Source organism: Amycolatopsis sp. NPDC003676 (assembly GCF_053587275.1).
Map to the genome: position 1 here is coordinate 55,395 of NZ_JBSFNS010000016.1, position 57,671 is coordinate 113,065.

Consider the following 57,671-nt stretch of genomic DNA (forward strand, 5'->3'; position numbering starts at 1 on the left):
AGGACGAATCGGTCTTTCCGGCGGAAGGACTGAGCGGTGCTTCATATGCCGCCGTCGGGTACGGTCTTGCTCCCGAATACCAGCTGAGCGAGATCGTCGGGCAAGTGCGCCGCGGATTGTGGTGGCTGATCGCGCATGCGGCCGAACTCGGCTTCTCGCCTCGGCGGATCCACCTCGCCGGACACTGCGCCGGAGCCTGCTTGGTCGCCGCGGCGCTGCAAACCGGATGGCTGCCGGACGGCAGTCATCCGGCCGATGTGTTCTCCTCGGCCATCCTCCTCTCCGGAGTCTACGATCTCCGGCCGCTGCAGCGGACTTATGTCAACGACAACGTCGGCCTGACGCCGGCGCAGGCCGCGGAGCTGAGTCCGCTCCTGCACCTGCCGGACCGACTCCCTCAGCTGATCGTTGCGCGAGGAGAAGCCGAAACGGACGAGTTCGCCCGGCAGCACGACGACCTCGTCCGCTGTGCCGCTCCCCGTGCGTCATCGGTCGAAGAATTCGTCGTGGCGCACCGCAACCACTTCGACCTCCCGTTCGACCTCGACGACCCCGCTACCGTTCTGGGAAGCGCGGTGTTCCGTCGGCTCGGCCTTTCGCGAGAACCGCTCATCCGGCCATGACCGGCGAAAGGAGTGCCGGTCCGTCGCCCGCCGCGGATTCAGGACAAGATCGCGGCGGACGAGGACCATCGGATCTGCCGATGGTCCCTGGCAGGCCACGGGAGCTCACCGGCCCCGGCAAGGATCGCCTGGTGCACGCCGCGCAGCAGGCCGCCCGGATCGATCCCGAGTTCCTCGGCCAGCTTCCGTCTGCCCTCGTCGAACAACGCGAGCGCTTCGGCCTGCCGATCAAGCCGGTACAGCACCACCATCGACTGCGCCCGGAACCGTTCCCGCAACGGATACTGCCGAACGAGCCGGGTGAGTTCGGGAAGGATTTGCGCATACCTGCCCAGCATCAAGTCCGCGTCCATCAGATCTTCGGCGGCCGTGGCCTTCGCCTCCTCGAGCCTGCCTGCTTCCGCGGTGAACAGGTGCTCGGAGACGTTGGACAGAGCGGGCCCCCGCCAACGCATCAGGGCCGCACGCAGGCACGCCGACGCTTCGTCGTGGCTGCCGGCAGCCGCAGCCGTCCGGCCGCGTTCCACGTCCGCCTCGAACTCGGCGTAGTCGAAAGCGCCTTCCTGCCCGATGTCGAGGAGGTAGCCCGGGGTTCGGCGCACAATGGTCGCGCCCTGTCCGAGCAGTTTGCGCAAACGCGAAATATAGGTCCAGATCTGGGCGCTCGACGTCGCGGGTGGTCGTTGCCCCCACAACAGATCGCTCATCTGCCCGTCGGACGTCACTCGTCCCCCGGACAGCAGCAGCGCCGCGAGCACGGTGCGCAGTTTTACTCCGTCCACCGGGATTTCCCGGTTCCCGTCGCCGATCCCGACCGGCCCCAGAATGCGGTACTCCACGGCCATCCCCTAGCCGAGAACCGCGTCTTGGACGAGAATGGCCTCGTAGATCCGGCGCATTCCCCTGCCGGGCTCGAGTCCCATTTCCGCGACCAGCCGTCTGCGGGTGTCATGAAAAACGTCCAGCGCTTCCGTCTGTCTGCCGTTTCGGTACAAGGCCAGCATCAGCTGTTCGCTGAACCGTTCGCGCTCCGGGTACTCCGCGGCCAGTCGGTTCAGTTCGGACACCAGTCCGCTGCCCTCGCCGTTGGCGAGTTTCGCGGTGATCAGGTCCTCTCTCGCTGTGAGCCTTCGCTCATCAAGGTGCGCGGCTTCGAGCAGGCACCGCTGCCCGTCGGGCACGTCGAGAAACGCGGGACCGCGCCACAGCAGCAATGCGCGCTCGAGCAATTCCACCGATCGCGCCGGATCCCTTGTTATCTCGGCGCTTCCGCGCCTCGCCAGGTCGACGAAGACGTGCGCGTCCACCTGGTCTTTCGGCAGATCGAGCAGATAGCCGCCGCTCACCGTCCGGACGATCTCGTCCGCCCTGCGGTCGGTGATCGACTCGATCTGCTTGCGCAGCCGAGTAATGTTCGCTTGCAAAGCGTTGCGTGCGTTGCCGATCCTGGTTTCGCCCCAGAGTTCTTCGACCAGGACAGCGGCAGGCACGGGCACCCCTGGCGACAACGCCAGCAACGCCAGTACCGCACGCACTTTCGCCGAGGCCACCTGGCAAGACCGGCCCGCTTCGGCGATTTCCAGCAAGCCGAGAATCTGTACCCGCATGGCTGAAGAGCCCTCCCCCAGAATCAAGCAACCCCATCGGCGGCAACTGTCGGATCCGGCCGCGGAAACCGCACGCGCACACCCGCCGGCGAGTCCCCACTCGCCAGCTATGGCCGAAATCAGGCCACACAGCGAACTTTAGCGACCAGCCGGGCCGCTTCCCACTACCATCTTCGCGAGCCGGACATACCACGGAGGTATGGCACTTCACAGTGCTCCCGCGATCACCTCTTTGAGCACTTCGCTGGTCCCGCCGAAGATCCGCGCGACCCGGGCGTCTGCCCATGCGCGGCCGATCGGGTACCCGGCCGTGTACCCGTTGCCGCCGAACAGCTGAAGACACTCGTCGACGACTTCGCCGAGCCGCTCGGTCGTCTCCACCTTGACCGTCGCCGCTTCGGACATCGTCAGCCGTCCGGCCAGTTCGCGTTCGACGCACCGGTCGAGCAGCGCACGGCTCGCCGCCGCCTTGACCGCGCATCCGGCCAGGACGAACCGGGTGTTCTGCATGCGGATCAGCGGTTTTCCGAACACCGTGCGATCGCGGCAGTAGCGCACCGTCTCGGCGATCGCGGCTTCCATCGCCGAGACCGACGAGACCGCAAGCAGCAACCGCTCCCGGGAGATCAGCCGGGGCAGCTGTCGCAGTGCCAGCCCTTCTCCGGCGCCGAGAAGGTTCGATGCCGGGATTCGCACGTTGTCGAAGAACAGTTCGCAGGTGTCCTGACCGTGCCTGCCGATCTTGTCCAGCGGGCGACCGCGGCTCAGCCCGGACACGCCTTCCGTCTCCACGACGAAGAAGGACGGGCGAACGCCTGCGATCTTGGCCAGCACGACGACAAGCCCCGATTGGACACCGTTGGTGACAAAGCTCTTGGCACCGTTAAGGAGATAGTCATCGCCTTCCACCCTCGCTGTCGCGGCGACAGCCTGGATATCGGACCCGGCCCCCGGTTCGGATATCGCGAGGGCCCCGACCAGTTCCCCCGAAGCGAGTTGTGGCAGCCACCGCTGCTTTTGTTCCTCGGTACCGTGTTCGAGCACATAGTGCGCAACGACCCCGTGGGCGCTCAAACCCCAGGCAGTGTCCCCCGCTCTCGCCTGTTCCTCGGCCAGGACCGCTTCGTGTGCGAACGTGCCGCCACCGCCGCCGTAGCTCTCCGGAATGCTTAGGCACAGCAGCCCTGCTTTGCCCGCCAGTGTCCACAGTGTCCGGTCGACCTGCCGGGCCTCCGCCCATCGCGACTGATGCGGAACCAGTTCCTCGGCGCAGAACCTCGCCACGGCGGCCCGGAACGGAGCGAGTTCGCCACCCGACCAGCACGGGTCGGCTCGCTGGTCAGCCACAGCCACCGGCGTGCCCGTCGTCAGGCGAACGACCCAGCCCGACCGCGGTGGTGACCACCTCGGTGCATCGTTGCCGAGGAGGACGCTTCGCCCGTACGTGGGCAGCGAATTCCTCGAGTCGGTCCAGGCCCCAGAAACGAGTGAAACGATGCACGAAGAACGGCACTCCGAAGGCACCGTCCTCGACCGCGTCCGCCATGCCGCGTGCGCCGGCGACGCGAAGTTCGTCGTCGTCGCACGCGTTGGCCACCGCGGCCGAGTCCAGATCTAGCGCGGCTCCGATTTCGCCTATGGTTCGCCGATCGCAGATGTCGCGGCCTTGTTCCCACCGTGCGCGATAAACCGCGTCGACGAAGGCTCTGCCGCTGCCGTGTCGTTCCGCGTAAAGGTAGCCGAGATGCGGCACCTCCCACACCGGTTCGACGTCGAGCGGCCACGACGGTCGCACCCCGCGTGCGGCGGCGAGCCGGGCAACGTCTTGCAAGATGTACAAATGCTTGGCCCGGGACATGTCGGTGTACGGGAGCTCACCGCCGAACTCCGCGATGAGCCGGGCGCTGCGCTCGTCCGGCTCGTAGTACGGCCGCCATTCGATCAAGTCCGCGACGTCGCGATGGAAGGCGAGCAGATCGCGATAGGCCAGCCACGAGTACGGGCTGCGCAGGGAAAAGTAGAACCTCGGTGTTGTGGATGTGCCCATTTTCCGTCCTCCGTCAGATCACCAGTCCGCCGTCGACCCCGAAGACCTGCCCGGTGACATAGCTCGCCCGGTCCGAGACGAGGAACGACACCAGGTCGGCCACCTCCTCCGGCCTGCCGAAGCGGCCGAGCGGAATCCGCGCGGCGAGCCCCTCGGTCGCCTTCGCCGCGAGACCCGAGGTCATGTCGGTTTCGATGAATCCCGGGGCCACGACGTTCGCCCGGATTCCGTACGCGCCCACCTCTTTGGCCAACGCCTTGGTGAATCCGATGATCCCGGCTTTGGCCGCGGAGTAGTTGGCCTGCGTCGCGTTGCCGTGCACGCCGGCGACCGAGGACACCGTGACCACGGTTCCCGCGCGGCGTTTGACCATGCCGAAAACCGCCGGAGCGCACACGTTGTACGTGCCGTCCAGATTGGTGCGCAACACCGCGTCCCAGTCCTGCTTCCCCAGCAGTACGAGCGGATTGTCCCGGACGATCCCGGCGCCCGAAACCACCGCATGGACCGGGCCGAGTTCGTCCTCTGCCCGGCGCACGAGGCTCTTGGCCTCGCCGTGATCAGACACGTCCGCACGGACTGCCAAGACCGAAGCGCCGCGGTCCCGCGCTTCCTTCTCCACGAGCGCGGCGGCAGCGTGGTCGGCCCGGTAGCAGAACGCCACGTCGTATCCGTCCTCCGCAAGCCGGTTGACCACGCTCCGCCCGATGCCGCGCGAACCCCCGGTGACCAGCGCTGCCTTCCGTCCGCTCATGCGGAAGCCTCGGTCGGGTGCCGCAGCACTTCCGCGTCGCGCAAGGCGACCACGGCCTGGCCGACTTCCAGGACCACCGATCCGCCCACCGAACTCCGCCCGTTGACCACCGCGGCGTCGTCGACGCGACGCAGCAGCTCCACCTGGTGTTCCACCAGCTGTCCGGGGTAGACCGGAGCGGGAAGCCGGACTCCCTTGATGCTCGCGGCCAGCTCGACCTTGCCGCCGAGGACGTCCGGGTTCGGGGTGTCCCAACAAGCCAGCATGACCGCCGATTGCGCCCACGATTCGAGCAGCAAGGCGACCGGGTACGCGTAGTCCTCCTCTGCCGCCGTGTCCGGGAGGCTCTGATAGCACGGCTCCGCCGCGGTCACGGCCTTGTACGCGGTCAGCTGCCGCCCCGGCACTACCTCGGCGACCCGGTCTATCAGGAGAATCGGCCAGCGGTGCGGGATGACGCTCTTGATTTTCGGGATTCCGTTCACGATCCGCCCCCAGGTGCGTAGTGCAGGACGACTTCGGCGACCAGCTCTCCCTCGACCCGGACGGTCGCCGAACATGCCAGCAGTCCGCCGTCGCTCTCGGACAGTTCGGCCCGGATCGACAGCTCGTCGCCCGGATAGACCGGACGCAGGAACTTGATCTTGTCCAGTGCCACCGCCCGGACGCGTCCCCGGCGTGCCCGCACAGTCGCGTTGACGTATTCGACCAGGTAGAGGCCCGGCAGAATGGCGAATCCGGGATAGTGGCCGCCGAACACCGGATTCGCGGCATCCGCCCGAGCGCGTGCCGACAAGATCGCGTCCGTCTCTTCGACGTCCTCGACCGGCCAAGCGGTTGTCATGCGGCACCGCCAAGAAGAGCGCATCCAACCGTGCCGTCCCGGCCGATCGCGGTGATCAGGGCGGCGTCGTCCGTCCCGAACGGGCTCCGCTCCAACTCAGCCAGCACCGCGGCCAACTGGAACCCGGTCGCCACAGCCGAAGTGTCGCCGACGAGCGGCCCGCAACGGATCCGGCGGCGATCAGCGCTCTCGCCGAGCGCGTCGTTCACCGCCTCCTCCTCGGCAGCCGAGACCGTGCTGGCGACTCCCGACAGAGAAACCAGCCGGACCTGGTCCGCGCCGGTCCCGGTCTCCGCCAGCACCGAACGGACACAGTCGGAGAGCGCCCGGGAAGCCCGGTCCGGCGCGCCGAAGGCCCGGAATCTGGTGCCCAGCACACGAGCGAGCGCCGGTCGCCCGGCGGCTCGTGCCTCGTCCGAAGACTCCAGAAGAAAGAACGCGCCGCCTTCGCCGAGCGCGTGGGCCCGCTCGCCGCTCGCCGCTCCGGCATGCCACTCCAGCCAGGCCCGCTGGGTCGAATACTCCTCCACGGCACCGCACAGCACCCGGTCGGTGTGCCCGCCGCGGTACAGCCGCGCGGCGTAGCTCAACGCGAGGAGCCCCGTCAGCCAATCCCCGCTGATCGTCGTGTTCGGTCCCTTGATCGTGTGCCAGATCGCGCTTTGCCCGGCGGCCTTGTTCATCACCGTGTTCGGGAATTTGGCCGGATCGACGTGGTAGGGCTTCTCCCCGGAGAGCGAATCTCTCGTCGTGTCCATAATGGACTGGACGCTCGCCCAGCCGGTGCCGAGGACAAGTCCGGCCCGCTCGGGCGCCGCCGACAGTTCGGCCGAGGCCTGCTCGACCAGACCGCCGACCGAGGTCACGGCCAGCGCGGTGAGCCGGTCCATCAGCCGGGTCCCCTTGCGGCCCAGGTACTTCGCCGCGGTGAAATCGGGAACCATCCCGGCCCGGTCGTAAGGCACCGGGAAAACCGCTTTGTCGACTTCGGATATTCCGCTGCGGGCGTGGGCGATTCCGTCGGCGAATACCTCCTTGCCCACCCCGAACGGCGACACCGTGAACCAGGCCGAGAGCACCAGTTCGTCAGTGCGGCAGGCGACGGCGGTGTTCACTTCTCACCGCCCTTGCCCGCCAAGGCGTTCAACAGCCGGTCGTCGAAATCGACCTGCGACCAATCGCGCCGGTTTTCGATGACCGCGTAGCCGTGGGTGATCCGTCCGGTCGCGGTCTTGACCAGTGCGCCGTCCCGCACGACATAGGTGTCCATCCGTGCGGTGTAGGTCAGCCTTTTAAACACCGTCTCCACGGTGAAGACGGTGTACAACTCCTCTTCCATGCCAACCTCGTCGAGCACGATGATCGACGAACTGGGCACCACCGGAATCCAGTTCTGTTCCGACAGCAACGTGTGGATGGACACGCCGCGGTCAGCCAGGAACAGGTCGACCGCCTCCTCCATCAGCCGCAGATAGCCCGACATCTGCAACCGCTCGGTGAAATGGCAGTACGGGTAAGGAATCCGCCACTTCCAGCCGTAGGCGTTCTGGCCGGCAAGCAGCTCCGGGAGAGGATCTCCGGCGCACGGCACCGGGTCGGGGTCCATGCCCAGCCGCGGCACGAGCCTGGTCGCCAGTTCGGCGGGCGCGGGCTCGGCGGGGAAGCCTCGAGGATCTTCGCGCAGGGTCACCTCCACCTTGGCTGTCACCGTCTTCACCGGCTGGTCCCGGTCGGCGACCATCTCGACGGAGAACCGCAGCTCCGGCCCGTCTCCGGGAAGCTCGCGCACAGTGGCCACGGCGACGTCGTCGATGTGGTACGCGGTCCACATCCGGGTCTCGATGCGAGTGAGGTCGGTGCACACGCCGAACCGCTCGTACAGTTCGCCCGCCGGGTGGCCGCGCTGGCGCAAATGGTCGAGAACAGCTTCCTCGACCAGGTAACTGACGTGCTTGAAACCGATCCACGTGCAAATGTTGGAACCTTCGTAGCGCGGGCGGAGGACCGTTTCGGTGCGGTGGTCCGGTGCGGTCGGGGCGATCTGGGTCGAGGTCACGTCAGCTCCAGGGCAGGACTTGTCGGAAGTACGGATGCCGTCAGGAAATCCAGGACGGCGCGGGCGAACGCGCCCGGTTGCTCCAGCATCGGGAAGTGGCCGCAGTCGCCGAGCACCCCGAATCCGCCACTGGGAAGCAGTTCGGCCAGCGCCCGGCTGTCCGACTGGCGGGTGGCGATGTCGGAGTCGCCTGCCAGAACCAGTTGCGGCGCACGGATGCCGGACAGGTCAAGGAACGGCGTGCGCAGGTACGACTCGAAGAACCGGACCCAGCCGTAGGGCCCGATCTGGTCCCGGATCCGGCACGCTCGTTCGAGTCGCTCTCCCGCGCCACCGCCGCCGAGGCGCAGCGCCTCGGCGAAGATGAGGTGAAACTCGTTGAGATACCGGGAAATGTCCGTCCAGGTGAAGTCCGTTGGCTCCGCCCGGTAGAACACGCTGGCCAGCACCGCGGGCCTCGGGGCGATCCGGTCGGCCGCGAAAGCCTCGAGCAACAGGCCCGCGGCGAAGGAATGCGCGATGACCGCGTCGAAACCGGGTCCGTTCTCGACGGCGTCCACGACCGCCGCGGCCTGGTCGGCAACGTGGCCCCAGCCGCCGTCGAGTCCGTGCCACGGCAACCGGACGTCCCACAGCTCGACTGAATCGCCCAGCTGGTCAGCGAACCGGTCCCACATGCTGTTCGTGCATCCCAGGCCGTGCAGCAGCAAGACCCGCGCCGAACCTCGGGACTCACGACGGCGAAGCGGGACCGTCATGCGACGGCCTGATGCCGTCCGACGATCAGCACGGCGTTGTTGCCGCCGAAGGCAAGGCCGTTGTTCTGCACCACGTTGACCGTTGCCTGCCGCGCTTCGTTGGGAACACAATCGACGTCGCACTCCGGATCGGTCCGGACGTGGTTGATCGTCGGAGGAATGAAGCCTTCGGTAATCGCCAGCGCACTCGCCGCCGCACCGAGCGCACTGGCCGCGCCCATCGCGTGGCCGAGCATGCTCTTGATGGAGATGGTCGGCGGCGGATCATCGTCGAACGCCTCGCGGATGGCTCCCACCTCGGTCATGTCGTTGGCTTTGGTGCCGGTGCCGTGCGCGGAGATGAAGTCGATGTCCTTCGGCTTCACGCCGGCGTTGGCGTGTGCCAGCTCCATGCATCGGGCCAGGCTGTTCCGGTCCGGATGGACCGGGCTGAGCGCGTCGCAGTTCAAGCCGTACCCGAGGAGTTCGGCGTAGATCCGCGCACCGCGGGCCTCCGCCGATTCGAGGCTCTCCAGCAGGAGGATGCCCGCTCCCTCGCCGACCAGGATTCCCTTGCGGTCGAGATCGAACGGCTGGCAGGTTTCCGGAGCCATCGCCCCGAGCCGGTAGAAGCCGGCATAGGTCTTGCGGCAGAGGGCGTCGACCCCTCCGCAGAGCGCGACGTCGACGTCGCCCGCCCGGATGGCGTCGATCCCGTGCCCGATCGCGTAATTGCCCGCGGCGCACGCGGTCGGGATGGTCACGGCCTCCACGTCAGCCAGCTCCAGCTCCCGGATGACAGTGGTGGCCAGGCGTGCGGCTGGGGATCGCAACGCGAGCACGGGATCCAATGCCTCCGGCCCGTGCCGGTATTGATCGACCGCCAGTTTGTCGAGATCGCGCGACTCCCCGTCGGTGGTGCCGACGGAGACCAGCACCCGGCCGGACCGGAGGTCGCCGGGCGGAAGGCCGGCGTCCTCCACCGCCATCCGGGCGGCCGCGGCCGAGAACTGGCTCGCCCGCCCGATGCCCGCCGGATCGATGTTCTCGATCCAGCCGGACGGATCGAAGCCGGTGATCTCGCATCCGTTGGCGTGCGCATAACCGGCCGTCTCGAAAGACGTGATCGGTTTGACGCCGCTGCGTCCGTTTCTCAGTCCGGCAGCGAAGTCCTCGACTCCGATGCCGATGCTGGTGACCACGCCGAGGCCGGTGATCACGACCTTGCGCGGTGCTCGGTTCTCAGGCACCTTCAGCTCCCCATGGTTGTCGCCGGCCGGTTCGGGCCGCTACTGGGCCTTCCTCGCCTCTTCGACGACAGCCACGACGCTGTCCAGGTTCACCATTCGCGCGAGCTCGTTCTGGTCGATGTCGACCCCGAGGGTGCGCTCGAGAGAGGACAGGATTTCGATGGCTCCCATCGAGTCCGCACCGTGGTCCTCTTTGAACAGGCTGGTTCCGGTCATTTCGTCCGGATCGATTTCCAAGATCTCGCAGACGATTTCCTTGATCTTGGCGTGGCGCGTCTCGTCCGTATCCGCGGCCGAGTTCGTTGTCGTCATCGCAGGTCTCCAACCAGGGACTGGCTCAGTGGTCTCGGTTCCTGGGCCAACCTCTCAACGACGGCTATATCTTTCCTATACCCGCACGCCTCCGGGCGCGACGTCCGCTGGTACTGGGGGAGAACCGCGGACGCCGCGCCGTCGGAGCCGGCCGGCAGGGGTTACCGGCTCGGCTGGTCCAACCGGATTTGCGTCCGCGGATCGACGGGCCGCTGCGGCTCCCGCGCCGCACGCGTGGCGCGGGAAGGCCACCAGCTGGCCCGGCCGAGCAACGCGAGCAGCGACGGCAGGATGAGGATCCGGACGACCACGGCGTCCAGCAGGACTCCGGTGGCCAGCGCGAAACCGGTCTGTTTGAGTTCCAGCAGATGCAGCAGCACGAAGCTCACGAAGACCGACACCATGACAACCGCGGCGCTGGTGACCACGCTCGCCGAGCCGACAATGCCGCGCGAAACCGCCTGTCGCGTCGGCACTCCGGCGAGCACTGCTTCCCGGATCCGGCTGACGACGAAGATCTGATAGTCCATCGACAGGCCGAAAAGGATCACCACGAGGAACAACGGGACCCGGGATCCGATGAAGCCCACCGATTCGAATCCGAGCAGATTTTCCGCCCAATGGCCCTGGAACACCAGGACCAGCAGGCCGAAGGCCGCGGTCGCCGACAGCATCGTCAGCACGGTGCCGATGAACGCGATCACGATCGAACGGAACGCCACCAAGGTCATCAAGAACGACACCAGCAGAACGAAGCCGAGCACCCAAGGCAATTGCTCGTCCTGGTGCCGGACGTAGTCCTCGTTCTGCGCGACGTCCCCGGATACCGCGTACTGCGCCCCGGGCAGCCCGGCGAACGCCGCCGGCACGAACTGCCCGCGCAGCTGATGCAGAGCCGCTGTCGCTTGCGGGCTGCTGACGTTGTACGGCGTGCCGAGGTAGAGCGTGCCGGTTTTGCCGTCCGCGGACACCGCGATGTTCGGGTTGTCATTGCCCGCGAACAACGGGTTGTCCCGCACCGACGAGGCCAGGCCCGCCAGCGAGCTCTGGATTTGCTCGTGTGTCGCGGTATCGGAGTGGACGGCGATCGAGTTGGTCGCGCGCTCGCTCGGGAACGCCTGGTTCACCCGGTCGGCAACCTGCAGCGAGGGAATGCTCCGGGAGTAAGTGTCATCGCCTGGCACGCCGAGCTTCATCCCCAGTGCGGGCAGCGACAGCAGCAGCATGCCACCCACCGACAGGAGCAAGGTCAGCCCGGGACGGCGCATCGCGGGCCGCAGCAACGCAGTCCACAGGCGGTGCTGCTCGCCGGCCCGGTCGCGCTTGCGACGCCAGCGCAGCCGGCGGTCGACCCTGGTCCCGAGTTTGGCGAGCACCGCGGGCAGCACGGTCAGCGAACTGACCATCGCGACCAGGATGACGATGACCGTGCCCGCGGCCAGCGACGAGAAGATCACGTCGTCGGCGAAGAATAGGCAAGCGGTCGAGGCGATGACGGCGAATCCGGACATCACCACGGCGCGGCCGGAAGTGGCCGCGGCCAGTTCGATCGCACGTTCGGCAGTGATCCGTCCTCCGGACGCCTCGCGTTCCTCGCGTTCTCGCTTGAGGTAGAACAGCGCGTAGTCCACGCCGACGGCCATGCCCATCATCAAGATGACCTGAGCGCCGACCCCGGCATCCGGGAAAATGTGCGAGACCACGCCGTAAAGGCCGGTAGCACCGGCAATCGACGTGATCGCCAGCAGCACCGGCACGCCCGCCGCCAGCACCGAGCCGAACACCAGCAGCAGGATCACGAGCGTCACCGGCAGGGTGATCGCCTCCGACAACGCGAGGTCGGAGCCGCGCTGGTCGTTGAGCCCCTTGCCGGTGGAGCCCTTCCCGGTCTCTTCGACCCGCAGCGCGGGATTCGCTTTTTGCACCTCCGCGGTCTGCGCGAGCAGCGGTTCGACGTGGAGAGACGCGTCCCGCTGGTCGCCCTTCATGGTCACCTTCACCATGACGGCGGTCCCGTCCGGGGCGGCCTGGGGCGGCGCGACTGAAGCGACTTCCGGCAGTACGCGCATCCGATTGGTCACCTGGGCGGCAGCCGCGTCGGCGGCAGTGCGGTCCAGCGGCCCCTGGTTCGAAGTGATCAGCACGTTCTCGACCGCGACCGGGTTGAGCCCGCCGTCGTCGGCGATCTGCTCCATCTTCCCGGCCTCGCCGACGCGGAAGTCGGCGCTGGTGGCGCTGTGTGTGCCGATCATGCTGCCGGCCGCGAAGCACAACGCCACGAACACGGCCCAGCCGATGATCGCCCGCCACGGGTGCGTCGCGCTCCACCTCGCTGCCCGCACGGTGAATGTCCGTTTATGCACGGTCGCCATCCCCTTCTCATTTCCCTGGCGAAGCCCCTGGTCAGTCACGTGTAAGTTTACGATGACAGATGGCAGAGCTCATCGTCAACTGCAACTCGTGACCATCTCCTGTAGGCACTGCTCGACCTGCGAGTTCCAGGCCTGGTCTAACGTCCTGGCCTCTCCCGCTTCTCCGTCCATACGCTCGCCAGGGGAACACCAGCCGCGAGCCAGCCCTGGGGGAGGCCCGACCATGCCGATTTCCGGCCATTCCGGCCAATCACTGCCACCCGCGACAACCCTTTCCGACGTCGAAGCAAAGTCTTTCGACCGCATTGCCCGAGACCTGACCTCGTCGGTCGATTCAATAAATTCCAGAGAATGGTTGACGAACGCGGCCGACGCCTGGCACGACACACCCGCCGCACCGCGAAAGCGGCTCTCCCAGTTCCGCCGGGACTCCGGCCGAGAAGGAGTATTCCTCATCCGATCATTGCCGGTCGACGAGGAAACGCTGCCGGACACGCCGTCGGAGAGCGGCTCGGCCCCGGTCGCATCGACCGTCCCAGCCGCACTGATCACCTTATTCGCCAGCGGTCTCGGAAATCCGATGGCATTCGCCGCGGAAAAGTCCGGCGCCTTGGTCCACGACGTGGTTCCCGTCCGCGGAAACGAGCAATTCCAGGGGAACGAAGGATCGGTGGTGCTCTCGTTCCACAACGAGAACGCCTTTCATCCGTTCCGGCCGGACTACGTGCTGCTGCTGTGCCTGCGCGCCGACCACGACCGGGTGGCAGGCCTCCGGACGTCGTCCGTCCGCACCGTCCTCCCGCACCTGAGCACCCAGTGCCGGGAAACGTTGTCCCGCACTGAGTTCGCCACCGCCGCACCGCCGTCGTTCGGCGGCGCCGGCCACGACGGCGGCGAACCGCATGCCGTGCTCGCCGGCGCACCCGACGATCCGGACGTTTGCGTAGATTTCGCCGCGACGCGTCCGTTAAGCGAGGCGGCCGCCGAGGCACTCCGGCAGCTGCAGGAGGAGCTCGTCCGGCACTCCTCGACCGTCCGGCTCGTCCCGGGCGATCTGGCCGTCGTCGACAACCGGATCGCCTTGCACGGCCGGACCTCGTTCACCCCGCGCTACGACGGCCGGGACCGCTGGCTGCAGCGCGGCTTCGCGCTGCGCGACCTGCGCCGCAGCCGGGAACTCCGGCCTGCCGACGGACACATTCTCCTGGGCTGACCCGCCCTGCGGCGAGCCCGCGTCTACCCGAGCCACGATCAAGAGGGAGATCTTCGATGGGTGACAACCGGATCAAGAAAATCGTCGTCCTCGGCGGCGGCACTGCAGGGTGGATGGCCGCGTCCTATCTCGGCAAGGCACTCGGCCCCACCGTGGACATCACAGTGCTGGAAGCGCCCGCGATCCCGCGGATCGGCGTCGGCGAAGCCACCATCCCGAACCTGCACAAGGTGTTCTTCGATTTCCTCGGCCTTCCCGAAGAAGAGTGGATGCGCGAGTGCAACGCGAGCTTCAAAATGGGCATCAGATTCGTCAACTGGCGCACGCCCGGCGCTGGCGAGGCCACCGCGCGGCAGCACCACGGCAAGCCTGACCACTTCGACCACCTGTTCGGGCTGCTGCCGGAACACGAAAACCTCCCGCTGTCGCACTACTGGGTTCAGCGGCGGCTCAACGGGCAGACCGACGAACCGTTCGACTATGCCTGTTACCGCCAGCCCGAGGTGTTCGACCGGAAACTCTCGCCTCGGCACCTCGACGGAACACGCTGGGCGAGCTATGCCTGGCACTTCGACGCCAATCTGGTCGCGGACTTCTTGCGCCGGTTCGCCACGCAGAAGCAAGGCGCGGTGCACATCGAGGACAAGTTCACCCACGCCGAGGTCGACCAGCGCGGGTTCATCACGGCGATCAACACCGAAACCGGACGACGGCTGGAAGCCGATCTTTTCGTCGATTGCTCCGGCTTCCGCAGCCTGCTGATCAACCAGGTGATGCGCGAGCCGTTTCTCGACATGAGCGACCACCTGCTCAACGACCGGGCCGTGGCCACCTCCATCCCGCATGACGACGAGAAGAACGGGATCGAACCGTTCACCTCGTCGATCGCGATGTCGTCCGGGTGGACCTGGAAGATTCCCATGCTCGGCCGGTTCGGCAGCGGCTACGTCTACTCGAGCCGGTTCGCCACCCAGGACGAGGCGACCGAAGAGTACTGCCGCATGTGGGGCCTCGACCCAGAGAACACCCCGCTCAACCACGTCAAGTTCCGCGTAGGCCGCAACCGCCGGGCCTGGGTGCGCAACTGCGTCGGCATCGGGCTCTCGTCCTGTTTCCTGGAACCCCTCGAGTCGACCGGCATCTACTTCACCTACGCGGCTCTCTACCAGCTGGTGAAACACTTTCCGGACAAGAACTTCGAACCGGTTCTGGCCAAGCGGTTCAACGCCGAGATCGAATCGATGTTCGACGACACCCGGGATTTCATCCAGGGCCACTTCAGCTTCGCGCCCCGCAACGACACTCCGTTCTGGCGCGCCTGCAAGGAACTCGAACTCGCTGACGACTTCAAGGAAAAAGTCGCGATGTACAAGGCCGGTCTCCCGGTGAACACCCCGATCACCGACGAGAGCAACTACTACGGAAATTTCGAAGCTGAGTTCCGCAATTTCTGGAGCAACGCCAACTACTACTGCGTGTTCACTGGCCTCGACAACCTGCCCGAACACGCGTTGCCCTCCCTGGCGTACCGACCGGAGGCCATCGAGACGGCCGAAGCGGTCTTCGCCGACCTCAAACGGCAGAGCGCCGAACTCGTGGACACTCTGCCCAGCACCTATGAATACCTGCGCCAACTGCACGGGAAATGAGCCGGTGCACGTAGGAGAGCAGGCCGGCGCCTCCTCGGCCGAAACCGTCTCGGCCGAGGGGTTCCGTTCCCTCATGGCAGAGTTCCCCAGCGGAGTCGCCATCGTTACGGCCGACGGCCAGGACGGCGCTCCGAGGGGAATGACGTGTTCCTCGCTGTGCAGCGTCAGCGTGGAACCGCCCGTCCTTCTCGTCTGTCTCCGGGCGGAAAGCCCGACCCTGGCCGCGGTGCTGGCTGCCGGGAAGTTCGCGGTCAACTTCGTCCATGCCGGCGGACATTCGGTCGCCAGCCTGTTCGCCTCGGGCGAGCCGGAACGGTTCGAGAGGGTGCGGTGGGCTCCTGGCTCCGCGGGACCGCACCTTCCGCAGCATTCGCACGCGACGGCCGACTGCCGGATCCGAGGCGCGGAGCGGGTGGGCAGCCATCTGATCGTGCTGGGCGAGGTTTATGACGTGGCCCACCGGCACGGGCAGACCCCGTTGCTGTACGGCAGAAGAGGTTTCCGTCACTGGCCCGAGACCTGAACGCGCCCCCGTTCAGCCCGCCTCACCGCCGAGCAGTGCCATTCCGAGCGGGGTGACAGTGTGCAGTGTGGCGTTGCGGACCCGGCGAGTGGTGATCAACCCGGTTTGCCGCAGGACCGACGTGTGATGGCTGGCCCCCGCCGAGGAAATGCCGAGCCGCCGGGCGAGCTGCGTCGTGTTGCAGGTGTTCGTGAGCACCTGCAACACCGCGGCCCTGGTGGGGCCGACGAGCGCGGCCAGCGCCCGCGACGGGGTCTCCGGGACGCTGAAGATCCGCGCCGCGGCGGCCGGGTCGAGCGGTGCCGGGAACACCAGCACCGGGCTGCCCGCCCCCCGCGCTCCCACGAGCACGCCCGGCCGATGGTGCAGGAACAGCGACGGGCACAACACCAGACCGCGCCCGCCGAGCAGGATTTCCTCGTCCGCCGCTCCGGGCACCTCGAGCACCGGGGCGCGCCAGCCGATCCGCGAATGCAGGGTCGACAGCATCGACTCCACACCGTTGGTCAACGCCGCCCGGCCCCAGGCCGCGCAGTCCGCGTCCAGCTGAGTGGCGATGCGGTTCCAGTAGGGAGCCACGGCGAGCTGCCAGATCTCCATGAGTTCCGTCCGCGACGGCCCGCGGCGCACGGCGTCCGGCGGGTACCCGCGATCAACCAACCGCAGCAAGCTTTCCGGAGAAGCTTCCGCGATCGCTCTCGCCGCTCGCGGATTCCCCCGCAGCACCGTCCGGAGTCGGTCCTGCCACTCCCGCGGCGGTCCGGACCGCGGCTGGCTGCCGCGATTCCGGCCGAGCGAATCCAACGCGAACACCGTCTCCGCGACCGGTCCCAGGCTCACTCTCAGCCGGACCCGCACCAGATCGCGGACGGTGAAGACGATGCGGGTCACGGTCCCGGCTTTCCGACCAAGCCAAGGAATACGTCGTCGAGCGTCGGCCGGCGCAAGGCGAAGTCGGTCACTGCGACCCGGGACTCGCGCAACGCCGCCGCTGCCGCGGCGATCCCGTCCATCCCGCTGAGACTGCCGGACAGCCTCAGCGACACGATCCCGGTCGCCGGATCGGCTTCGGGCGGCTCCGCGGCGATCGAGAGGAGCGCCGAGCTCGCCGCGACGACGGCGTGCGGCTCGACCGTCAGCTCCAGCCGTTCTTGGCCCACCTTGCGTTTCAGCTCAGCCGGAGTGCCGTCGGCGATCACCTTCCCGGTGGAGAGGACCACCACTTGATCGGCCAGCTGATCGGCCTCCTCCAGATATTGAGTCGTCAGCAGGACGGTCACGCCGCCCGACACCAGCTCACGCACGGTCGCCCACAAGGCAAGCCTGCTCGCCGGGTCCAATCCGGTCGTCGGCTCGTCCAGGAACAGCACGACAGGCTGCGACACCAAACAGCTCGCGATGTCCAGCCGCCTGCGCATTCCGCCGGAGTAAGTCCGAACCGGCCGTCCCGCCGCGTCGCCGAGGCCGAACTGCTCGAGCAGTTCCGCGGCCCGTTGCCGGGCGCGCTGGCGGCCGAGGCGCAGCAACCGGCCCAGCAGCACCAAGTTCTCGGTACCGGTCAACGCTTCGTCCAACGCGGCGTACTGGCCGGCGAGAGCCATCCGCTTGCGCACCTCGCCGGGCTGCCGCACGACGTCGAACCCGGCTACGGTGGCCGTACCCCCGTCCGGCGTCAGCAAAGTGGCGAGCGCGCGCACGATGGTGGTCTTCCCGGCTCCGTTCGGCCCCAGCAGGCCGAGCACCGATCCGCGGCGCGCGGAAAGGCTCACCCCGCACAACACTTCCCTGTCGCCGTACCTCTTGCGCAGGCCGGAAACCTCGATGGCACAGTCCATTGCGGATTCCCCCTGAACCCGGCTCAGCGGGTAGCCTCGCGCAGGCTCCGTGGCCGCAAGTCGGTCCAGTTCGCCTCCACGTAAGCCAATGCGGCCTCGCGGCTGCCTGCTTCCAGCACCACCCGCCATCCCCGCGGCACCTCGGCGAAGGCCGGCCACAGGCTGTGCTGGTCCTCGTCGTTGGCCAGCACCAGGAAAGTCCCGTCCTGATCGTCGAACGGATTTGTCATCGCCTTCGCTCCTTCTGTCGTCGTTCTTCGGCGGTCGCGGTCACCTCGGGACGAGGTCGACCGGCAAGGTGATGCGGCCGTAGACGAAGTTCGAGTGAATCTGCTGCCCCTCGCCCGCGACACGGATCTCCCGTACCCGATCGCGCAGCCCCTCCAGTACCGCCTCCACATGCGCCCGGCCAAGGAACGCACCAAGGCAGAAGTGCGGTCCGTACCCGAACGTCAGGTGCTTGTTGGGCGAGCGCAGCAGGTCGAACCTCTCCGGCTCGGGGAACGCGGCATCGTCGAAATTCGCCGAAATGTTCCACAGGGTCACGATGTCTCCCGCGCGAAGCAGCTGCCCGCCGAGCTCGACGTCGACCTTGGCCCGCCTGCCGAAGTGCATCGCCGGCGCGGTCCAGCGCAGCACCTCTTCCACGGCGCCGGGCAACGGCGCGGTCCCATCGCGCAGCATCCGCCACTGCTCCGGATGCTCGCTGAGCGCCAGGACGCCGCCGGTCGCGGACAGCCGACTCGACTCGTCGCCGCCGAGAATGAGGCTGTAGCAGTTGAGGACGATCTCTTCCTCGCTCAGAGGTTCGCCGTCCACTGTCCCGTTGGCGAGCGCGCTGATCACGTCCTCGCCGGGTTCGCGCCTGCGATGCTCGGCCAATTCCTGGAAGTACAACAGGATTTCGTTGCGCGCCAGCACCGCCTCGAAGCTGTCCTGATCAGCGTGCCTGCTGCCGAGCGTTTCGGTATTCAGCTCGACCAGCCGGGCCCGGTCGGCGCGCGGCACATCCATCAGCTCCCCCATGGTGTTGATGGGGATGTGGTCGACGATCTCGGCGGCGAGGTCGAAGGCGCCCAGTTGCAGAGCACGGTCGAACAGTTCCCTGGTCCGGTCCCGAACCGACTCCTTCATGTGCGCCAGCAGTCGAGGAGAGAAGGACTTGAGCATCAGCTTGCGGATCTCCTGATGCCGGCGACCGTCGGTGACAGCCAGCATCTTTCCCGCGGCGGAGTCCTCTCCCTGCAGCAAAGTGCTCAGCACATTGCCGCGTTCGGAGGTGAACCTCTCGTCGTCCCGATAGACGGCCAGGGTGTCGGCATATCGGCACACCGCCCAGAAACCCGGACCGCGCGGGCTTTCCGGATGCCAGTACACGGGTTGTTCCGACCGGAACCGGCGCCACATCGCGTGCACGTCCGTGCCGATGTAGGTGGCCGGGTCGGTCAGATCGTAGGTGTTCAACGCGGGCGCGGCAGTCATTTCGTTTCACTCCAGCAGATATCGGGAATTCACTCGGCGGTGGCGAACCGGCGCAAACTGGCCAGCACGCTGCCGGCCAGGAGCACCGTGACAGTCACGACGAAAACCGTCCACACCTGCCCGTCGGCCGGGTCGCCCGCCGCGGCGGCGCCGTTTCCCCACAACCGGCGCACCACGGACATCACCGCACTGACCGGATTCCACTCGGCGATCGGCCGGACGAACGCTGGGAAGTTCCCGACGGGCAGGAAAGCTGTGGAGAAGAACGGCAGGACGACGACAATCAACTGGGTCACCGAGCTGATCGACTCGAGACTGCGCATGACCAATCCGAACCACGCGCCCGCCCAGACCATCGCATAGAGAAAGACGATCACCACCGCGAACCCGGCGAGCGTCGACAGCGCACCGGTGTGCGACTGCCATCCCATGAGCAAGCCGACCGCCAGGGCGAGCCCCAGCGATCCCACTCCCACCAGCAAATCGGCCAGAGTGTGCCCGGCGAGCACCGCGCTCCTGCGGATCGGCAGAGTCCGGAACCTGTCGACCAGGCCGGAGCTCAGGTCGGTCGCGACCGCGATCGCGGTCGGCCCGACCGTCGCCAGCCCCACTTGGACGGCGGCCCCGGCGAACAGGTACTCCTGGTAGCTGACTCCTCCTGGCAGCGAGATCGCCGACCGGAACAGATACCCGAGCACGACCATTGAGATCAGCGGGCTCAGCGCGACCCCGAGCACTCTTCCGGGCGAACGGCGCAGCTGCCGCAACCGCCTCTCGGCCAGTGCCAGCACCTCGACGTTCATCACCGGTCCGCCTGACGGTCGAGTTCCCCGGTGACCACCACGGCCACCTGCGCCAGCGGCTCGGCGCTCATCATGTCGTCGTGTGCCGCGCTGATCCGGTAGGCGGCGACCTCGCCGTCCACGTAAGGCCTCCACCGGCTGGTTTTCGCTTTCACCGCGCCGTCTGCGAGTCCGCCCGCAGCGGTGAACAGGAGCATCCTGCCGCGATACCGGCTGGGCACGTAGCCGTGCAGCAGCGCTTCGTGGCTGCGCATGCCGCGCACCATCGCCGAAAGCCGCTCGATCCCGAGCGCGGCGAGCGGACTCCCGTCTGAGACCAGCACCGCGTGGAGGTCGGCCGCGGTGACCTCGCGGCCGGCGAATTCGGACCGGCTGTGGCCGATCAGCTCGAGCAGCCAGCCGAACATGACCTGCTCGTCGTCGCGCTGTTCTTCCCCGGCCCGCGGGTAGGAGTCCAGATTGGCGAGCACTCCCACTTCGTCGCCGCCTGCCTGCAGCCGCGCGGCGATCTCGTAGGCGACGATCCCGCCGAAGGACCAACCGAGCAGATGGTAGGGCCCGGACGGCTGGACTTGCTTGATTCGCCGCACATAGTCGTCAGCCATCTCCCCGACCGATCGCGGCGCGGGTGCGAGTTCCGTGACGCTCGGGTCTTGCAGGCCGTACAGCGGGTATTCCGGCCCAAGGTGCTTGGCGAGGCCGAGGTAGGGCAGCGCGAACCCGACTCCGCTGTGCACGCAGAACAGCGGATTCCGTTCCCCTCCTGGTCGCATGCGGAGCACGGTCGCGAACGGATCTGTGTCCGCGGCCCGCTCGACCTCGGCGAACGCGTCCGCCATCACCCGCGCGCTCGAACCTGCTTCCGCCTCGTTGGCGCGGGCAGGCTCCGGCCGCGGCGCGATCGACGCGGCGAGCGATCTCGGTGTCTGATTGACGAAGACGTCGGCCAGCGTGATCGGCAGCCCTTCCGCACGGGCCTCGTTGACCACCCGGATCACCCGGACGCTGTCGCCGCCCTCGTCGAAGAAATTCGCCTCGACGCCAAGGGACGGGCGCTTCAGCGCGCCGGCCATGATGCGGCACAGGGCAGCCTCCGCGGTCGTCAGTCCTTCAGCGGGGGATCCTGCTTCCGGCCGGTCTGCGCGCTCTGGCGAGGGCAGGGCAGCGCGATCGAGCTTTCCGTTGGCGGTCAACGGCAATTCGTCGAGAGCCACCACGTCCGAGGGCACCATGTAGGCGGGCAGCTCGCGTGCCGCGAACGCGGCGAGATCGCTGGGATCCCAGGCGGACGGATCAGCCGGAACGACATAGGCGACAAGCCCCCGGTCCTCGAGCTTGTCCCCGTGCTCGGCAACCGCGATGTGCCGGACCGAACCGTGCCGGGCCAGCACCGATTCGACCTCGCCGAGCTCGACCCGGAACCCCCGGATTTTCACCTGGCCGTCCGTCCGGCCCGCGAAGCTCATTCGCCCGTCCGCCGTCCACCGGACAAGATCGCCGGTGCGGTACATCCGGGATCCGGGCTCGCCGAACGGATTCGCCACGAACCGCCGCGCGGTGAGCGCTTGCCTGCTGAGATAGCCGCGGCTCAGGTTCTCCCCCGCGACGTAAAGCTCGCCGGTCACGCCGCACGGCACCGGGTTGAGCGCCGCGTCCAGCACGTAGGCCTGGGTATTCCAGATCGGCCTGCCGATCGAAAGGATCTCCGGTCGCACGACGTCGTCCGCCTCGATCGGAAGCCAGGTGCAGCCCACCGTCGTCTCGGTCGGGCCGTATTCGTTGCAGACCCGGACCCCCGGATGCGCGCTCCGCCAGCGGTCGAGTTCGTCGCCGGGCAGCGGCTCGCCGCCCAGTACCAGCTCCGCGTGCGGCGAATACTGGTCCGGCAGCACCTGCAGCAAGGCGAGGTGGCTCGGTGTCCCCTTGAGGAAGGCAGGCCGCTGGTTCGCGGCTACCGCGCCTTCGGCTAGTTCGGCCAGGTGCACCGTCCCGCCGCACGTCAGCGGCCCGTACAGACCGGTGACCGTCAGATCGAACGACAGCCGGGAAGGCACGAGCGCACCGGACCGCAACGCCGGATAGGCGGCGACAGCCCAGGAAAGGTAGTTCACGACCGCCCGATGCTCGACGACTGTCCCTTTTGGACGCCCGGTGGATCCGGAGGTGTAGATCACGTAAGCGGCGTGGTCCGGCCGGATCGGTACCGCCAGGTTGTGTTCGGGATACTCGGGTCCCGGTTCGTCCAGCAGCACGGTCGGGACGCCGGCGTCCGGTACCGGCGAGCGGTCGGCGATCAAGCAGACCGGATCCGTTTCGCCGAGCATTCCGGCTGTGCGCTCGGCCGGGTTCTCAGGGTCGAGCGGCAGGTAGGCCGCACCGGTCTTGAGCACGGCGAGTGCCGCCACCACCAGTTCCGTCGATCGGGGAAGGGCGATGGCGACGATTCGTTCCGGGCCGGCCCCGGAGCGGGCGAGCCGCCACGCGAGCCGGTTGGCCGCGCGGTTCAGCTCCGAGTAAGTCAGCCGGTCGGCGCCCGCCACCACAGCGGGCACGTCCGGAGTGCGCGCCGCTTGCTCCTCGAACAGCACGGGCAGGGTGCTGGCCGGGGTCCGGTGCGCGGTATCGTTCCACCGCACCAGCATGGTGTGGCGTTCGGAGGCGGACAGCAGGTCCACCTCCCGCAGGCGGACCCCCGGATCGGCGACCGCCGCGCGCAGCAGCCGGACCAGCCGCTCGCCGAAACCGGTCACGGTCGAACCGGTGAACAGATCCCGGCTGTAGTCGATCAAGCAAGAGAGCTCGTCCTCGCCGTCGGGACCCTCGAGTTCGAGGAACTGGAAGTTGAGGTCGAACTGGGTCGTGGTCGAAGGCACGAACTCGCCTCGCACGGTGAGCCCGGGCAATCCGGCGGGCGGTCCGTACCCTTTCTCCAGCGCGATCATGACCTGGAACAACGGCTGTTTCGCCAGCGATCGTGCCGGGTTCAGCGCCTCGACGACATCGTCGAACGGCAGGTCCTGATTGGCGTAAGCGGCCAGATCCGCTTCTCGCACCCGCCCGATCAACTCCGCGAACGTCGGGTCGCCGCTCGTGTCGGCACGCAGCACGAACGTGTTGACGAAGAAGCCGACCAGGTCGTTCAACGCCACGTCGGTCCGGCCGCCGATCGGGCTGCCCAACGGAATGTCCGTCCCGCACCCGAGCTTAGTGAGCAAGCCGGCCAACGCTGCTTGCAGGACCATGAACAAGCTCGCGCCGGACGAACGCGCCAATGCGGTCAGACCGCGGTACAGATCGGCCTCGACGGCGAACGTCACCTGGCCTCCCCGATGGCTGTTGAGCGCGGGGCGCGGGAAGTCGGCGGGTACCGGGAGTTCCTCGGGGATTCCCGCCAGATTTTCCCGCCAGTACTGCAACTGGCCGCGGTAGATCTCGCTCGGGTTGTCCTCCGTGCCGAGCAGTTCCCGCTGCCACGCCGTGTAGTCGCCGTAACGGGCGGCCAGCGGGGTCCACTGTGGATCCTGTCCGGCGCGACGGGCCCGGTACGCGGCGAGCAGGTCCCGCGTCAGCGGTTCGATGGACCATCCGTCGAACACGATGTGGTGGAATACCAGCAGCAGCAGGTGTTCCTGCGGTCCGAGCACGAACAACGTCGCTCGCATGGCAGGCGCGGCGGCGAGGTCGAAACCCGTTCCGGCCTCGAGCGCGAGCGCTCTGGCGAGGTCCTGGTCCCGCAGCCGCACGGCACGCAACAGCGGATACCCCGCCGGTGCGGACAGGATTCGCTGATAGGGCTGCCCGTCGGTGCCGGGGAACACCGCACGCAGGACGTCGTGCCGTTCGACCAGATCGCGCAACGCGGCTTGAAGCGCGTCGCTGTCCAGCTTTCCGGACATGCGCAGCGCCAGCGGCACGTTGTAGGTTCCGCTCTGCCCTTCGAGCCGGTGCAGGAACCACAATCTGCGCTGTGCGAACGACAGCGGCTCGGTGCGGTCGCCGCCGTCCGCAGGGGGCGCGACAGGCGCGAGAGCTGGCCGCGCGTCGCCTGCGATCATCACGTGGTCGGCCAGCAAGGCAACCGTCCGGGATTCGAAGAGCGCCCGGATAGGCAGTTCGACGCCGAGAAGCGCGCGTGCCTTCGCGACCGCGCGCGTCGCCAGCATCGAATGCCCGCCGAAATCGAAGAAGTCGTCGTCGATGCCGATTTCCGGGAGTCCGAGCACCTCGGCGAAGACCCCGCAGAGAATCTCTTCGATCGGGTTGCGCGGCGCCCGGGACCGCGGAGAAGCGATCTGCGGCGCGGGAAGCGCCGCGCGGTCGAGTTTTCCTTGCGTGGTAATAGGAAGTTCCCCCAGCGGAACGTACGCGGACGGCACCATCGATTCCGGCAGCGACTCCGCGATGTGGTCCCGCAGGCCTGACGGCACCGCGGCGGAGCCGTCCGCGGGAACGATGTAGGCGACCAGCCGAGGGTCTCCGGGAATGTCCTCGCGGACCATGGCCGCGGCCTGGACCACTCCGTCGTGGCCGACCAGCACCGACTCGATCTCGGGCAGCTCGATCCGCAACCCGCGCAGCTGCACCTGGTCGTCGGCCCGCCCGACGTAGTCGAGGCTGCCGTCGGCCAGCCAGGACACCAGATCGCCCGTGCGGTACATCCGCTCGCCCTGTCCCGAGAACGGATCCGCCACGAACCGCCCCGCGGTCAGGCTTGGACGACCGTGGTAGCCGCGGGCCAGGCAGCCGCTGACATACAATTCCCCGACAACGCCCGGCAGCACGGGTTGCAGATTGCCGTCCAGCACGTAAACCCGATGCGCCGACGTGGGACGGCCGATCTGGGGACGGCCTTTCCCGGACAGCGGGTCGCTCATCGTCGCGCCGACGACAGATTCGGTGGGCCCGTAGCCGTTGATCATCTTCAGCCGAGGCGCCCAGCGCGCGGCGACCGCCGGAGGGCAGGCCTCGCCGGCGACGACGAGGGTCAGTCCCGTGGGCAGGACAGCGTCCTCGGGCAGCGCGGCCACCACCGCGGGCGGCAGGCCCGCGAGCGTGATGCCCGCGGTGTTGACGAGATCGACCAGTTCCTTGCCCGGGGCCCGGTTCTCGTCGCCCACCACGACCGCGAGGCCGCCTTCGAGCAACGCCACGAACAGTTCCCACACCGCGAAATCGAAGCTGTAGGAAGCGAATTGGAGCACGCGGTCGGCGGGCCCGGCGGCCACGCACTCGGCCAGTCCGTCGATCATCGCGACGAATCCGGAGTGGTCGACTACGACTCCCTTCGGCCGCCCGGTCGAGCCCGACGTGTAGATGACGTAGGCGCTGTTAGCCGGCGACAACGGACTGGTGCGCTCGTCGTCGCCTATGTTGTCGCCAGCCAGTTCGGCGAGCTCGGCATCGGACTCGTCCAGCAAAATCACCGGCAGCGAGAGCAGCGGAAGACGTTCGTGCGTCCCCGCGTCCGTGACCACGACGGCGGGAGCGGCGTCCTCGATCAGATAAGAGATGCGGTTGGCCGGGTATGCCGGATCGATCGGCAGGAAGGCTCCGCCTGCCTTGAGCACCGCCAGCGTGGCCACGGCGGACTCGACCGTGCGCGGCAGCGCCAGTGCGACGGTCCGCTCGGGGCCGACGCCGTGCCGGATCAGCAGACGGGCCAACCGGTTCGCCCGCTCGTTCAGCTCGTGGTAGGTCAGCTCGACCGCGCCGTGGACGATCGCGGACGCGTCCGAGGCCTTGCGCACTCGGCTTTCGAAGACCTCGGGCACCACCTGCGCGGGCGCCCGGCGCCCGGTGCCGGCCCATTCGCCGAGCGCCCGCCCCCGTTCGGCAGGAGTGAGCACGTCGAGCCTGCCCAGCCGCACCTCCGGCTCATCTACGACCTTGCCCAGCAAAGCCACGAACCTGTCGACCAGGCCGGAAATACGGGCACGGGAGAACACATCGGGCCGGTACTGCCCCTGCAGGCGCACCGATTCGCCGGGGTGCACGCTCAGCGCTAGCGGGTACTCGGAGATGACTCTGGCCTGCCAGCCGAGCACGGTCACTCCTGGCAGCACGCCGTCCAGCCTGCCCACGCTGTCGACCGGGTAGTTGTGATAGCTCACCACGGTGTCGAACAGCTCCCCCGCCCCGGCCTCCCGCTGGATCTCGGCGAGTCCGAGGTGCTGGTGCTCGGCGAGGGCCGACTGCCGTTCCTGCAGCTCCGCCATCGTCTCGACGACAGTCCGGTACGGATCGAGCCGGACGCGCACCGGCAGAGTGTGCATGAACACCCCGACCATGTCCTCGACCCCGGGCAGTTGCGGCGGCCGTCCCGAGTGGACTGTGCCGAACACGACGTCGTCGCGTCCGGTCAGCCTGCCGAGCAGCACCGCCCAGCAGCCTTGGACGACTGTGTTCAGGGTGAGGCCGCGAGTGCGGGCGAAGTCGCCGAGCCGGGAGGACAACGCGGAGGGAAGTTCGACGTCGAGCAGCTCCGGCAAGACGGACACCTGCCCGCGCTCGTCCGGACCGAGTTTGGTCGGCCCCGCGACGCCCTCCAGCTCCGTTGCCCAGGCCGCGCGGGCACTGTGCTTGTCCTGCGCCGCCAGCCACAGGTGGTAGCTCGTGGACGGGACGGGCGCGGGCAACGCGCCTGCCGCACCGTCCGCAGCGAGCAAAGTCAGCAGCTCGCGGCCGAGGATCGCGGACATCGACCATCCGTCGACCAGGATGTGGTGTGCGGTAACGATCAGCCGGAACCGGTCGGCGCTGAGCCTCGCGACGGTGAACCGGATCAGCGGAGGCTGCGAGACGTCGAACCGGCGCAGCCATTCGGCATCGGTGAACTCGGCCAGCTCGACCGGACCCGCCAGCCGGACCTCGTCGACCCGTGCGGTCGCCGACGCGGCGATCACCTGGACCGAATCGCCCGACGACCGGTAGCGAAACGATGCCCGCAAGCTCGGATGCCGCTCCAGCAGTGCGGCCGCGGCCGCCGCCAGCCGGTCCTGGTCCAGCGGTCCGTCGCCGTCCATGGCGACCTGCAAGGTGTAGACGTCAAGACCGTTGCGATCGAACTCGGCCTGGAACAGAAGTCCTTGCTGCAACGGCGACAGCGGCAGCACATCGGCCACCGCGCCCGTCGTCTCGAACGCCTCGATCTCCTCCTGGCTGAGGTCGACCATCGCGAAATCGGACGGGGTGTGCCCGCCGCCGGCATCCTCGCCGGCACTCGCGGCCAGCAGAACGAGCACCCGCTGCCACGTCCGGGCAAGGTCTTCGCCCTCTTCGGCGGTCAGCAGTTCGCCCGCCCATCGCCATTCGGCCGCGAGCACCGGTCCCTCCGGCCGTCCCATCACGACCGCGTCCAGCTCGAGAACGTGCCGCATCGGCATGTCCGGGCTGGCCGAGACCCCGCTGGCCCGGATCATGCTCCCGTCGAACCGGCCGAGATAGTTGAACCCGATCTGCGGCACGGAGTGCTCGGCCAGCGCCGCACTGGTCTGCCGGTTGAGATGGCGCAGCAATCCGAATCCGAGACCGCCGCGCGGAACGGCACGCAGCTGCTCCTTGATGCTCTTGACCAGCCCGGCAAGCGCCGGACCGGACCACAGCTCGTCCGCGCCGAGCTCCAGCCGAACGGGATAGACGCTGGTGAACCAGCCGATCGTGCGCGAGATATCGACGTCGTCGGAGATCTGCTCCCGGCCGTGTCCCTCGAGTTCGAGCACCACTTCCCGGACAGCCGACCCCCTCCTCCGGCGCCAGTCGACGACTGCGCAAGTCAGCGCAGCCAGCAGAATCTCGTCGATCTCGGCATGGAACGCCGCCGGCACCTCGGTCAACAACGCGGCAGTCAGCGACGCGGGCAGTTCCATGCCGAGCCGCTGGGCGGTACCGTGCCGGTCGATAGCCGGATCCAGCGCGCGGGTACCGAGGAGCGGCTCCGCACCGCGCACCTGGTTCAACCAGACGGGGAGTTCGGAAACCCGCTTCGCCGTCCGGGCTTCGTCGGTGAGCATCCGCGACCACCGGCGCAGCGATGTTCCCACCGGGCGAGGTTCCGTGCCGTGCTGCCAAGCCGCCATCAAGTCAGGCAAGAGGATCCGCCAAGACACTCCGTCGACAGCGAGATGGTGCGCGACAAGCACCAGGGTGTGCCCGTCGAGCAAGACGGCCTGCACCATCACCCCCGCCTGTGGAGAGAGGCGCGCCGTGGCATCCGCGAGCACCTCATCCGCGCCCATCGCGGACAGACCGATCACGACGTCAGCCGCGTGGACCGAACCCGGCGGTTGTATCTCCAGCGCCCAAACCCCTTCCGCGGGCACTTGCAGCCGCGTCCGGAGTGCGTCGTGGCAGTCGAGAACGGCTTGCATCGCCTCGACGAGACCGGCGACGGACAGTCCCGGCGGGACATCGAGCACGACGTACTGGCTGAACGCGGCAGCGTGGTCAACCCGTGCGGCAACGTCCTCGCGGAATCCGTACCCCGCCGGAGTCGGTTCTAGCTCGCCTACGCCGTCGGAATCCGCTGGCCGCACCGCGGTCTCGACGATTTCGGCGGCGACCTCGGCGAGCGCGGCAACCGACTTGTGCCGGAACACATCGCGCGGAGTGAGTGCGAGTCCCGCGGCCCTGGCCCGCGCTACGACCTGAATGGCGTTGATGCTGTCGCCGCCCAGCGCGAAAAAGCTGTCGTCCACGCCGACCGCGTGCACTCCCAGCACCTCGGCGAGCACGCCCGTCAGAATGCGCTCGGTCCGGGTCCGCGCAGCCGCCTTCTTCTCCGGGAAGGCCGCGGGCCGGGGCAGCGCTTTGCGGTCGATCTTGCCCGCCGGCGTCAGCGGCATTTCGTCCAGCACGACGCAGACCGCGGGGATCAGGTACTCGGGCAGCGTTTCGGCCAGATCGGCACGGATCCGGTCCGGATCCGCCGGACCGGCGGCCACGACATACCCGACGAGCCGCTTGCGCCCCCCGGACTCGTCCACCGCCGCAACCGCGTCGGCGACCGCGGGCAAGGCCCGCAACCCGGCTTCGACCTCGTCAAGTTCGATCCGATGGCCTCGGATTTTCACCTGATGGTCCCGGCGCTGCAGGAACTCGAGCTGACCGTCGCGCCGCATCCGGACCCGGTCGCCGGTGCGGTACATCCGCTCTCCGGCGCGGCCGGCCGGATCCGGGATGAAGGCCAGCGCGGTGCCCGCGGGATCGTCGAGGTACCCCCGCCCGACACCGGTACCGCCTACGTAGAGCTCGCCGGCCACTCCCGGCGGAACCGGGCGAAGATCGTCTCCGAGCACGCGGAGGCTGGTGCCTCGCACCGGGCGGCCGATCGGCGCGCGGACTCCCTCGGACTCACCGGCCCGGATCACCGCGTGAGTCACGTCGTCCGAACACTCCGTTGGCCCGTAAGCATTCATCAACGGAATGCCCGGGTACCGAGCGGCCCAGTCCCGGCACAGCTGGCCGGGAAGCGCCTCGCCCGTCACGAGCAGCCAGCGCAACCCGGGCAGCCGAGGAGCGCGGCCTTCCGGCCAGGATTCCACGGCCGCCCGCAACAGGGACGGGACGACCTCCAGGATCGTGAGGTCTTTGTCTCCGAACAACAACTCCGGATCCGCTGCGGTCTCCCGGGTAGTCACCCGCGCTTGTGCTCCGACGATCAGCGGCGCCAGCATCTGCCAGACCGAGACGTCGAAGGTGACCGGCGCGTTGCAGGCCACGACGTCCGTCGGCGACAACGCGAGGTCTTCGGCCTTGGCCAGCAGATGGTTGACCATGCCACGGCGGTGCACCATGACGCCCTTGGGCTTGCCGGTCGACCCGGAGGTATGAATCACGTACGCCAAGTCGTCCGCATGCCCGCGCGGCGGGACAAGGCCGCCCTCCCCGTCGACGCCGTCGTCGAGAACCACAATCTGTGTCTGGGCAGCGATCTCCTCGGCCAGCTCGTGATGCGCGGCGTCCGCGACAATGCACCGGACGGCACCGCCGGAAACCAGCGCGGCCAGGCGGGGCGTGGGAAGGCCGGTGTCGAGCGGCAGGAACGCGCTGCCCGCGGTCAGCGCGCCCACCACGCCCACGACGAACCCGGCACCGCGCTCGGCGAGAACAGCTGTGATCCCGTCGCTCGGCAGTCGTCTGGCGAGAGCGCTTGCCCGGCCGACCAGTTGGACGTAGGTCAGCTCGCCGTCACTGCCGGAAACCGCTACCGCGCTTGGAGTTCGCGCGGCCGCTGCCCGAATGCGTTCCACGACTCCGATGTAGTCCTCGGCCGTCGTGGCCGTGCCCGCCGCTCGCAAGGTCTCTGCCTCTCCCGGCAGCAACACGTCCAATCCGGCCAGCAGATCACCGCCCCCCTGCGAGCCGAACCGCTCGAGAAAAGCGGTGAACCGTGCGAGGTGGAGGCCGACCTCGTCTTCCGAATAACGGGCCGCGTTCCCGCTGACGTTGACCTGCAGCCCGGCAGCACCGGTGTCCGCGACCGTCACCTCGAGGTCGTCGACCAATCCGGTAGCCGGGCTGTGCGGCAGAACCCGGCATTCGCCGATGCGGAGTTCCGAGACCTGCGGAATGATGTTCAGGAACGGCCCGAACGGCCTGCGGTCATCACTGGCCAGGCCCATCTCGCGGCGGATCCTGCTCACTCGGCGCCGCTGGTGCTTGAGCGTCTTGGCGAAGTCCCGGGACACCGCCGTCACGAGTTCGTCTCTTGTCATCCCCGGCCGGACGGACACCGGCAACGGCAGGTAGTTGTTCACCATGCCGGGCACCGCACGGCTGCGCGGGTCGACTCGGGCGTGCACCGGGAGGGAAAGCACCACATCGGGCACTCCGGCAAGCCGGGAAGTGTAGGCAGCCAGCGCCGCGGCGACCACGGCCTGCCAGTTCACCCGCTGCTGCCAGGCAAGGTCCCGGAGCTGCTGCGCGACCGGGACGGGCAGCACGCCGTCCTTTCTCCAGAAGTCCGGCCCTGGAGCCGCGTCCGTGGTCGCGAGGCTGACTGGCTCCGGCGGCTCGGCGAAGCGTCCGGCCCAGAAGAGGCGGTCGCGGTCCGCTGCGGGCGAACCTCGGTAGGCGGCTTCAGCCTCCAGCAAAGCGGTCAGCGGCGGGAAGGCGCCGTCGTCAAGCGAGGTGCCGTCGGTCATCGCCTCGTAGATCGCTGCCAGGCGCTGCCAATACACGACATAGCTGTAGCCGTCCGACATCAAGTGGTGGTTGCACATGTAGAACAGCGCCCGGCCGGGACCGGTCCGCAGCAACGCGAGCCGGAACAATGGGAACTCGGCGATGTCGAACGGCTCGCGCAGGTCCCGGGCGATCCACTCGCGTGCCGCCGCGTCCGGGTCGGCCGCGCCGGTGAGATCGTGTTCTGTCATCGGGATTTCCGGCAACGCCTCCACAATCTGCCTCGGCTCGCCGTCCGATTCGACATACCGGGTTCTCGTGCATTCGGCCTCGTCGACCAGCCGTCGTACCGCGGCACGGAAAACATCGTGGTCGAGCGGTCCCCGGATGTCCCAGTAGGCCGCCGTGTTGTACGCCGGACCACCGCCGGTGAGCTTTTCGTCGAACCAGATGTCTTTTTGGCCTTCAGTCAACGGCACGCTGGTAGTCATGCATCACTCCTGGGAAGACATCGTCGCCCGGCCGATCGTCGTCGCGCCGGCTGACGAAGCACTGACCATGCACTGACGTTCCCGACGCCTCCCGGCCGCCCGCCGCCCACCGCGGAGTGCGGATCAGCGATCGGTCAGCGAAAACTGGAATAATGTCCTGCTCAACCGCGTCTCAACCGAACAGAAATTGTTTTCGGAACCGCTGATCCGGCACCTTCGTGGACGGACCCAAACCGGGTCGGGCACAATTCGCGGAGAACACGCCTCGCTCTCGGACAGCACTCGAAGACGAGGTGACATCGTCCGGGGAGTTGACTGAATGGATCAGTACGAAAACGGGAAGCCAGCACCCGCGGTTCTCCTGGAAAACGTACGCAAGGTATACGGAAAAGGCGATTCCGCGGTGACGGCGCTCGACGGCGTGACCGCGTCCTTCCCGCACGGAACTTTCACCGCGGTGATGGGTCCGTCCGGTTCGGGCAAAAGCACGCTGCTGCACTGTGCGGCCGGGCTGGACAAGCCAGACTCCGGCTCCGTGCGGCTGGAAGGCGAAAGCCTGGAGAAACTGAACGAAACCGAGCTGACCACGTTGCGCCGGGACCGGATCGGGTTCGTCTTCCAAGCGTTCAACTTGCTGCCGGCGTTGACGGTCTCTCAGAACGTGACGGCTCCGATGCTGCTCGCCCGCCGGAAACCGAACAAGGCCAAGGTGCGCGAGGTGATCGCCGCCGTCGGGCTCGACGACCGGCGCGACCATCTGCCCGACCAGCTCTCCGGCGGCCAGCAGCAGCGCGTCGCGATAGCCCGCGCGCTGGTGACCCGGCCCGCGGTGATCTTCGCCGACGAGCCGACCGGCGCGCTGGACATCAAGACCTCCACGGACGTCCTCCGCTTGCTTCGGGACTCGGTGCGCTCGGCCGGCCACACGATCGTCATGGTCACGCACGATCCGGTCGCGGCTTCGTACGCGGATGCCGTGCTGTTCCTCGGCGACGGCAGGCTCGTGGGCAGGCTTCTGTCCCCCACCGCCGACGCGGTCGCCGAGCGGATGAGCCATCTCGGCGAGATGGCCGAGCAGAACCGGCGCCGTCCGGCGGGGAGAGCTTGACATGCTCGTATTGGTCCTGCGCGGTCTGCGCAAACGCATCGGCGGTTTCGTCGCCACGTTCGTCGCGTTGCTGTTCGGCACCACGATCGTCGTGGCGTGCGCTGGTTTGATGGAGTCCGGCATCCAGACCGCCGTTCCGCCGCGGCGCCTCGCTCAGGCATCAGTGGTGCTCGCCGGCAGCCAAACCTTCCCGCTGCCGCAAGAGGATCCGGCGGCGCAACGCGATCCGGACGAAGCACTGCAGACGGTGAAAGCCACCCTTCCCGAACGAGTCCGGCTGGACGCCGGCCTCGTGCACCGCGTCCTGCAGGTGCCCGGCGTTACCGGAGCAGTCGGCGACCTCTCGTTCGCCGCGACGATGCTGCCCACCGGCGAGGCCGCCACAGGTCACGGCTGGGCTTCCGCGGCACTCGGCCCCTACTCGCTGGCCGAAGGCTCCGCACCGGGATCCGACGGAGTCGTGCTCGACCGGACTCTCGCCGGCCGGGCGGGCCTGCACGTCGGCGATCGCCTCGACCTCGGCATCCGCGGGGCCGTGCATCAGTTCCAGGTGGCCGGGATCGCCGCACCCGACGCGGGAAGCCCGTTGCGCGAAGCGGCACTGTTCTTCCTGGACTCCGAGGCCGGCCAGTTGTCCGGACACGCTGGGAAAGTCGACGACATCGCGGTCCGGACCGCACCCGGTGTGCCGGCCGGCGAGACGGCCGCGAAGATCACCGCGGCGCTCAACGTCCCCTTCATGACAGCGCTCACCGGGGACGACCGCGGACTTGCCGAGTTCCCCGAAGCGGAAGGCCGAAGCAGTGATGTGATCACTCTTTCCGCGGTCTCCGGCGGCATGGCCACCGCAGTGGCTGTCTTCGTCGTCGCGAGCACCCTGATGCTGTCGATCCAGCAACGCGGGCGGGAACTGGCGTTGCTGCGGGCGATCGGGGCCACCCCCGGCCAGACACGCCGGATGGTGGTGGGCGAGACCACGATCATCGCGGTTCTCGCCGCTGTTCTCGCGATCGTCCCCGGAATGCTGTTCGGCTCCTGGCTCTTCGGCAGACTCAGCGAACACGGGGTCGTGCCGGAAGCCATGGCATACCGGCAAAGCTGGGTCTCGATCCTGGCGGGTGCGGGCGCGATTCTGCTCGCCGCGCTGCTCGCGGCCTGGATCGCGGGCCGCCGGGCGGCCCGCACGCGCCCGATCGAGGCGCTCGGCGAGGCGGAGATCCCGCGCACCTGGTTCACCCCGGCGCGGGCGATCCTCGCGGTGCTGTGCTTCGGTGGCGGAATCGCGCTGTTCATCGTGACGATCGCCGTGATGACCGGACCGGTCGCGGCCAGCACCGCAGGTCCGTCAGTCCTGCTGTGGGCGATCGGGCTCGCCATGATCAGCCCGGCCGCCACCCGGGCGGCCGCCGCGGTTCTGCAATGGCCGATCCGGTGGCTCAGCGGGGCCGCGGGCAAGTTCGCGGTGCTGAACGCGCGAGCCAGGGTCGTGCCGGTGGCTGCCGCGGTCACCCCGATCATGCTGGCGGTAGGCGTTACCACCGCGAACCTCTACCTGCAGACCACCCAGGACGCGGTAGCCGGGCAGGCAGCGGCCGCGAGCCTCCGCGCGGACGCGGTGGTGAACTCCTCCCCTTCCGGCGTACCGCCCGGATTGGCGGCTCGGCTGCAGGTGCTCCCGGGTGTCTCCGGCGTCGCCGAAACGGCGCACAGCAGGGTGTTCGTCGTCGCGCCGTACGAGAGAACACAGGACATCTTCGGATTCCCGGCCCTGGGCGTGACGGGCCGGGGAGCCGCCGCGACCACCGCGATCGCACTCAGCGCGGGCACGCTCGCGGATCTGACCGGCTCGGCCGTGGTCCTGCCTTCCGACTCCGCGGGCCTGCTCCACCGCGGGATCGGCGACACGATCACGCTCCGGATGGGCGACGGCGAGACCGAGGACGTACGCGTCGTCGGCCTCTCTTCCCCGAATCCCGGCGCAGAGCAATTCCTCCTTCCCGTCGAGTTGCTCGCGAAGCACACGACGGGCGGAGTGGTCACTTCGATTCTGGTGCGGGCAGCGCCGGGAACCGACCCGGCGCGGCTGACCTCAGTTCTCGACGCCGCGGTTCGCACCGAACCCGCGGTCCGGGTCAGCGACCGCGCGACGACTGCGGCCGCGCAAAGCGAGAGCCGGAAGACCGGCGCGTGGGTCAACTACCTGATGAGCGGCATGATCACGACCTACACCGCGATCTCGGTCGTCAACACCCTGGTGATGGCCACCGCGCGGCGACGGCGGGAGTTCGGCCTGCAGCGGCTCACCGGCGCGACCCGGGCCCAGGTGCTGCGCATGATGGGTGTCGAGGGCCTTCTCGTCGCGCTGATCGGGATCGTGCTCGGCACCTTGGTCGCCGCAGTGGCGATCATGCCTTTCACGCTTGTGGCGGGCGATTCCATCCTGCCGTCCGGCCCGCCGTGGATCTACCTGACGATCATCGGAGCCGCGGCATTGCTCGCGCTGATCGCGACTTTGTCGCCCGCGTGGTCGGCAACCCGGTCGCGCCCGGTCAACGCGGCCCAGGACCTCTCCTGACCGGTCCCCGGCCGGAGTGGCGGCGAGGGGCCGGTCAGTACATCAACCTGCTCAGTTCCGGGTAGACGTCGACGTTCTCGAGCAACCAGGCGCGATAGCTCGGAACTCGCAGGGAAAGCTCGCGAAAGTGCGCGCGGAGAGCGTCGAGCAGCAACTCGACCGCGTCCGCGTCGATGGCGCCCTTCCGCCAGAACAGGCCGACCTTGCTGCTGGGAATCTCTCGCACAGCGACCAGCTCGACACCTTGGATCGGCCCGGTCGGCGTGGTCAGCGCGGCAGCCTCGCCCTGCCGGACCCAGTTCAGAGCTTCCACTTGGCCGCCGACCTCGTGCACAACCTCCGGCCCGCCGCTGTCGAAGTCGCTGAACAGCCGCTCCTCCACGGCTCGGAAGCGATGTCCTGGCGTGTGCCGGACCCAGGTCAGGCCAGCCAGTTGCGCCGAACTCAGCATGGGTTCGGCCGCGTACGGATGGCCGAAGGGCAATGCGAGGCAGATCGGTTCCCGCAGGACGACCTCCGTATCCAGCCCCGGATCGAGGTGGAGAGCCGGCCCCGGAACCTCGAGAGCCGGAACCAGCGCCGCGGTGATGGCCCCGGCGCCAACCGCCCCCAGCGCAGCGTCCGGCTCCATGGTGACGGTCTGGATCTTGCGGTCTCCCACCGCTTCGCGAATCGCTTTGGTCAGGCTGACCCGTACTCCCTCCGCGACCCCGATCTTGACCACTGTGGCCGACAGCGAGAATGCTTCGGCCATCACGGCCTCGGCCCGGTCGGCCAACTCGACCAGCATCGGGATCAGCCGTTCGCCCCGTGGCGTGGGCAGCACGCCGACGCTGGAGCGTACGAACAGTTCGCCGCCGAGGAGTCGCTCGATCCTGCGTAGCTGCGCGCTGACGCTGGGCTGGGGAAGATCCAGCCTCGCCGCCGCTCTGGAGATGCTCCCCATTTCGGCCAAAGCTGCGACGATCCGCGCGTGCCGGACTTCGATCTGCATCGCCGCCCCCGAATCAGTCGCGGATTCTGAGTTCCGCGGAAGAAACCGCAGACCTCGAACCCGCCATCTCCGCACGCCAAAACGCACATCTCAGCGAAGAGAAGTACCCCCTCACACGCCACCCCCCTCTCGCGCACGGCCCCTTGGCTTGACGCCCCCGCGCCGAGCCGCGCATTCGAATTTCGCCCCGTGGGCCGGAAGGAGTCCCCTGCACACCTCCAGCCAATCCCGTTCCCCACCTCACCACAAACCAGGGGCAGCGATCCAGACCTACTTGAAAGTAATTCCGGTCAACGGTAGTGACCAGCCGATTACCCACGGCTCGATCGTATTGATCTCGACCTCGACCGAATGTGCGCAAACAATCCGGAGTAGCTAAATCCTTCACCGGAAATCCCTGCCACAGAACAGGTTCCGTCCCCTGCGACGAAGTCCCCGCGCGGTCGCTCCTGCCTGTGATGCAGAAGATTTCCCCGCTTCCCGCTTCGGCGGACTATTCGGGTGTCGCGTCCGCCGGGGCAGGAACCCGGCGCTCCAGCAGGCGCAACAACGGACCGGTCAGCACTGTGACCGCCACCGCCATGATCACCAGCGCCACGAAAAGCGGAGCACTGATTATTCCCGCACTGAAGCCGACTTTGAGAACGATAAGCTCAGTAAGACCTCGCATATTCATGAGAACTCCCACTCGAAGCGCAGTGTGCCGGGATTCGCCGCCCAGCCTCGCCCCGAGATAGCTCCCACCGCCCTTGCCCACCACCGCCAGCACGATCGCGACGACGATCAACGGCCAGTGCAGGGCGGAAACCCCTCGCGCGAACACCGTGATTCCGGTGACGACGAAGAACGCCGGGAGGAACGCCTTTCCCGCCTTGCCTATGGGGACGACCCGCTTGGCCCACGGCGCGTCCGCACGCTCGGCGGGAATGGCCAGCCCGATCAGGACCGCACCGAACACCGCAGTGAGACCAAGTCTCTCCGCAGCCAGCCCCATGGCGATCGCGGCGGCCCCCAGCAGCACAGAGGTCGACCACGGCATCCGCGTGCACAGGACGCTCGCGGCTCTGGTCCGAGCCGCCTGCCGCACCAGAAACGCCACCAGCGCACCTCCGGCCAGCACCGCCATGACCCGGAAGAAGCCGCTCATCTCGCCGGAGTTCAGCCCGACCGAGATCGACAACAGCAGCCAGCCGAAGGTGTCGATGACGACTGCCGCCGTCATTGCCAGGCCCCCGGCCACCGTGTCGGTCAGCCCGCAATCGGCAAGCATTCTCGCCAGCACAGGCACTGCCGTGATCGAGGTGGCGGTCGCACACATCAACAAGAACGAAGGCAAGGACGCGTGCCCCCGAACCGCACCGTCCTCAGCGAAGAGGATCCAGCAGGCGAGCAGCACGCCCGCCAGCAAGGCCGGCACGAGGCCTCCCGCCACGGTCCATCCCGTAGTCCGGCCGTGCAGTCGCTGCCCGCTGTGGTGCAGCCGGTGCGTCAACCCGACCAGGAACAGCACCAAACCGATGTCCGCGAACAGCTTCAAAACATCCAGAACCGAGTCGGGAAGAACTGTGCTGAACGACCTCGGCCCCAGCAACGCGACCGCGGCGGGTCCAGCCGCGAGACCGGCCACGATCTCGCCGATGACCTCGGGCTGCCGAAGGACTCTCGCCGCCAGCCGGCCCAGCCAGCCGATCACGAACACGACAGCGAGCGTCGTGACCACTTGCACGCATTCCCGAACGACCTCCATAGCGGCCATGACTATGATGCTCGACCTATTCGCTGACGATCGACTGATCAACGGCTGACCACGGAAAGCCAACGAGAGACGCCCGGGGACGAGACCTGGGAGAAATAGTTCAACCAGAGAAAGTCCCACACGGGAAATAATTTACCGACCCGGCAATGCCCGAATTTCTGTCATTCGTTGCCCGAACGTCCCAGCACGGGATTCTGCACGCTCTTCGCCTCGGAGGCTCGAAAGCCGTCATGCCTGCGGTATGCCCTTCCTGAGTGCCGGGAACTGCGCGGCGGCAAAGCTCTCCGAGCGGCTCCGCTGTCATGTACACGAAGACAGCGGTCTTGGGCGATCAGTCAAGATCATGAGCCGGGGCGACGAAGCTGAGCTGCGGGCTAGGAGCGTCGGCGGGCCGCGAAGTAAGCAGTCGAGAACTCGGTCAGCCGTTGTGCCGCAGCGGAAACATACGTGTCCGCACGTTGCACCACGGTCAGCGTCCGGTAGCAATCCGGAACATCCAATCGCAGCCCGACGGCCGTCTCGTCCTTGGCAGCCTGTCGGGCTACCTCCGGGACCAAACCGATACCCAGACCGCTCGCGATCAGTTGGCCGGTCGCGCCGGGTTCGTCGCTCTCGCAGGAGTAGTGGGGTTCCAGACCGGCCTCGGCGAAGAGGCGGTCGGCCAGGGTGCGGGGCCAGTAGCCGGGCCTCGTGGTCACCATCGGCTCGTTCTCGAGGTCCGCCATCCGCACGAGTTTCCGTCCCGCGAGCCGGTGCGTGCCGGGTACGGCTAGCAGCACCTCCTCGCGCAGCAGTTCCTTAGCCTGCAAGCCGGGCTGCAGCAGCGGCTGCGAGGCGAAGCACAGATCGACCTCGCCCGCGCACAGCTGCTGCGCCATGGTTTCCGCCGAGGATTGGTACAGCCGCAGCTCGATGCCGGGGTACTCCGCGCGGAAGGCGCTCATCAGGCCGGTGAGCGTGAGCAGGGTTTCCGACGCGACGGCGACCCGGCCGTGGTCCAGACCGGCCAGGTCGACGAGTTCCTGACGGGCGTCGTCGAGCTCGCGCAGGGCCCGGTCGACGCGGCGCAGGAACGTGGTGCCGAAGTGGTTGAGCCGCAGCCCGCGACCGGCCCGTTCGAACAGCGGCACGCCGAGATCCGCTTCCAGCCGCGCGATCGCCCGGCTCAGCGACGGCTGCGCGATGTGCAGCTCGGCCGCGGCCTGGCTGAGGTGGCCGCGGTAGGCGACCGCCTGGAAGTAGCGCAGCTGCAGCAGGTCCATCTCATAGCTCCGAGGTCATGAGTATATGCCGTATTTGGTCTTGGACGGCATGAGAAGTTCAGCCTAGCGTCTGTTCGGGGGAAGATTCACGCGCACAAGGGGGAACAGTGGCCGAAATGGCCCGCACACGCGGGCGGACATTGCTGGTGGTGCTGCGGGTCTTCGTGACGCTCCACGCCGTCGCGATCCTGGGCCAGCCGGTATTCGCCGGACGGTATCTGATCGGCGATTACGGCATGCTGGCGCTGCACGAACTCGGCGCGAACATCGTGTCGACGATCGCGCTCGCACAGCTCGTGCCCGCCGCGCTGTACTGGTGGCGCGGCGGCGTCCAGTGGCCGTTCTGGGCGAGCCTGCTGCTGGCCGGCGGCGAGACCGCGCAGTACTTCGCGGGCTTGGCCGGTGCGCTTGACCTGCACATTCCACTCGGCGTCGCGCTGGTCGCGATCGCGCTCGGGACGTTGTTCGGCATCTGGCGGACCGGGGCGCGGCGATGAGCGGGATGTCGCGACGCCGGTTTCTCGGGCTGGCGGGCGGTGCCGGCGCGCTGCTCACTGCCGGGTTCGTCGCACCGCGGTTGTTGCGGCCCGCTGCGGCGACCGGCGAGCTGTTGACCAGCGAAGTGCCGCTGCCGCAACCGTTTCAGGTCCCCTTGCCGCTGCCGCCGGTGCTGAAGCCGGTATCGCGCGACGGCGGCGTCGACCGGTACGAGATCGTCCAGCGGGCAAGCACCGCGGAGATACTGCCCGGGCTGCGCACGCCGATTTGGGGCTACCAAGGAACTTTTCCCGGTCCGACGATCGAATCCCGGAGCGGCCGGACCACGATCGTGCGGCACCGGAACGAACTTCCGGTCCCGACGGTCGTGCACCTGCACGGCGGCCGCACACCGCCGGAGTCCGACGGATACGCCACCGACCTCGTCCTGCCCGCCGACGGCCGGTACCTCGCCAGCGCCGGGCACGGCCATTCGGGGATGGCTGATCCGGACGCCGTCGTCACCACCGGCACCCGCGAGTACACGTATCCGTTGCAGCAGAAGGCCGCGATGCTCTGGTATCACGACCATCGGATGGATTTCACCGGCCCGGCGGTGTATCGCGGGCTCGCCGGACTGCACATCGTGCGCGACGCCGAGGAAGACGACCTGCCGCTGCCGCGCGGCGAGCGGGAGATCCCGCTGATGATCACCGACCGCGCGTTCGCCGAAGACGGATCGATGCGGTACCCGTCGCTCGACCCATCGCTGCGAACCGTGCCCGGCGTGGAAGATGCTTACGCCGCAGGGGTTCTCGGTGACGTGCTGCTGGTGAACGGCGCACCATGGCCGGTCGCGGAAGTGTCCGCGACCCGATATCGGCTGCGCTTCCTCAACGGTTCCAACGCCCGCCGCTACGACCTCGCGCTCGACCCGCCGCCGCCGAACGGGCCCGCGTTCACGCAAATCGGCTCGGATCAGGGCTTGCTCAACGCCCCGCGCGGCCACGAACATCTGCCGATCGCGCCTGCCGAACGGTACGACACGGTGGTCGATTTCGGCACCTATCCAGTCGGTACCGAGGTGACGCTGATCAACCGTCTCGGCACCGGGACTACCGCGCAGGTCATGCGCTTCCGCGTCGTCCGCCGGGCGAAGGACGACAGCCGCATCCCGGCGAGACTGTCCGAAGTGGAGCGCCTTGATCGTGCACAAGCGACAGTGACGCGCGAGTTCGCCTTCCGAAGTGGACAGTTCAACGGCAGGCACGGCTGGACCATCGGCGGCGAGGCTTTCACTCCGACGCGCATCGCGGCCCAGCCGAAACTCGGCGATATCGAAATCTGGCGCTTCGTCGCGGATCTGCACCATCCGATCCACCTGCACCTGGTGCACTTCCAGGTGCTTTCCCGCGGCGGCAAGGACCCCGCTCCGCACGACGCGGGCCGCAAGGACACTGTGGACCTTCAGCCCGGCGAAGCAGTCGAGGTGATCGCCCGGTTCGACGGCTATCGCGGGCGGTACATGTTCCATTGCCACAATGCCGAACACGAGGACATGGGGATGATGGCCACGTTCAAGACCGTCTAGGAGGTGGCGCGAGCAGGATCGGGTCCACACCCCCAGCCGCCGTGCACCCGGACGGACGCGACGACGAAGGTGACCACGACCGCCAGCAGGCTGCTGCCCACGCCGAGAAGAACGAGGGTCCGGCCGATGGCGTCCCGTCCGCAGCTATGCTGGCCTGATTCGGGACCGGCCCCGGATCAGGCCAGCCGGTACCCAGCCCCCGCGACCGTCTCGATCACCGGCGGCAACCCGAGTTTCCGGCGCAACGTCATCACCGTGACCCGCACCGTGTTCGTGAACGGATCGGCGTGCTCGTCCCACGCCTTCTCCAGCAACTGCTCCGCACTCACCACCGTCCCGTCCGCGCGCATCAGGACCTCCAGCACCGCGAACTCCTTGGGCGACAACGGCAAGAACCGGCCGTCGCGGGACGCCTGATGCCTCGGCAGATCCAGCACCAGCCCAGCCGCCTCCAGCACCGGCGGCAACGCCGGACGCGCGCGGCGAGCCAGCGCGTGCACCCGGGCGACCAATTCCGCGAACACGAACGGTTTGGTCAGGTAATCGTCCGCGCCGAGGTTCAGACCATCGATGCGATCGGTGACGTCGGCGGCGGAGGTGAGCATGATGACCCGGGTCTCGCCGCCCGCGTCGACGATCGCCGCGCACACCTGGTCGCCGTGGACGGTCGGCAGGTCCCGGTCGAGGACGACGACGTCGTAGGCGTGCACGGCGACCCGTTCGAGCGCCTCGCCGCCGTCGTAGCAGACGTCCACCGCGATCGAATGGCGCCGCAACCCCTCGGCGATCGAATCCGCCAGGAGCGGCTCGTCCTCGACAATCAGTACCCGCATTCGATCATCATGCCTTGAATGGCGATAAAGAGAAGATAAGGATCAGGCAGGCAGGTATACGTCGACGGTCAGCCCGCCGTTCGGGTTGGCCCGCGCCGATACATCACCGTCGTGTGCGCGGGCGACGGAACGGACGATCGACAACCCCAGCCCGGAGTGGTCAGCCGCACCGGTGCGATCCGGTTTTCCCCGTCGAAACGGCTCGAACAAGCCCGGCACTGCGGCCTCGTCCACATTGGACCCGGAGTTCCGCACACTCAACGCGGGCGTCGCACCAATCGTCACCGACACCCAGCCATCCGGAACGTTGTAGCTGATCGCATTGCTCACCAGATTCAGCACCAACCGTTCGAGCAGCACCGCATCGCCGATCACCGTCCGCGCGCGCAGGCGGGTTTCCACTGTCACGCCAGCCTCCTTCGCCTGCGCGGCAGTGAGTTTCACGACCGAACGGACCACTTTGTCCAGTCGCACCGGTGCCCGAGCACTGAGGCCGCGATCGCTGCGGGCAAGCACCAGCAGTCCCTCGATCAGCCGTTCGCTGCGTTCGTTCGTCTGCAACAGATGCGCACCAAGTTTGGTCAGCACCGGCCCAGCATCGGGGTTCTCCAGCGCGACCTCGATCAGCGTGCGCTGCACCGCGAGCGGCGTCCGTAACTCGTGCGAAGCGTTGGCCACAAACCGTTTCTGGCTGTCGAACGAACCGGCTAGACGGTCCAGCATGCTGTCGAAAGTATCGGCGAGTTCCTTCAGTTCATCACGCGGGCCGTCGAGGTTGATCCGTTGATCGAGCTTTCCCGCTTCGAGGCGCCGCGCGGTCGAGGTGATGGTGTGCAGGGGTCGCAGCGCGCGTCCGGCCATGAACCAGCCGAACAGCAATGCCAGCGCCGCCGTCACCACCAGCGCGATCGCCGACGCGAGGACCAAAGTGGACATTGTCGAACTGCGGTAATCGGTGAGCACGGCCGTGGCCACCCGCTCAGCCGAAGCCGAAGCGGCATCCGCTGGGATCGCGCTGAAAGTCGCGTCGGCAGGAAGCGCGTCGGCGGACATCGCCTGGCCCAGTTTCAGCGACACTCCGTCGCCGAGATACTGCGCGGGCGCGGGCAGTTCGTTGCTGACGACGACATAGGTGACCACCACCAGCACGATTCCGGCCAGCAGGAAGAACCCGCCGTACAGCGCGGTCAGCCGGGTCCGCACGGACAGCCGCAGCGGGCCCCGGCGCGCGTCGGCGTTCTTCTCGGCCAAGGATCCTCCAAGGTCGTCGCTGCCGACAGTCTGTCGGATCCGGGCATAAGGAGAGGATAAACAAGATCGCTTAACGGGCCTGTATCGCCGCGTCGGTACTACTTGGCCACCGGCGGGAACCACCCGCTCGAGCGAAGGAGAATCGGATGCGGAAAGCACGTCTGGCGGCCGTCGGGGCCGGACTGGCACTGGCGCTGCTCACCGGGTGTTCGTCCGGGGACACCGCGCCGCAGGTGCCGTCGATCTCCAGCCCGAAGGCGAGTTCGGACCCGGGTGCCGCAGCCGGGAAAACCGATCCCGCGGCGGACCGGGACGCGATGCGCAACTACGCGAAATGCATGCGCGAACACGGCGTCGACACGCCGGATCCGGGCGAGAACGAAGCGCCGACTATCAACTTCTCCAACGACCCCAAAACCACGGCGGCACTCGACGCCTGCAAGAAGCTGCTGCCAGGCGGCGGAGTGCCGAAGAAGCTGACGCCGGAGGAGATGGACAAGGCGCGCAAGGACGCCAAATGCATGCGCGAGCACGGCGTCGACATGCCGGACCCCGACGCGGAAGGCGGGGCGCGGGCGCTGCCGATGAAGGACGACGGGACCAAATTCGAGGAAGCGCTCAAGGCGTGCGGAATGGGAATGGCCGGAAAGTGACCGGAAAACGAGCACGTTGGATCATCGCCGCGGGGGCGACTGTCGTCGTGGTCGGCACGACCTCGGCGGTAGTGCTGACGCACGTCGCCTCCGGCGGCGAACCGGCCGCGGCGGCGAAACCGGTGGCGACCGCCGAAGTGGCCAAATCGGACTTGAAGGAAGAGGAGAACGCGACCGGGAAACTCGGCTACGGCAAGGAATCCACGCTGAGCGGCAAGAAGAACGGCACACTAACGTGGCTGCCTTCGCGCGGCGATGTACTCGGCCGCGGCAAGACGGCGTACACAGTGGACGCCAAGTCGGTGCCGCTGTTTTACGGAAATCTGCCGTTCTATCGCGTGCTGAACGACCGCGTCGACAAGGGACCGGACGTCAAGGAGCTTGAGGAGAACCTGAAAGCATTGGGGTACAGCGGTTTCGGCACTCCTGACGAGAAGTTCACCTCAGCGACCGCGACAGCGCTCAAGCGGTGGCAGAAGTCGCTCGGCCTGGAACAGACCGGGTCCTTCGATCCCGCCGACGTCCTGCTGGCTACCGGCGAGATCCGGGTGTCGGCGGTGACCGGGCAACTCGGCGGGCCGGGCGCGGGCGAGATCTTCAAGTACACCGGGACGGCACGCGTCGTGGAAGCCGAACTGGACGCGACCAAGCAGAGCGTCGCGGTCAAGGACGCGAAGGTGTCGGTCTCGCTCAACGGCCGCACGCTGACCGGCACCGTCACCGACGTCGGCAACACCGCCGCGGAGGACAAAGAGAACGGCAAGGCCAAGGTCACCGTCCAGATCCGGATGGACGACCCGGCCGCCACCGGCGACGTCATCGACGTTCCGGTCTCTGTGCGGTTCACCAAGCAGGTCCACCAGGACGTGCTGGTGGTCCCGGTCGGAGCGCTGGTCGCGCTCGCCGAGGGCGGGTACGCGGTCGAGATCGACGAGCAGGGCAAGCGGCGGCTGGTCGGCGTCGAGACCGGGCTGTTCAGCAATGGTCAGGTCGAGATCAAGGCACCCGGGCTGCACGCGGGCCAAAAGGTGGTGACCACGTCATGATCCCCGTGCTCGCCGCGTATCGGGTGTCGCGCACCTACGGCGGAAACGTGCCCGCGCTGCGGAATGTCTCACTGTCCTTTTCGGACGGCGAGATGGTCGCGATCGTCGGGCCGTCCGGCTCGGGCAAATCCACGCTGCTGCAACTGATGGGCACGCTCGACCGGCCGACCGAAGGCCGCATCGAAATTCGCGGACACGACGTCGCGCAGCTATCCGATCGCAAACTCGCCGCGCTGCGCTCGCGGTGGATCGGATTCGTCTTCCAGCAGTTCTTCCTCGACGACGGCGAAACCGCGGTGGGCAATGTGTGCAGCGGCCTGCTGTACAGCGGAGTCCCGAAGCGGAAACGGCGCGCAAGAGCGCTCGAGGCGCTCGACCGGGTCGGGCTCGGCCATCGCGCCGGGCATCTGCCGGGCGAACTCTCCGGTGGCGAACGCCAGCGGGTCGCGATCGCGCGCGCGGTCGTGAACACGCCGCCGATCCTACTCGCCGACGAACCCACCGGGAACCTCGACACCGGCAACGGCGCGGCGGTGCTGTCGCTGCTCGCGGAGCTCAACGCCGCGGGCACCACGGTCGTGCTCATCACGCACGACCGGGAGATCGCCGCCGGAATGCCCCGCCGGATCGAGATCCTCGACGGAGAACTGCGCCTCGACACCGGCGCGGCCGATCTCGCGGGAGCAGCACAATGACCGCGCCAGCGCCAGCACCAGCCCCGCCCAGCCCGAACCGGCTCGGTCCCGCCGACCTGCTTTCCCTTGGCGCACACGGCATGCGCACCCGCCCGCTGCGCGCGATGCTGTCCGCGCTCGGCATCGCCATCGGCGTCGCGGCGATGGTCGCGGTACTCGCCATCCCGGCGTCGGCAGACCAAGCACTGCAAAACAAACTCGCCGCGATGGGCACCAACCTGCTCCGCGCCGAAGCCGGTCAGACGCTCATGGGCGGCTCGGCGAAGCTCCCGGACTCGGCGGTACCGATGGTGCGGCGGATCGCGCCGGTCGAGGGAGCGGTGGAGGTCGGCAAGGTCAACGCCAAGGTGTACCGCAACGACCGCGTCGGCAAGGACGATTCGGCGGGCGTCTCGGTGTTCGCCGCGCGGCCGGATCTGCTGCCGGTGCTCGGCGGGAAGCTCCGGACGGGGACGTTCCTCAGCCCGGCGAACCAGCGGTTCCCGGCCGTCGTGCTCGGCTCGGAAGCGGCGTCGCGGCTGGGGATCGACCACCTCGACCCCGCCCGGCCGCCGCAGATCCTGATCGGCTCGGCGTGGTTCAGCGTCGTCGGGATTCTCGCCCCGATGCCGCTCGCGCCGGAGGTCGAACGTTCGGTGCTGATCGGCTGGGACGTCGCCAAGCAGGTCTTCGGCTTCGACGGCCACCCCAGCACGGTGTACCTGCGCGCGCGGGAATCCCAGGTCAACGCGGTGCGCTCGGTGCTCGCCGCGACGATCAACCCGGCCGCGCCGAACGAGGTCGCGGTCGACCGGCCGTCCGACGCGCTCGCCGCGCAGCAGCTGACGAAGAACACCTACGGCGCGCTGTTCCTCGGCCTCGGCGGGGTGGCACTGCTGGTCGGCGGCGTCGGCGTGGCGAACACGATGGTGATCTCAGTGCTGGAACGCCGACGCGAGATCGGGCTGCGCCGCGCGCTCGGCGCGACCAGAGGCCAGATCCGAGGGCAGTTCCTCGCCGAATCGGTGCTGCTGTCCGGACTGGGCGGGCTGGTCGGAGTGGTGCTCGGGGTCGGCGCGACGGCGGGCTACGCGCTCAGCCAGGGCTGGCCCGCGGTGCTGCCGCCGGTCGCGCTCGCTGGCGGGGTGGCGGTCTCGGCCGCGGTCGGCGCGATCGCCGGGGCGTATCCGGCGATGCGGGCCGCGCGGCTTCCTCCCGCGCAGGCCCTCGCTTGAGCGCTCAGGGCAGCCCGCACGACCGCGTGAACGCCACCCGGTCGTGCGGGCAAATATAGACACTGGACTCCCGTCTAGTGCTATGGTGCAACTACGGTTACAAGTACTAACGTTCGATTAAGTTCTTAACTAGCGCTGGCCGCCGGGGTACCGCAGGCACTACCGCGGCCCGGCAGCGCGGGGGATCGATGTCGCGCGCCGAATCGCGGATCCTCGGCGGAGGCGGAGGGCGCGGCGCTGCCGCCGGGAACGACTGGTCTGTGAGCTGACATGAGCGCATTGCCCGAACGAGTGGCGATCATCGCCAACGACCCGATCAGCGGCGAGGGCGCCGCCGCCTACCTGCGCGGCACGCCCCGCTACGCCGTGATGGCCGCCGGCGAGGTCCCGCGCGCGGACGTCCTGCTCGTGATCGTGCAGGAGGTCCGCGAGAAAACCCTGCTCGACCTCGCACGGATCCGCCGGGCGGCGCTCGCGCCGGACGTGCGCGCGGTGCTGGTCGCGGACCGGCTCGACCAGGCCGAACTGAGCAGGCTCGGCGGCTTCGGCCTGTCCGCCGTGCTGTACCGCGGTTCCGCGACGCGCGAGAAAATCCTCGACGCGCTGGCCGCCCGGGTGCCGGCGGCGGAACCGGAGGAAGTCCGCGCGACGAGGCTGACGAACGAGTTCCGCGCCAGCGAGGGCGAGGCCCGCTATCCGCGGGGTTTCCTCGACCGGCACCGGCTGCAGAGCCGCGAGGTGGAAATCCTCGGCCTGCTCGCGGACGGTTTCGGCACGGTCGAAATCGCCGACCGGATGTCGTATTCGGAGCGGACGATCAAGAACATCATCAGCACCCTGCTGGTGCGGTTCGATCTGCGGAACCGTTCGCACGCGGTCGCGTACGCGCTGCGAACCGGCATCATCTGAACGCTTCAGATCGCGCCGTTGCGGAGCGCGTAGGCGACCGCGTGCGTCCGGTTGCGCAGCTCCAGCCGCTGCGACAGATCGTGGATCACCTTCTTCACCGCGCGCTCGGAGAAGTTGATTTTCTCCGCGGTTTCGGCGGTGTCGAGGCCGTCGGCCAGCAGGCGCAGCACGTCGATTTCCCGCTGCGTCAAACCGGAACTGTGCTTCGGCCGCGGATCCATCGGACGGCGGCAATGGCTGAGCAGCGTCCCCAGCGCCGCCGGGGGCAGGATTCCGCCCCCGCGAGAAGCGGTCAGCACCGCGGCGGCCAGCTGCTCGCTCGACGTGCGCTCGCGGTTCAGCAGGGCGACCACGTTGCACTCCACCGCCGTCAGCACCGCCGCGCCCGCGGTCTCCTCGTCGACGAGCAGGACCACCGGAGCGTCCACAGTGGCCTTCAGCCCGCGCAACGCGGACGTCGCCTCCACCGACAGCAGCTCGGCCGCGACGATGATGACGTCCACCTCGTCGGTGACCACGGAAAACTCGGCTCTCGCCTGCAGCCAGCTCCGGATCCCCGTCTCGGTAAGCGGATCCGAAGCTTGAATCAGCACCCGGACCGTTTCCTCGTGCACCGCCGCCCCGTTCATCGCACTCTCCCCCTGCCGCCGGTCCTCCCGGATTGCCGAATTTAGGGCCCCGGCGGGACGACCGGCGATCCCGCGCGGGGTAAAGGTCAGGTACAGCCAGCTGTACCGCCCATGGTCCCGCGATACTGGGGAGGACGAAAGGACGCCGATGGCACGGACGGGACGCCGCCCCGGGCAGACCGAAACGCGGGAGGCCATTCTGGCCGCCGCGCGGGACCTGTTCGGCCGGAACGGGTACGAGGGCGCGACGATCCGCGCGATCGCCGCCGAGGCGGGTGTGAATCCCGCGCTCGTGCACCATTTCTTCGGCAGCAAGGACCAGGTTTTCGCGACCGCGCTGCACCTCCCGGTCGACCCCGGCGTCGTGGTGGCCGCGATCCTCGACGGCCCGCGCTCCGACGTCGGCGAACGCCTCGTGCGGCTGTTCCTGACCCTCTGGGAAACTCCGGTCTCGCGCGACGGGTTCTTCGGCGTGCTGCGGTCGGTCTCCACCACCGAACAGGCCGCGGACATGCTGCGCGGCTTCATCCAGGGTGCGCTGCTGGACAAGATCGCCGGCGCCCTCGACATCCCGCCGCTGCGGGTCACCGGCATCGCCGCGCAGCTGGTCGGGCTCGCGATGGTCCGCTATGTCATCCAGGTCGATCCGCTCGCCCGCGCCAGCCATGACGAGGTTCTCGCGTTGATCGCGCCCGCCGTGCAGCAATACATCGACCGGCCCTAGGTCCCGCCCGCCCCAATGTGGCATTGGGTGCGCTCAACGCACCGAACGCCACATTGGGTGCGTCAGATGCACCCAATGCCACATTGGGGCGCTTCCCAGCCACGCGCCCGACTCCGCCTTCGAGCGGTGCCCGCCCCGCGCTTGACAGGGAAATTCCGCGCGCGCAGAATTAACCGTATGATTAATTCTGCGGTGGTCATCGACGGCCTGCGGGTCGTCCGCGGTGGCCGGGATGTGCTGCGCGACGTGAGCTTCCGCGTCGAGGCCGGTTCGGTCACCGGGCTGCTCGGGCCGAGCGGCTGCGGGAAGACCACCTTGATGCGCGCGGTCGTCGGCGTGCAGCTCACGCACGGCGGCACGGTCACGGTGCTCGGCGAACCCGCAGGAAGCCGTCGGCTGCGCAAGCGGATCGGGTATGCCACGCAGACGCCCGCCGTCTACGCCGACCTCACCGTCACCGAATCCCTGCGCTACTTCGCCTCCGTGCTGGGCGCGCCGTCGCGTTCGGTGGCCGACGCGATCGAACAGGTCGGCCTCGGTTCGCACGCCGACGCACTGGTCGGCCGGCTCTCCGGCGGTCAGCGCAGCCGGGCCAGCCTCGCCGTCGCACTGCTCGGCAAACCCGAACTGCTCGTGCTCGACGAGCCGACCGTCGGGCTGGATCCGTTGCTGCGCGAGCATTTGTGGAACCTTTTCCACCGGCTCGCCGCGGAAGGCACCACGCTTCTCGTGTCCAGCCACGTCATGGACGAAGCAGCCCGCTGCACCCGGTTGCTGCTGATGCGCGACGGCGCGCTGCTCGCCGACGATTCGCCGGACGCCCTGCGCGCGGCCACCGGCGAACAAGACCTCGAACGCGCGTTCCTGCACCTGGTGAAGGCTCAGCGATGACTGTCTCGATCACTCTCGCCACCACCCGCCGGATTCTCGCCCAGCTGCGGCACGATCCGCGCACCGTCGTGATGCTCGTTCTCGTGCCGACACTGCTGATGTTGTTGCTGCGCTTCGTGTTCAACTCGGCCGAGATGTTCAGCCGGATCGCGCCCGCGCTGCTCGGCGTGTTCCCGTTCGTCATCATGTTCCTGATCGCCTCGATCACCACCCTGCGCGAGCGCACCGCGGGCACCCTGGAACGGCTGATGACGATGCCGCTCGGGAAATTCGACCTGCTCGCCGGGTACGCGCTGGCGTTCGGGCTGGTCGCGGTACTGCAGGTGGCGGTCGCGACGGCGGTCAGCCTGTGGTGGCTCGGGCTGACGGTCTCCGGTTCAGTGTGGTCGCTGCTGCTGATCACCGTGCTCGACGCGTTGCTCGGCATGGCGCTGGGCCTGTTCGTGAGCGCGTTCGCGACGAGCGAGTTCCAGGCCGTGCAGTTCATGCCGCTGTTCGTGTTGCCGCAAGCGTTGCTGTGCGGGCTTTTCCAGCCGCGCGACGAGATGGGCTGGGTGCTGCATTGGATCTCGGACGTGATGCCGCTGTCTTACGCCGTCGAAGCGCTCACCCAGGTGACGCGCAGCGCGGAGTGGACGATGCCGTTGACCCGCAACATCCTTATCGTGCTGGGATGCGCGGTGCTGGCGCTGGCTCTTGGGGCGGCGACGCTGCGCCGTCGCACGCCTTAGAGCAGCCGAGCCGCCGCCTCGTAAGCCGCTCGGTTGCGGTTGAGCCATTTCGCGAAGTACTGATCGGACTGGGCGTAGACGTATCCGGGCGGGACGAACAAGACGGCGAACACCGCGAAGGTGCCGAGCCCGATGATCGCCAGCTTCAGCACGGCGTCCGGCGGGTTGCTGGACATAAAGGACAGTCCACATACGACAGCGGCGAGGAGTCCCATTCCCGCCGCGGCGGAGAAAGCCCCGCGCAGATTCCCCGGCGTACGACCGGCGGGCGGATGCGAACCCGGGTTCAACGCCCGTTCGGTCGCGGGCCTGCCGCGCCAGATCAGAACTCCGCCGAGCCACAGCACCGCGAAGAAAACGCCGCCGCCCGCCAGGCTGAAACCTCCAGCGGCGGAGTGGGCCAGCACTCCGACCAGAAGCCCGCTGACGCCGAAAAGCCCGGCGAGGCTGGCCGTCATCACCCGGTAGACCCGACGGGTGGTGACGATCGCCTGCAGCCGGACGGTGTAATCACGCAGCCGTTGTTCCGGCGTGTCCGCGACCGCGCGGACCTGGTACCCGCTCACGGCTTCCGGACGAAACCGGCCGCGCGGAGCCGGTCGGTCTCGCGGACGTCGATGCTCGTGCGGACCCCGTTCGTCACGGTGACGTCGCCGTTCAGCACCCCGAGCGCGATGATCACGAAGCCGAGCGTACGGATCAGCATCGCCCAACCCGCCTTCCAGAGCCCGATCCGGCCGCCGTCGCGGAGCCGGACGAGGCGGATCCCGTTGCACAGCGCGCCGAGGCCGCGGCCGTTGCCGTAGAACCAGCCGTACAGCAGCGGCAGCACAAACAGCCCCGCGATCCCGATCACGCTCGCCCCGACCGCGGCGTCGACGCTGTAAGACTTGAAGTAGTACGCCACCGCCGCGGCCACCGACAGGCCGGTGACCAGGAGGAAGTCGACCAGCCAGGCCCAGATCGTGGAAGCGGTCCGCGCCTCGACGTACAGGTCGCCGTTCTCGAACGCACGAATCCGCGCCGCCGCGCCCTTGCCGAGGACGGGTTCGGCCTGCGTGCGGAGGCGGGCCAGGACGTCTTGCTCAGTCTTCACGCCAACCTCGACGCCGACCGGGGGCCGGAGGTTCCCTTGACCGGCGCACATCACCCGGGCTTACGCGAAGCTGTAATCCTCCAACGGGAACCGCGCCGCCTCCCGATGCGCGCTGATCGTCGACGTCGGACGCAGCAGGGTCGCCTCGCCGTGCTGGTTGAAGTAGTAGCTGTTGGCCGTCGCGCACTGGCCGAGCGCGAACACCGAATGCCCGACCTTGTGCTTCATCCGGTCAAGGAACTCGTCGTTCGCCCGCTGAGTCACCTCGAACACGTCCGAGCCGCGAGCGCGCATCCCCTTGAACAACCGGTCGATGTGCTTCATCTGGCATTCGATGGTCGTGAAATACGACAGGCCGCTGTAGGAGTACGGGCTGTTGAGCGAAACCAGGTTCGGGAAGCCGGGCACGGTCACGCCCTCGTACGCCTGGAACCGGTTGTCCCGCCACCATTTCCCGAGGTTCTTGCCGTCGCGCCCGATGATCTCGATCGCCGGGAAGTTCACGTCCCACAGGTTGAAGCCGGTGGCCAGCACGAGCGTGTCGATCTCAGTGCGCTTGCCGTCCGCGGTGACGATCCCGGTCTCGTCGATCCGCTCGATGCTGGTGGTCTCCAGGTGCACGTGCGGGCGGGTGAAGGCCGGGAAGTAGTCGTTGGAGAAAGTCGGCCGCTTGCAGCCGAAGGAGTAGTCCGGCGTCAGCTTGCGGCGCAGTTCGGGATCGCGGACCTGGCGGTACAGATGGGCGCGGCACCAGCGCTCGGCGATCCGGTTGGCGCCGCGGAACTGCCGGTACTGCACGACGCCGGAGATCATCATCAGCTCCAGCACCGAACTGCCCGCCAGTCGCACCGCGCGCTGCACCAGCGGCAGCTTCGCGAACGCCTGCTGCAGCGGCTTCGGCACGGCGTAGTCCGGCTTCGGGCTGACCCAGATCGGCGTGCGCTGGTAGACGGTCAGGTCCGCGGCGACCTTGGCGATCTCCGGGATGAGCTGGACGGCCGTCGCGCCGGTGCCGATCACCGCGGCGCGCTTGCCGGCGAGGTCGTAGCTGTCGTCCCACTTGGTGGTGTGGATGACCTTGCCCGCGAACTTCTCGATGCCCTCGATGTCCGGCATCTTCGGCTGCGACAGGAAGCCGGTGGCGGTGAGCAGGTACTTCGCGGTGACCGTCTCGCCGCCTTCGATGCTGACCCGCCAGCTGGACCCGTCCCAGGTCGCGCCGGTCACCACCGTGCCGAAGCGCATCGAGGAGCGCAGGCCGTACTTGTCCGCGACGTGCTCGGCGTACTTCTTCAGCTCCGCGCCCGGCGCGAACAGCCGCGACCAGTACGGATTGGGCTCGAACGAGTACGAGTAGGTGGACGACGGGATGTCGACGGCCAGTCCCGGGTACCGGTTGACGTGCCAGGTCCCGCCGAGGTCGTCCTCGCGGTCGAGAATCAGCAGGTCGCGGTAGCCGAGGCGGCGGAGCTGGATGGCCGCCCCCATGCCGCCGAAGCCCGCGCCGACGATGACTGCGTCGTACTGCGCGTCCATGTCCGACCTCTCATCCGGAACTACCTGTCAGTAACGGAACGGTATGTCACTTTGCTGAGCTTGGCAATACACTGCAGTGCGTGACAGCCCAGGAGAGCGCCCGCACCACCCGAGCCGAGCGCAAGAAGCAGGAACTGCGCCGCGAGATCATCGACGCGGCCTTCGACTGCTTCGCCGATCTCGGCTACCACGCCACCGGCATCTCCGACATCGCCACGAAGCTCGGCATCGGGCACGGCACCTTCTACCGCTACTTCCAGAACAAGCGCGACATCGTCGACCACGTCATCGACGACCTGGTCGCCCGCATCGTCACCGCGCTCACCGCGGAGAACGCGCCGGACGCGGTGTCCACTTTGGACGCCTACCGCGAGCAGACCGCCCGGATCGGCGACGCGCTCGCGCAGATCTTCGGCGAGGACCCGCGCGTCCCGCGGCTGCTGCTGTTCGAAGCCGCCGGTATCGACAAAGCGATGGCGGCCCGGGTGCTGGACTTCTTCGAGCTGGCCACCGAGCTGACCGCGGCGTACCTGTCACACGGCGTGGAGCTCGGGTACCTGCGCGCGGACCTCGACGTCGACAACAGCGCGCGGGCGATCAACGGGATGATCCTGGCGTCGGCGATCGCCTCGCTGCGCAACCCGGACCCCGACGAACAGCGCCGGTTGAGCGAGGCCGTGCGGCGGATGATGTACGACGGGATCGCGGCCAGGCGAGAGTGATGCCGGGTTGCGGGCAACGTCAACGCTGACAGCGGGTTCAGATCTGGCGCGACAGGTAGGTGCTGTTCGGGTCGTCCCGGTAACTGCCGAACGGTGCGCATGGGGCGAAGCCCGCTCGGAGGTACAACGCGCGGGCCGGGGCGAAGAAAACCATGCTTCCGGTTTCCAAGGAGATGCGCTCGATGCCGCGGTTTTTCGCGTCCTGGAACAGGTGGTCGAGGAGCGTGCGAGCGATGCCTTGCCCGCGTCGCGCCGGGTCGATGCGCATGCTTTTCAGTTCCTCGTGCCGGGGTTCCAGCGCCACGAGGGCGGCGGTGCCGACGATGCGGTCGTCGTCCTTGACGGTCCAGAGCCGGATGTGCGGACGCTGGAGCGCGGCCAGGTCGAGGGCGTGACGGCTCTCGGCGGGAGCGGTGGGGACCAGGTCGTCCAGGTGGGCCTGCAGGAAGGCGTGGAGCTGCGGGTCCGCGAAATCGGCTCGGTTGATCAGCAGCGGCATGGTGTCGAGCCTGCCCCGCGGATGTTTCGCGGTTGTTGCCGTCCAGTGTGGCGTTGAGCGCACCCAACGCCACACTGGAGCGGTCTACAGCGCCAACCGCGGCCAGGAAGCCGTGTCGCGCAACAACTGCCGGTCGTGCGTGGCCACCACCACCGCGGCCGGGGTCTCCTGCAGGGCGGCAGTCAGCTCGTCGACCAGCGTCGCGGACAGGTGGTTCGTCGGCTCGTCCAGCAGCAGGACCTGCGGACGCGCCGCTAGGACCAGCGCCAGATCCAGCCGCCGCCGGGCTCCGGTCGACAGTTCGGCGATCGGACGGTGACGGTCGTAGCCGCTGAGCAAGCCGAGGTCGGTGCCTGGGAACCGTTTCTCAAGCAACTCGGCGGCGGTGCGGCGCGCGGGAAGGTCGGATTCCTGGCCCAGCCAGCCGATCCGCACCGACCTCGCGTGCGTGAGCGTGCCCGACGTCGGCTCCAGCGCCCCGGCCAGCACCGTCAGCAACGTCGACTTCCCAGCTCCATTAGGGCCGGTGACGACGAGCCGGTCCGCGCCGCCGAGGGTCAGATCGACCGGATCGTCCAGCCGTCCCGCGACGGTCACCCCGGCGGCCCGCAGCGCGACGGTTCCCTGGTGCTGCGGCAATTCCGGCATGACGAACCGTGCCGGTGGCGGCGGGACAGCCACCACGTGCGCGTTCAGGTCCTCCTGCCGACGGTGGACAGCGCGGACCAAGCCGGGCGCCCGGGTCGCACGGGTGTGCTTGCCGTGGCCCTTTTCCGGACGCCAGTTGTCGCGCAATCGGTTCTGTGCGGCGGAAAGGTCCTCCGCGAGCCGCTGTCGTTCCGCGAGTTGGCCGGCGTGCAGCGCCTCCCAGCGGGCCCGCTCGGCTTGCCGGGCCTCGACATACGCCGAGTAACCGCCGCCATAGCCGCGCGGACGGCCGTCGCTCGACGGGTCGAGGTCCAGCACCGACGTCGCGACATCGGCGAGCAACGCACGATCATGGCTCACCAGCACCACCACGCCCGGGTACGCGCGCAATTGCTCGGTGAGGTGCGCGAGACCGGAGGCATCGAGGTGGTTGGTCGGTTCGTCCAGCAGCAGCACGGAATGTCCCACGCCGAGCAGAGACGCCAGTCGTACTCGATGCCGTTGCCCCACCGAGAGTGTCCCGAGTGGACGGTTTCGATCGTCGACCGCGTTCAGTGCGGCTAGCGAAACCTCGATCCGCCGGTCCGCGTCCCAGGCGTCGAGAGCTTCGGCGTCCGAGAGCGCTGCGGCAAACGCATCGTCCGCGCCGGGTTGCCCTTCGGCGAGCGCGGACGTCGCGGCTTCCAAGCGGGCCAGCGCACTCCGTACCGCAGCCAATTCCAGGTCGATCAGAGCACCGACGGTTTCCTGGCCTCCCAAGGGAATCTGCTGATCGGCAACACCGATCGTGCCCGAGCGACGGGCCTCGCCGTGGTCGACCGGCTGAGTCCCGGCCAGCACGCGCAACAGGGTGGTCTTGCCACGCCCGTTCTCGCCGACAACGGCGACCCGGTCGCCGGCCGCCGCGACCAGATCGACCCCGGCGAGCACCGGACGGCCGCCGAAGCTGACGTGGACGTCGGACAGGCGAACGTGCGCCGTGCGCACGAGCGCAGGCGAAAGCGGAGATGTCATGAGGAAATGCCTCCGAAGAAACGTGATGAACAGCAAAGGACGAGGGCCGGTGCCGCGAACGCGCGCGGACCGGTGGAGGCGGTAATCCCTCAGAGGTAGAACTGGTGCTGTATCACGATGGCCAGGGTAAAGATCTTCCCGGCGGCACGCATCCGAATTTCAGCGCGTGCGGGCTCGGGCCGCCAGCACGATCGGGAGCGGAGTGCCGCTCTCGGCGAACCGGTCGAGAGTCAGACCGGCGTCGAGGAACCCGTTCAGCAGTTCGGACAGCGGCCAGTGCGTCGCACCGACTTTGTCGCGAATTCCCTGATCGGTCCACGATTCCTTGGTCCAGTGCCCGTCGAGATAACCAGGGCGGACGACCACCGCGGCCGGATCGCTGCGGTCGGCGAACCCGCCGCAGAAGCACGGATGGACGCCGACGTGCACGAACACTCCGCCCGGCCGCAGCACCCTGGCGACCTCGCGCAGCACGGCGAAATACGCGGGCATGTCGGTGTGCACCAGCACGGCGACCACCGCGGCGACACTGCGGTCCCGAACCGGCAACCGCGCGGCGTCAGCCTGCGCGATCGGCAGCCGAGCGCGAGCATGCCGCAGCATCCCGCCGGACAGGTCAACGCCGACCGGCGTCCAACCCAGCTCCCGCACCAGGTCAGCGTGCACGCCGGTGCCGCAGCCAAGCTCCAGGCACACGCCGCCGCCGGTGCCGAGAAGTTCCCGCAACGCCTCGGCACCGGGGTTCACCGGCTGGGCGCGAAGGAATTCCTCCTCGTACCAATCCGCGATCTCGTCATAGGCCGCCACCACTCCAGTGCACTACCGAACCGCTCGCGACCGCCACCGATTACGCGCTAGGCGAAGAAACCTTGCGCGCACAGAGAATCGTGTCGTGCAATTCCCCGCCCGGAACCTTCCTCGTCCGGCTCTCCGCGACCGTGATCTCCCATTGCTCGGCATCCAGCCCGACGTCATGGACAGTGATCGTCGACTCCGGCGGATGCATTTCCCCGTGATGATGCCCGACGACCAGCAACGTCCCGCCCGGCGCGACCCACTCCGCAAGCCGCTCGAACAGCGGACCAGCGGCGTGCACGT

At 68.1% G+C, this 57,671-nt stretch carries 49 protein-coding genes (2 of these 49 cut by a window edge); 17 read left to right on the forward strand and 32 right to left on the reverse strand.

The genetic code is table 11. From position 1 onward, the window contains the following. Positions 1-623, forward strand: partial view of an alpha/beta hydrolase gene (locus tag ACWDNU_RS13315; RefSeq protein WP_449668996.1) — the 3' portion only. Its footprint begins 256 nt before the window's first position; 623 of the gene's 879 nt are visible here — the last part of the coding sequence; its start codon lies off the left edge, out of view; its stop codon occupies positions 621-623. Positions 624-661: 38 nt separating this feature from the next. Here ACWDNU_RS13315 and ACWDNU_RS13320 read toward each other — a convergent pair whose 3' ends face one another. The 13 genes from ACWDNU_RS13320 to ACWDNU_RS13380 form a co-directional block, all read right to left on the reverse strand. Continuing rightward, on the reverse strand, positions 662-1,462 hold the full coding sequence (locus ACWDNU_RS13320) for an AfsR/SARP family transcriptional regulator (RefSeq protein ID WP_449668997.1): 801 nt from the start codon (positions 1,460-1,462) through the stop codon (positions 662-664). A gap of 9 nt (positions 1,463-1,471) precedes the next feature. Beyond that, positions 1,472-2,230, reverse strand: coding sequence for an AfsR/SARP family transcriptional regulator (locus ACWDNU_RS13325; protein WP_370934489.1), 759 nt, complete (start codon positions 2,228-2,230; stop codon positions 1,472-1,474). A 207-nt stretch (positions 2,231-2,437) separates the two neighbouring features. Continuing rightward, positions 2,438-3,577: an acyl-CoA dehydrogenase family protein gene (locus tag ACWDNU_RS13330; RefSeq protein ID WP_449668998.1), complete on the reverse strand. Its 1,140-nt coding sequence runs from the start codon at positions 3,575-3,577 to the stop codon at positions 2,438-2,440. Next, positions 3,570-4,277: a 2-hydroxychromene-2-carboxylate isomerase gene (locus ACWDNU_RS13335; RefSeq protein WP_370934487.1), complete on the reverse strand. Its 708-nt coding sequence runs from the start codon at positions 4,275-4,277 to the stop codon at positions 3,570-3,572. Before ACWDNU_RS13335 ends, ACWDNU_RS13330 begins: the two co-directional genes overlap by 8 nt. Positions 4,278-4,290: 13 nt before the next feature. Beyond that, positions 4,291-5,031: a 3-oxoacyl-ACP reductase FabG gene (fabG, locus tag ACWDNU_RS13340; RefSeq protein ID WP_370934486.1), complete on the reverse strand. Its 741-nt coding sequence runs from the start codon at positions 5,029-5,031 to the stop codon at positions 4,291-4,293. Continuing rightward, complete coding sequence (locus tag ACWDNU_RS13345; RefSeq protein WP_370934485.1) at positions 5,028-5,516, reverse strand: 3-hydroxyacyl-ACP dehydratase FabZ family protein; 489 nt, start codon at positions 5,514-5,516, stop codon at positions 5,028-5,030. Before ACWDNU_RS13345 ends, fabG begins: the two co-directional genes overlap by 4 nt. Beyond that, on the reverse strand, positions 5,513-5,875 hold the full coding sequence (locus ACWDNU_RS13350) for a 3-hydroxyacyl-ACP dehydratase FabZ family protein (RefSeq protein WP_370934484.1): 363 nt from the start codon (positions 5,873-5,875) through the stop codon (positions 5,513-5,515). The genes ACWDNU_RS13345 and ACWDNU_RS13350 overlap by 4 nt, the downstream gene beginning before the upstream one ends. Further along, positions 5,872-6,990 carry a beta-ketoacyl synthase N-terminal-like domain-containing protein gene (locus ACWDNU_RS13355; protein WP_449668999.1) on the reverse strand — a complete coding sequence of 373 codons (1,119 nt, stop codon included), beginning with the start codon at positions 6,988-6,990 and terminating at the stop codon, positions 5,872-5,874. Before ACWDNU_RS13355 ends, ACWDNU_RS13350 begins: the two co-directional genes overlap by 4 nt. After that, on the reverse strand, positions 6,987-7,931 hold the full coding sequence (locus ACWDNU_RS13360) for a thioesterase family protein (RefSeq protein ID WP_370934482.1): 945 nt from the start codon (positions 7,929-7,931) through the stop codon (positions 6,987-6,989). Before ACWDNU_RS13360 ends, ACWDNU_RS13355 begins: the two co-directional genes overlap by 4 nt. Then, positions 7,928-8,689, reverse strand: coding sequence for an alpha/beta fold hydrolase (locus ACWDNU_RS13365; protein WP_449669000.1), 762 nt, complete (start codon positions 8,687-8,689; stop codon positions 7,928-7,930). Before ACWDNU_RS13365 ends, ACWDNU_RS13360 begins: the two co-directional genes overlap by 4 nt. Next, positions 8,686-9,918, reverse strand: coding sequence for a beta-ketoacyl-[acyl-carrier-protein] synthase family protein (locus ACWDNU_RS13370; RefSeq protein ID WP_449669001.1), 1,233 nt, complete (start codon positions 9,916-9,918; stop codon positions 8,686-8,688). Before ACWDNU_RS13370 ends, ACWDNU_RS13365 begins: the two co-directional genes overlap by 4 nt. 39 nt (positions 9,919-9,957) lie before the next feature. Continuing rightward, positions 9,958-10,230: an acyl carrier protein gene (locus tag ACWDNU_RS13375; protein WP_370934479.1), complete on the reverse strand. Its 273-nt coding sequence runs from the start codon at positions 10,228-10,230 to the stop codon at positions 9,958-9,960. 161 nt (positions 10,231-10,391) lie between these two features. After that, positions 10,392-12,602, reverse strand: a complete 2,211-nt coding sequence (locus tag ACWDNU_RS13380; protein ID WP_449669002.1) for an MMPL family transporter — start codon at positions 12,600-12,602, stop codon at positions 10,392-10,394. A gap of 223 nt (positions 12,603-12,825) precedes the next feature. Between ACWDNU_RS13380 and ACWDNU_RS13385 the strand changes: the two genes are divergently transcribed. From ACWDNU_RS13385 to ACWDNU_RS13395, 3 genes are all read left to right on the forward strand, one after another. Continuing rightward, positions 12,826-13,815, forward strand: a complete 990-nt coding sequence (locus tag ACWDNU_RS13385) for a TauD/TfdA family dioxygenase (RefSeq protein ID WP_449669003.1) — start codon at positions 12,826-12,828, stop codon at positions 13,813-13,815. A gap of 56 nt (positions 13,816-13,871) precedes the next feature. Next, on the forward strand, positions 13,872-15,464 hold the full coding sequence (locus ACWDNU_RS13390) for a tryptophan halogenase family protein (protein ID WP_370934476.1): 1,593 nt from the start codon (positions 13,872-13,874) through the stop codon (positions 15,462-15,464). Between the two features lie 73 nt (positions 15,465-15,537). Then, complete coding sequence (locus tag ACWDNU_RS13395) at positions 15,538-15,987, forward strand: flavin reductase family protein (protein WP_370934475.1); 450 nt, start codon at positions 15,538-15,540, stop codon at positions 15,985-15,987. 12 nt (positions 15,988-15,999) lie between these two features. Here ACWDNU_RS13395 and ACWDNU_RS13400 read toward each other — a convergent pair whose 3' ends face one another. From ACWDNU_RS13400 to ACWDNU_RS13425, 6 genes are read right to left on the reverse strand one after another with little or no spacing between them, the layout of a single operon-like run. Further along, entirely contained in the window at positions 16,000-16,878 is an 879-nt protein-coding gene (locus ACWDNU_RS13400; RefSeq protein WP_370934474.1) for an ArsR/SmtB family transcription factor, read from the reverse strand. Beyond that, on the reverse strand, positions 16,875-17,822 hold the full coding sequence (locus ACWDNU_RS13405) for an ATP-binding cassette domain-containing protein (protein WP_449669004.1): 948 nt from the start codon (positions 17,820-17,822) through the stop codon (positions 16,875-16,877). Before ACWDNU_RS13405 ends, ACWDNU_RS13400 begins: the two co-directional genes overlap by 4 nt. A gap of 23 nt (positions 17,823-17,845) precedes the next feature. Continuing rightward, positions 17,846-18,052 carry an MbtH family protein gene (locus tag ACWDNU_RS13410; RefSeq protein ID WP_370934472.1) on the reverse strand — a complete coding sequence of 69 codons (207 nt, stop codon included), beginning with the start codon at positions 18,050-18,052 and terminating at the stop codon, positions 17,846-17,848. Between the two features lie 40 nt (positions 18,053-18,092). Then, positions 18,093-19,304: a cytochrome P450 gene (locus ACWDNU_RS13415; RefSeq protein ID WP_370934471.1), complete on the reverse strand. Its 1,212-nt coding sequence runs from the start codon at positions 19,302-19,304 to the stop codon at positions 18,093-18,095. A 29-nt stretch (positions 19,305-19,333) separates the two neighbouring features. Further along, positions 19,334-20,107, reverse strand: a complete 774-nt coding sequence (locus ACWDNU_RS13420; RefSeq protein WP_370934470.1) for an ABC transporter permease — start codon at positions 20,105-20,107, stop codon at positions 19,334-19,336. Next, positions 20,107-31,719: an amino acid adenylation domain-containing protein gene (locus ACWDNU_RS13425; RefSeq protein WP_449669005.1), complete on the reverse strand. Its 11,613-nt coding sequence runs from the start codon at positions 31,717-31,719 to the stop codon at positions 20,107-20,109. Before ACWDNU_RS13425 ends, ACWDNU_RS13420 begins: the two co-directional genes overlap by 1 nt. Positions 31,720-32,038: 319 nt before the next feature. Here ACWDNU_RS13425 and ACWDNU_RS13430 point away from each other — a divergent pair, with 319 nt between their 5' ends. Beyond that, on the forward strand, positions 32,039-32,827 hold the full coding sequence (locus ACWDNU_RS13430) for an ABC transporter ATP-binding protein (protein WP_449669006.1): 789 nt from the start codon (positions 32,039-32,041) through the stop codon (positions 32,825-32,827). 1 nt (position 32,828) lies between these two features. Then, the gene (locus ACWDNU_RS13435; protein ID WP_449669007.1) at positions 32,829-35,402 is read left to right on the forward strand and encodes an ABC transporter permease; all 2,574 of its coding nucleotides are present in this window, start codon (positions 32,829-32,831) and stop codon (positions 35,400-35,402) included. A gap of 34 nt (positions 35,403-35,436) precedes the next feature. Here ACWDNU_RS13435 and ACWDNU_RS13440 read toward each other — a convergent pair whose 3' ends face one another. The 3 genes from ACWDNU_RS13440 to ACWDNU_RS13450 form a co-directional block, all read right to left on the reverse strand. After that, positions 35,437-36,396 carry a LysR family transcriptional regulator gene (locus ACWDNU_RS13440; RefSeq protein ID WP_449669008.1) on the reverse strand — a complete coding sequence of 320 codons (960 nt, stop codon included), beginning with the start codon at positions 36,394-36,396 and terminating at the stop codon, positions 35,437-35,439. 493 nt (positions 36,397-36,889) lie between these two features. Then, the gene (locus ACWDNU_RS13445; protein WP_449669009.1) at positions 36,890-38,152 is read right to left on the reverse strand and encodes a cation:proton antiporter; all 1,263 of its coding nucleotides are present in this window, start codon (positions 38,150-38,152) and stop codon (positions 36,890-36,892) included. A gap of 374 nt (positions 38,153-38,526) precedes the next feature. Then, positions 38,527-39,414 carry a LysR family transcriptional regulator gene (locus ACWDNU_RS13450; RefSeq protein WP_449669010.1) on the reverse strand — a complete coding sequence of 296 codons (888 nt, stop codon included), beginning with the start codon at positions 39,412-39,414 and terminating at the stop codon, positions 38,527-38,529. Between the two features lie 116 nt (positions 39,415-39,530). Between ACWDNU_RS13450 and ACWDNU_RS13455 the strand changes: the two genes are divergently transcribed. Both ACWDNU_RS13455 and ACWDNU_RS13460 read left to right on the forward strand, forming a co-directional pair. Beyond that, positions 39,531-39,911, forward strand: coding sequence for a hypothetical protein (locus tag ACWDNU_RS13455; RefSeq protein WP_370934463.1), 381 nt, complete (start codon positions 39,531-39,533; stop codon positions 39,909-39,911). Next, positions 39,908-41,482, forward strand: coding sequence for a multicopper oxidase family protein (locus ACWDNU_RS13460; RefSeq protein WP_449669011.1), 1,575 nt, complete (start codon positions 39,908-39,910; stop codon positions 41,480-41,482). Before ACWDNU_RS13455 ends, ACWDNU_RS13460 begins: the two co-directional genes overlap by 4 nt. A 176-nt stretch (positions 41,483-41,658) precedes the next feature. Here the strand turns inward: ACWDNU_RS13460 and ACWDNU_RS13465 are convergent, their stop codons facing one another. Beyond that, on the reverse strand, positions 41,659-42,315 hold the full coding sequence (locus ACWDNU_RS13465; protein ID WP_449669012.1) for a response regulator transcription factor: 657 nt from the start codon (positions 42,313-42,315) through the stop codon (positions 41,659-41,661). A 42-nt stretch (positions 42,316-42,357) separates the two neighbouring features. After that, positions 42,358-43,566 carry a sensor histidine kinase gene (locus tag ACWDNU_RS13470; protein WP_449669013.1) on the reverse strand — a complete coding sequence of 403 codons (1,209 nt, stop codon included), beginning with the start codon at positions 43,564-43,566 and terminating at the stop codon, positions 42,358-42,360. 146 nt (positions 43,567-43,712) lie between these two features. Between ACWDNU_RS13470 and ACWDNU_RS13475 the strand changes: the two genes are divergently transcribed. From ACWDNU_RS13475 to ACWDNU_RS13495, 5 genes are all read left to right on the forward strand, one after another. Then, a complete protein-coding gene (locus tag ACWDNU_RS13475; protein ID WP_449669014.1) occupies positions 43,713-44,219 on the forward strand; it encodes a hypothetical protein in 507 nt (168 codons plus the stop codon). Then, positions 44,216-45,265 (forward strand): peptidoglycan-binding protein, encoded by a 1,050-nt coding sequence (locus ACWDNU_RS13480; protein WP_449669015.1) that lies wholly within the window; start codon positions 44,216-44,218, stop codon positions 45,263-45,265. The genes ACWDNU_RS13475 and ACWDNU_RS13480 overlap by 4 nt, the downstream gene beginning before the upstream one ends. Then, the gene (locus ACWDNU_RS13485) at positions 45,262-45,960 is read left to right on the forward strand and encodes an ABC transporter ATP-binding protein (protein ID WP_370934457.1); all 699 of its coding nucleotides are present in this window, start codon (positions 45,262-45,264) and stop codon (positions 45,958-45,960) included. Before ACWDNU_RS13480 ends, ACWDNU_RS13485 begins: the two co-directional genes overlap by 4 nt. Continuing rightward, a complete protein-coding gene (locus ACWDNU_RS13490) occupies positions 45,957-47,174 on the forward strand; it encodes an ABC transporter permease (RefSeq protein ID WP_449669016.1) in 1,218 nt (405 codons plus the stop codon). Before ACWDNU_RS13485 ends, ACWDNU_RS13490 begins: the two co-directional genes overlap by 4 nt. Before the next feature lie 270 nt (positions 47,175-47,444). After that, the gene (locus tag ACWDNU_RS13495; protein WP_449669017.1) at positions 47,445-48,083 is read left to right on the forward strand and encodes a response regulator transcription factor; all 639 of its coding nucleotides are present in this window, start codon (positions 47,445-47,447) and stop codon (positions 48,081-48,083) included. Between the two features lie 5 nt (positions 48,084-48,088). On the opposite strand, the gene ACWDNU_RS13500 is transcribed toward ACWDNU_RS13495, so the two are convergent. Continuing rightward, on the reverse strand, positions 48,089-48,712 hold the full coding sequence (locus tag ACWDNU_RS13500) for a LuxR C-terminal-related transcriptional regulator (protein ID WP_449669018.1): 624 nt from the start codon (positions 48,710-48,712) through the stop codon (positions 48,089-48,091). Positions 48,713-48,860: 148 nt separating this feature from the next. Between ACWDNU_RS13500 and ACWDNU_RS13505 the strand changes: the two genes are divergently transcribed. From ACWDNU_RS13505 to ACWDNU_RS13515, 3 genes are all read left to right on the forward strand, one after another. Next, complete coding sequence (locus ACWDNU_RS13505) at positions 48,861-49,436, forward strand: TetR/AcrR family transcriptional regulator (RefSeq protein WP_370934453.1); 576 nt, start codon at positions 48,861-48,863, stop codon at positions 49,434-49,436. Between the two features lie 177 nt (positions 49,437-49,613). Further along, positions 49,614-50,327 (forward strand): ABC transporter ATP-binding protein, encoded by a 714-nt coding sequence (locus ACWDNU_RS13510; protein ID WP_449669019.1) that lies wholly within the window; start codon positions 49,614-49,616, stop codon positions 50,325-50,327. Next, the gene (locus ACWDNU_RS13515; RefSeq protein WP_370934451.1) at positions 50,324-51,058 is read left to right on the forward strand and encodes an ABC transporter permease; all 735 of its coding nucleotides are present in this window, start codon (positions 50,324-50,326) and stop codon (positions 51,056-51,058) included. The genes ACWDNU_RS13510 and ACWDNU_RS13515 overlap by 4 nt, the downstream gene beginning before the upstream one ends. On the opposite strand, the gene ACWDNU_RS13520 is transcribed toward ACWDNU_RS13515, so the two are convergent. The 3 genes from ACWDNU_RS13520 to ACWDNU_RS13530 are packed head-to-tail and all read right to left on the reverse strand — an operon-like array spanning position 51,055 to position 53,690. Beyond that, positions 51,055-51,624 carry a hypothetical protein gene (locus ACWDNU_RS13520; RefSeq protein WP_449669020.1) on the reverse strand — a complete coding sequence of 190 codons (570 nt, stop codon included), beginning with the start codon at positions 51,622-51,624 and terminating at the stop codon, positions 51,055-51,057. The two genes, ACWDNU_RS13515 and ACWDNU_RS13520, sit on opposite strands and share 4 nt — an antisense overlap. Next, entirely contained in the window at positions 51,621-52,154 is a 534-nt protein-coding gene (locus ACWDNU_RS13525; protein ID WP_449669021.1) for a hypothetical protein, read from the reverse strand. The genes ACWDNU_RS13520 and ACWDNU_RS13525 overlap by 4 nt, the downstream gene beginning before the upstream one ends. A gap of 60 nt (positions 52,155-52,214) precedes the next feature. Further along, complete coding sequence (locus ACWDNU_RS13530; protein WP_370934448.1) at positions 52,215-53,690, reverse strand: flavin-containing monooxygenase; 1,476 nt, start codon at positions 53,688-53,690, stop codon at positions 52,215-52,217. Between the two features lie 80 nt (positions 53,691-53,770). On the opposite strand from ACWDNU_RS13530, the gene ACWDNU_RS13535 reads away from it, so the two are divergent. Next, the gene (locus tag ACWDNU_RS13535; RefSeq protein WP_116201039.1) at positions 53,771-54,412 is read left to right on the forward strand and encodes a TetR/AcrR family transcriptional regulator; all 642 of its coding nucleotides are present in this window, start codon (positions 53,771-53,773) and stop codon (positions 54,410-54,412) included. Between the two features lie 37 nt (positions 54,413-54,449). On the opposite strand, the gene ACWDNU_RS13540 is transcribed toward ACWDNU_RS13535, so the two are convergent. The 4 genes from ACWDNU_RS13540 to ACWDNU_RS13555 all read right to left on the reverse strand — a co-directional run. Continuing rightward, the gene (locus tag ACWDNU_RS13540; protein ID WP_449669022.1) at positions 54,450-54,911 is read right to left on the reverse strand and encodes a GNAT family N-acetyltransferase; all 462 of its coding nucleotides are present in this window, start codon (positions 54,909-54,911) and stop codon (positions 54,450-54,452) included. 84 nt (positions 54,912-54,995) lie between these two features. Continuing rightward, the gene (locus ACWDNU_RS13545; RefSeq protein ID WP_449669023.1) at positions 54,996-56,573 is read right to left on the reverse strand and encodes an ABC-F family ATP-binding cassette domain-containing protein; all 1,578 of its coding nucleotides are present in this window, start codon (positions 56,571-56,573) and stop codon (positions 54,996-54,998) included. A gap of 159 nt (positions 56,574-56,732) precedes the next feature. Beyond that, positions 56,733-57,380 carry a class I SAM-dependent methyltransferase gene (locus ACWDNU_RS13550; RefSeq protein ID WP_449669024.1) on the reverse strand — a complete coding sequence of 216 codons (648 nt, stop codon included), beginning with the start codon at positions 57,378-57,380 and terminating at the stop codon, positions 56,733-56,735. A gap of 40 nt (positions 57,381-57,420) precedes the next feature. Beyond that, positions 57,421-57,671 carry the 3' end of a class I SAM-dependent methyltransferase gene (locus ACWDNU_RS13555; RefSeq protein WP_449669025.1) on the reverse strand. Its footprint extends 313 nt past the window's final position, so the window shows 251 of its 564 coding nt (coding positions 314-564); its start codon lies off the right edge, out of view; it ends in the stop codon at positions 57,421-57,423.

Excerpts from the sequence above, each read along its gene's own strand:
- ACWDNU_RS13335 (WP_370934487.1), bottom strand. The coding sequence starts at position 4,277 with ATGGGCACATCCACAACACCGAGGTTCTACTTTTCCCTGCGCAGCCCG.
- fabG (WP_370934486.1), bottom strand. The coding sequence starts at position 5,031 with ATGAGCGGACGGAAGGCAGCGCTGGTCACCGGGGGTTCGCGCGGCATC.
- ACWDNU_RS13435 (WP_449669007.1), top strand. The coding sequence starts at position 32,829 with ATGCTCGTATTGGTCCTGCGCGGTCTGCGCAAACGCATCGGCGGTTTC.
- ACWDNU_RS13450 (WP_449669010.1), bottom strand. The coding sequence starts at position 39,414 with ATGGACCTGCTGCAGCTGCGCTACTTCCAGGCGGTCGCCTACCGCGGC.
- ACWDNU_RS13395 (WP_370934475.1), top strand. The coding sequence starts at position 15,538 with ATGGCAGAGTTCCCCAGCGGAGTCGCCATCGTTACGGCCGACGGCCAG.
- ACWDNU_RS13545 (WP_449669023.1), bottom strand. The coding sequence starts at position 56,573 with ATGACATCTCCGCTTTCGCCTGCGCTCGTGCGCACGGCGCACGTTCGC.
- ACWDNU_RS13405 (WP_449669004.1), bottom strand. The coding sequence starts at position 17,822 with ATGGACTGTGCCATCGAGGTTTCCGGCCTGCGCAAGAGGTACGGCGAC.
- ACWDNU_RS13425 (WP_449669005.1), bottom strand. The coding sequence starts at position 31,719 with ATGACTACCAGCGTGCCGTTGACTGAAGGCCAAAAAGACATCTGGTTC.
- ACWDNU_RS13445 (WP_449669009.1), bottom strand. The coding sequence starts at position 38,152 with ATGGCCGCTATGGAGGTCGTTCGGGAATGCGTGCAAGTGGTCACGACG.
- ACWDNU_RS13415 (WP_370934471.1), bottom strand. The coding sequence starts at position 19,304 with ATGACTGCCGCGCCCGCGTTGAACACCTACGATCTGACCGACCCGGCC.
- ACWDNU_RS13500 (WP_449669018.1), bottom strand. The coding sequence starts at position 48,712 with ATGAACGGGGCGGCGGTGCACGAGGAAACGGTCCGGGTGCTGATTCAA.
- ACWDNU_RS13390 (WP_370934476.1), top strand. The coding sequence starts at position 13,872 with ATGGGTGACAACCGGATCAAGAAAATCGTCGTCCTCGGCGGCGGCACT.
- ACWDNU_RS13510 (WP_449669019.1), top strand. The coding sequence starts at position 49,614 with ATGATTAATTCTGCGGTGGTCATCGACGGCCTGCGGGTCGTCCGCGGT.
- ACWDNU_RS13430 (WP_449669006.1), top strand. The coding sequence starts at position 32,039 with ATGGATCAGTACGAAAACGGGAAGCCAGCACCCGCGGTTCTCCTGGAA.
- ACWDNU_RS13505 (WP_370934453.1), top strand. The coding sequence starts at position 48,861 with ATGGCACGGACGGGACGCCGCCCCGGGCAGACCGAAACGCGGGAGGCC.
- ACWDNU_RS13515 (WP_370934451.1), top strand. The coding sequence starts at position 50,324 with ATGACTGTCTCGATCACTCTCGCCACCACCCGCCGGATTCTCGCCCAG.
- ACWDNU_RS13530 (WP_370934448.1), bottom strand. The coding sequence starts at position 53,690 with ATGGACGCGCAGTACGACGCAGTCATCGTCGGCGCGGGCTTCGGCGGC.
- ACWDNU_RS13485 (WP_370934457.1), top strand. The coding sequence starts at position 45,262 with ATGATCCCCGTGCTCGCCGCGTATCGGGTGTCGCGCACCTACGGCGGA.
- ACWDNU_RS13410 (WP_370934472.1), bottom strand. The coding sequence starts at position 18,052 with ATGACAAATCCGTTCGACGATCAGGACGGGACTTTCCTGGTGCTGGCC.
- ACWDNU_RS13495 (WP_449669017.1), top strand. The coding sequence starts at position 47,445 with ATGAGCGCATTGCCCGAACGAGTGGCGATCATCGCCAACGACCCGATC.
- ACWDNU_RS13420 (WP_370934470.1), bottom strand. The coding sequence starts at position 20,107 with ATGAACGTCGAGGTGCTGGCACTGGCCGAGAGGCGGTTGCGGCAGCTG.
- ACWDNU_RS13490 (WP_449669016.1), top strand. The coding sequence starts at position 45,957 with ATGACCGCGCCAGCGCCAGCACCAGCCCCGCCCAGCCCGAACCGGCTC.
- ACWDNU_RS13465 (WP_449669012.1), bottom strand. The coding sequence starts at position 42,315 with ATGCGGGTACTGATTGTCGAGGACGAGCCGCTCCTGGCGGATTCGATC.
- ACWDNU_RS13440 (WP_449669008.1), bottom strand. The coding sequence starts at position 36,396 with ATGCAGATCGAAGTCCGGCACGCGCGGATCGTCGCAGCTTTGGCCGAA.
- ACWDNU_RS13460 (WP_449669011.1), top strand. The coding sequence starts at position 39,908 with ATGAGCGGGATGTCGCGACGCCGGTTTCTCGGGCTGGCGGGCGGTGCC.
- ACWDNU_RS13375 (WP_370934479.1), bottom strand. The coding sequence starts at position 10,230 with ATGACGACAACGAACTCGGCCGCGGATACGGACGAGACGCGCCACGCC.
- ACWDNU_RS13455 (WP_370934463.1), top strand. The coding sequence starts at position 39,531 with ATGGCCCGCACACGCGGGCGGACATTGCTGGTGGTGCTGCGGGTCTTC.
- ACWDNU_RS13380 (WP_449669002.1), bottom strand. The coding sequence starts at position 12,602 with ATGGCGACCGTGCATAAACGGACATTCACCGTGCGGGCAGCGAGGTGG.
- ACWDNU_RS13325 (WP_370934489.1), bottom strand. The coding sequence starts at position 2,230 with ATGCGGGTACAGATTCTCGGCTTGCTGGAAATCGCCGAAGCGGGCCGG.
- ACWDNU_RS13475 (WP_449669014.1), top strand. The coding sequence starts at position 43,713 with ATGCGGAAAGCACGTCTGGCGGCCGTCGGGGCCGGACTGGCACTGGCG.
- ACWDNU_RS13385 (WP_449669003.1), top strand. The coding sequence starts at position 12,826 with ATGCCGATTTCCGGCCATTCCGGCCAATCACTGCCACCCGCGACAACC.
- ACWDNU_RS13540 (WP_449669022.1), bottom strand. The coding sequence starts at position 54,911 with ATGCCGCTGCTGATCAACCGAGCCGATTTCGCGGACCCGCAGCTCCAC.
- ACWDNU_RS13350 (WP_370934484.1), bottom strand. The coding sequence starts at position 5,875 with ATGACAACCGCTTGGCCGGTCGAGGACGTCGAAGAGACGGACGCGATC.
- ACWDNU_RS13365 (WP_449669000.1), bottom strand. The coding sequence starts at position 8,689 with ATGACGGTCCCGCTTCGCCGTCGTGAGTCCCGAGGTTCGGCGCGGGTC.